60 protein-coding genes and 1 pseudogene (2 of these 61 running past the window's edge) are annotated in these 55,159 nt (G+C 66.6%); 29 read left to right on the top strand and 32 right to left on the bottom strand.

Annotation, left to right across the window (positions count from 1 at the left end):
* From AWC31_RS14020 to AWC31_RS14000, 5 genes are all read right to left on the bottom strand, one after another.
* Positions 1-182, bottom strand: partial view of a hypothetical protein gene (locus AWC31_RS14020; protein WP_085144771.1) — the beginning only. It extends 295 nt beyond the left edge of the window; 182 of the gene's 477 nt are visible here — the first part of the coding sequence; it begins with the start codon at positions 180-182; the stop codon falls past the left edge of the window.
* Between the two features lie 231 nt (positions 183-413).
* Positions 414-1,079 carry an alpha/beta hydrolase family protein gene (locus AWC31_RS14015; RefSeq protein WP_085144770.1) on the bottom strand — a complete coding sequence of 222 codons (666 nt, stop codon included), beginning with the start codon at positions 1,077-1,079 and terminating at the stop codon, positions 414-416.
* Positions 1,080-1,091: 12 nt separating this feature from the next.
* Positions 1,092-1,343, bottom strand: coding sequence for a hypothetical protein (locus AWC31_RS14010; RefSeq protein ID WP_085144769.1), 252 nt, complete (start codon positions 1,341-1,343; stop codon positions 1,092-1,094).
* 45 nt (positions 1,344-1,388) lie between these two features.
* Entirely contained in the window at positions 1,389-2,417 is a 1,029-nt protein-coding gene (locus tag AWC31_RS14005) for a fused (3R)-hydroxyacyl-ACP dehydratase subunits HadA/HadB (protein ID WP_085144768.1), read from the bottom strand.
* Between the two features lie 64 nt (positions 2,418-2,481).
* A complete protein-coding gene (locus AWC31_RS14000) occupies positions 2,482-4,200 on the bottom strand; it encodes a hypothetical protein (RefSeq protein WP_085144767.1) in 1,719 nt (572 codons plus the stop codon).
* Between the two features lie 186 nt (positions 4,201-4,386).
* Here AWC31_RS14000 and AWC31_RS13995 point away from each other — a divergent pair, with 186 nt between their 5' ends.
* Both AWC31_RS13995 and AWC31_RS13990 read left to right on the top strand, forming a co-directional pair.
* Positions 4,387-5,364: a glycoside hydrolase family 6 protein gene (locus tag AWC31_RS13995; protein WP_067853484.1), complete on the top strand. Its 978-nt coding sequence runs from the start codon at positions 4,387-4,389 to the stop codon at positions 5,362-5,364.
* 27 nt (positions 5,365-5,391) lie between these two features.
* On the top strand, positions 5,392-6,609 hold the full coding sequence (locus AWC31_RS13990) for a serpin family protein (RefSeq protein ID WP_085144766.1): 1,218 nt from the start codon (positions 5,392-5,394) through the stop codon (positions 6,607-6,609).
* Between the two features lie 30 nt (positions 6,610-6,639).
* On the opposite strand, the gene AWC31_RS13985 is transcribed toward AWC31_RS13990, so the two are convergent.
* Entirely contained in the window at positions 6,640-7,188 is a 549-nt protein-coding gene (locus tag AWC31_RS13985; protein WP_085144765.1) for a DapH/DapD/GlmU-related protein, read from the bottom strand.
* Between the two features lie 76 nt (positions 7,189-7,264).
* On the opposite strand from AWC31_RS13985, the gene AWC31_RS13980 reads away from it, so the two are divergent.
* From AWC31_RS13980 to AWC31_RS13970, 3 genes are read left to right on the top strand one after another with little or no spacing between them, the layout of a single operon-like run.
* Complete coding sequence (locus tag AWC31_RS13980) at positions 7,265-8,236, top strand: LysR family transcriptional regulator (RefSeq protein ID WP_085144764.1); 972 nt, start codon at positions 7,265-7,267, stop codon at positions 8,234-8,236.
* A 33-nt stretch (positions 8,237-8,269) separates the two neighbouring features.
* Positions 8,270-8,611, top strand: coding sequence for an ArsR/SmtB family transcription factor (locus AWC31_RS13975; RefSeq protein ID WP_067853496.1), 342 nt, complete (start codon positions 8,270-8,272; stop codon positions 8,609-8,611).
* A 3-nt stretch (positions 8,612-8,614) separates the two neighbouring features.
* A complete protein-coding gene (locus AWC31_RS13970) occupies positions 8,615-9,100 on the top strand; it encodes an SRPBCC family protein (protein WP_085144763.1) in 486 nt (161 codons plus the stop codon).
* Positions 9,101-9,110: 10 nt separating this feature from the next.
* Here AWC31_RS13970 and AWC31_RS13965 read toward each other — a convergent pair whose 3' ends face one another.
* Genes AWC31_RS13965 through AWC31_RS13945 form a run of 5 tightly spaced genes read right to left on the bottom strand, consistent with a single transcriptional unit; the run spans position 9,111 to position 13,969 of the window.
* On the bottom strand, positions 9,111-9,899 hold the full coding sequence (locus AWC31_RS13965; protein ID WP_067853503.1) for an MHYT domain-containing protein: 789 nt from the start codon (positions 9,897-9,899) through the stop codon (positions 9,111-9,113).
* A 39-nt stretch (positions 9,900-9,938) separates the two neighbouring features.
* A complete protein-coding gene (locus tag AWC31_RS13960; RefSeq protein ID WP_067853506.1) occupies positions 9,939-10,523 on the bottom strand; it encodes a GTP-binding protein in 585 nt (194 codons plus the stop codon).
* Positions 10,504-10,881: a DUF742 domain-containing protein gene (locus AWC31_RS13955; RefSeq protein ID WP_110775063.1), complete on the bottom strand. Its 378-nt coding sequence runs from the start codon at positions 10,879-10,881 to the stop codon at positions 10,504-10,506. The genes AWC31_RS13960 and AWC31_RS13955 overlap by 20 nt, the downstream gene beginning before the upstream one ends.
* Positions 10,878-11,324, bottom strand: coding sequence for a roadblock/LC7 domain-containing protein (locus AWC31_RS13950; protein WP_067853512.1), 447 nt, complete (start codon positions 11,322-11,324; stop codon positions 10,878-10,880). The genes AWC31_RS13955 and AWC31_RS13950 overlap by 4 nt, the downstream gene beginning before the upstream one ends.
* Positions 11,321-13,969 (bottom strand): sensor histidine kinase, encoded by a 2,649-nt coding sequence (locus AWC31_RS13945; protein WP_085144761.1) that lies wholly within the window; start codon positions 13,967-13,969, stop codon positions 11,321-11,323. Before AWC31_RS13945 ends, AWC31_RS13950 begins: the two co-directional genes overlap by 4 nt.
* 359 nt (positions 13,970-14,328) lie before the next feature.
* Here AWC31_RS13945 and AWC31_RS13940 point away from each other — a divergent pair, with 359 nt between their 5' ends.
* Complete coding sequence (locus tag AWC31_RS13940) at positions 14,329-15,135, top strand: L,D-transpeptidase (RefSeq protein ID WP_067853515.1); 807 nt, start codon at positions 14,329-14,331, stop codon at positions 15,133-15,135.
* Between the two features lie 117 nt (positions 15,136-15,252).
* On the opposite strand, the gene AWC31_RS13935 is transcribed toward AWC31_RS13940, so the two are convergent.
* On the bottom strand, positions 15,253-15,738 hold the full coding sequence (locus AWC31_RS13935) for a hypothetical protein (protein WP_085144760.1): 486 nt from the start codon (positions 15,736-15,738) through the stop codon (positions 15,253-15,255).
* Between the two features lie 420 nt (positions 15,739-16,158).
* Here AWC31_RS13935 and AWC31_RS13930 point away from each other — a divergent pair, with 420 nt between their 5' ends.
* Positions 16,159-18,156 (top strand): peptidoglycan-binding protein, encoded by a 1,998-nt coding sequence (locus AWC31_RS13930; protein ID WP_085144759.1) that lies wholly within the window; start codon positions 16,159-16,161, stop codon positions 18,154-18,156.
* A 9-nt stretch (positions 18,157-18,165) separates the two neighbouring features.
* Here the strand turns inward: AWC31_RS13930 and AWC31_RS13925 are convergent, their stop codons facing one another.
* The 4 genes from AWC31_RS13925 to AWC31_RS13910 are packed head-to-tail and all read right to left on the bottom strand — an operon-like array spanning position 18,166 to position 20,691.
* A complete protein-coding gene (locus AWC31_RS13925; protein ID WP_067853524.1) occupies positions 18,166-18,615 on the bottom strand; it encodes a type II toxin-antitoxin system Rv0910 family toxin in 450 nt (149 codons plus the stop codon).
* Between the two features lie 51 nt (positions 18,616-18,666).
* Positions 18,667-19,158, bottom strand: coding sequence for an MSMEG_6728 family protein (locus AWC31_RS13920; RefSeq protein WP_067853527.1), 492 nt, complete (start codon positions 19,156-19,158; stop codon positions 18,667-18,669).
* Positions 19,159-19,160: 2 nt separating this feature from the next.
* On the bottom strand, positions 19,161-20,492 hold the full coding sequence (locus tag AWC31_RS13915) for an APC family permease (RefSeq protein ID WP_085144758.1): 1,332 nt from the start codon (positions 20,490-20,492) through the stop codon (positions 19,161-19,163).
* A gap of 7 nt (positions 20,493-20,499) precedes the next feature.
* Positions 20,500-20,691 carry a hypothetical protein gene (locus AWC31_RS13910; RefSeq protein ID WP_067853535.1) on the bottom strand — a complete coding sequence of 64 codons (192 nt, stop codon included), beginning with the start codon at positions 20,689-20,691 and terminating at the stop codon, positions 20,500-20,502.
* A 42-nt stretch (positions 20,692-20,733) separates the two neighbouring features.
* Between AWC31_RS13910 and AWC31_RS37400 the strand changes: the two genes are divergently transcribed.
* From AWC31_RS37400 to AWC31_RS13900, 3 genes are all read left to right on the top strand, one after another.
* The gene (locus tag AWC31_RS37400) at positions 20,734-20,889 is read left to right on the top strand and encodes a hypothetical protein (RefSeq protein WP_165765961.1); all 156 of its coding nucleotides are present in this window, start codon (positions 20,734-20,736) and stop codon (positions 20,887-20,889) included.
* A 113-nt stretch (positions 20,890-21,002) separates the two neighbouring features.
* Positions 21,003-21,701: a HemK2/MTQ2 family protein methyltransferase gene (locus tag AWC31_RS13905; RefSeq protein ID WP_085144757.1), complete on the top strand. Its 699-nt coding sequence runs from the start codon at positions 21,003-21,005 to the stop codon at positions 21,699-21,701.
* Positions 21,698-21,931, top strand: a complete 234-nt coding sequence (locus tag AWC31_RS13900) for a CDGSH iron-sulfur domain-containing protein (RefSeq protein WP_198538951.1) — start codon at positions 21,698-21,700, stop codon at positions 21,929-21,931. Before AWC31_RS13905 ends, AWC31_RS13900 begins: the two co-directional genes overlap by 4 nt.
* Here the strand turns inward: AWC31_RS13900 and AWC31_RS13895 are convergent.
* The 3 genes from AWC31_RS13895 to AWC31_RS13885 are packed head-to-tail and all read right to left on the bottom strand — an operon-like array spanning position 21,911 to position 24,183.
* Positions 21,911-22,930 (bottom strand): iron-containing redox enzyme family protein, encoded by a 1,020-nt coding sequence (locus AWC31_RS13895; RefSeq protein WP_085144756.1) that lies wholly within the window; start codon positions 22,928-22,930, stop codon positions 21,911-21,913. The genes AWC31_RS13900 and AWC31_RS13895 overlap by 21 nt on opposite strands.
* A 52-nt stretch (positions 22,931-22,982) precedes the next feature.
* Positions 22,983-23,879, bottom strand: coding sequence for a LysR family transcriptional regulator (locus tag AWC31_RS13890; protein WP_067853548.1), 897 nt, complete (start codon positions 23,877-23,879; stop codon positions 22,983-22,985).
* A 7-nt stretch (positions 23,880-23,886) separates the two neighbouring features.
* Positions 23,887-24,183: an ArsR/SmtB family transcription factor gene (locus AWC31_RS13885; protein WP_234816847.1), complete on the bottom strand. Its 297-nt coding sequence runs from the start codon at positions 24,181-24,183 to the stop codon at positions 23,887-23,889.
* A gap of 246 nt (positions 24,184-24,429) precedes the next feature.
* On the opposite strand from AWC31_RS13885, the gene ccrA reads away from it, so the two are divergent.
* From ccrA to AWC31_RS13845, 8 genes are all read left to right on the top strand, one after another.
* Positions 24,430-25,710, top strand: coding sequence for a crotonyl-CoA carboxylase/reductase (gene ccrA, locus AWC31_RS13880; RefSeq protein WP_110775062.1), 1,281 nt, complete (start codon positions 24,430-24,432; stop codon positions 25,708-25,710).
* A gap of 36 nt (positions 25,711-25,746) precedes the next feature.
* Positions 25,747-26,730 (top strand): NADPH:quinone oxidoreductase family protein, encoded by a 984-nt coding sequence (locus AWC31_RS13875; RefSeq protein WP_085144754.1) that lies wholly within the window; start codon positions 25,747-25,749, stop codon positions 26,728-26,730.
* A gap of 79 nt (positions 26,731-26,809) precedes the next feature.
* Entirely contained in the window at positions 26,810-27,085 is a 276-nt protein-coding gene (locus tag AWC31_RS13870; RefSeq protein WP_085144753.1) for a DUF3311 domain-containing protein, read from the top strand.
* Positions 27,082-28,683 carry a monocarboxylate uptake permease MctP gene (mctP, locus tag AWC31_RS13865; RefSeq protein WP_085144752.1) on the top strand — a complete coding sequence of 534 codons (1,602 nt, stop codon included), beginning with the start codon at positions 27,082-27,084 and terminating at the stop codon, positions 28,681-28,683. Before AWC31_RS13870 ends, mctP begins: the two co-directional genes overlap by 4 nt.
* Before the next feature lie 20 nt (positions 28,684-28,703).
* Positions 28,704-29,516 carry an enoyl-CoA hydratase/isomerase family protein gene (locus AWC31_RS13860; protein ID WP_085144751.1) on the top strand — a complete coding sequence of 271 codons (813 nt, stop codon included), beginning with the start codon at positions 28,704-28,706 and terminating at the stop codon, positions 29,514-29,516.
* Positions 29,513-31,603, top strand: a complete 2,091-nt coding sequence (locus AWC31_RS13855; protein WP_085144750.1) for an acetate--CoA ligase family protein — start codon at positions 29,513-29,515, stop codon at positions 31,601-31,603. Before AWC31_RS13860 ends, AWC31_RS13855 begins: the two co-directional genes overlap by 4 nt.
* An 86-nt stretch (positions 31,604-31,689) precedes the next feature.
* Positions 31,690-32,847, top strand: coding sequence for an MFS transporter (locus tag AWC31_RS13850; protein ID WP_234816846.1), 1,158 nt, complete (start codon positions 31,690-31,692; stop codon positions 32,845-32,847).
* 11 nt (positions 32,848-32,858) lie between these two features.
* Entirely contained in the window at positions 32,859-33,287 is a 429-nt protein-coding gene (locus AWC31_RS13845) for a MaoC family dehydratase (protein WP_085144748.1), read from the top strand.
* A 24-nt stretch (positions 33,288-33,311) separates the two neighbouring features.
* On the opposite strand, the gene AWC31_RS13840 is transcribed toward AWC31_RS13845, so the two are convergent.
* Positions 33,312-34,232, bottom strand: a complete 921-nt coding sequence (locus AWC31_RS13840) for a LysR family transcriptional regulator (protein ID WP_165765960.1) — start codon at positions 34,230-34,232, stop codon at positions 33,312-33,314.
* A 175-nt stretch (positions 34,233-34,407) separates the two neighbouring features.
* Here AWC31_RS13840 and AWC31_RS13835 point away from each other — a divergent pair, with 175 nt between their 5' ends.
* From AWC31_RS13835 to AWC31_RS13810, 6 genes are read left to right on the top strand one after another with little or no spacing between them, the layout of a single operon-like run.
* Positions 34,408-35,568: a CaiB/BaiF CoA transferase family protein gene (locus tag AWC31_RS13835; RefSeq protein ID WP_165765959.1), complete on the top strand. Its 1,161-nt coding sequence runs from the start codon at positions 34,408-34,410 to the stop codon at positions 35,566-35,568.
* A gap of 2 nt (positions 35,569-35,570) precedes the next feature.
* Positions 35,571-36,686, top strand: a complete 1,116-nt coding sequence (locus tag AWC31_RS13830) for a zinc-binding dehydrogenase (RefSeq protein ID WP_165765958.1) — start codon at positions 35,571-35,573, stop codon at positions 36,684-36,686.
* A 28-nt stretch (positions 36,687-36,714) separates the two neighbouring features.
* Positions 36,715-38,202 carry an aldehyde dehydrogenase family protein gene (locus tag AWC31_RS13825; protein WP_085144744.1) on the top strand — a complete coding sequence of 496 codons (1,488 nt, stop codon included), beginning with the start codon at positions 36,715-36,717 and terminating at the stop codon, positions 38,200-38,202.
* Positions 38,203-38,218: 16 nt separating this feature from the next.
* Complete coding sequence (locus AWC31_RS13820) at positions 38,219-38,698, top strand: hypothetical protein (RefSeq protein WP_085144743.1); 480 nt, start codon at positions 38,219-38,221, stop codon at positions 38,696-38,698.
* Positions 38,695-40,077 carry a tripartite tricarboxylate transporter permease gene (locus AWC31_RS13815; RefSeq protein WP_085144742.1) on the top strand — a complete coding sequence of 461 codons (1,383 nt, stop codon included), beginning with the start codon at positions 38,695-38,697 and terminating at the stop codon, positions 40,075-40,077. The genes AWC31_RS13820 and AWC31_RS13815 overlap by 4 nt, the downstream gene beginning before the upstream one ends.
* 4 nt (positions 40,078-40,081) lie before the next feature.
* The gene (locus AWC31_RS13810; protein ID WP_085144741.1) at positions 40,082-41,050 is read left to right on the top strand and encodes a hydroxymethylglutaryl-CoA lyase; all 969 of its coding nucleotides are present in this window, start codon (positions 40,082-40,084) and stop codon (positions 41,048-41,050) included.
* Here the strand turns inward: AWC31_RS13810 and AWC31_RS13805 are convergent.
* From AWC31_RS13805 to AWC31_RS13790, 4 genes are all read right to left on the bottom strand, one after another.
* Positions 41,034-41,939 (bottom strand): DUF732 domain-containing protein, encoded by a 906-nt coding sequence (locus tag AWC31_RS13805; RefSeq protein WP_085144829.1) that lies wholly within the window; start codon positions 41,937-41,939, stop codon positions 41,034-41,036. The genes AWC31_RS13810 and AWC31_RS13805 overlap by 17 nt on opposite strands.
* 82 nt (positions 41,940-42,021) lie before the next feature.
* The gene (locus AWC31_RS13800; RefSeq protein WP_067853574.1) at positions 42,022-42,822 is read right to left on the bottom strand and encodes a carbon-nitrogen hydrolase family protein; all 801 of its coding nucleotides are present in this window, start codon (positions 42,820-42,822) and stop codon (positions 42,022-42,024) included.
* Between the two features lie 2 nt (positions 42,823-42,824).
* Positions 42,825-44,177: an MFS transporter gene (locus AWC31_RS13795; RefSeq protein WP_085144740.1), complete on the bottom strand. Its 1,353-nt coding sequence runs from the start codon at positions 44,175-44,177 to the stop codon at positions 42,825-42,827.
* On the bottom strand, positions 44,174-44,929 hold the full coding sequence (locus AWC31_RS13790) for an HpcH/HpaI aldolase family protein (protein ID WP_067853580.1): 756 nt from the start codon (positions 44,927-44,929) through the stop codon (positions 44,174-44,176). The genes AWC31_RS13795 and AWC31_RS13790 overlap by 4 nt, the downstream gene beginning before the upstream one ends.
* A gap of 181 nt (positions 44,930-45,110) precedes the next feature.
* Here AWC31_RS13790 and AWC31_RS13785 point away from each other — a divergent pair, with 181 nt between their 5' ends.
* Entirely contained in the window at positions 45,111-45,791 is a 681-nt protein-coding gene (locus tag AWC31_RS13785) for a GntR family transcriptional regulator (protein WP_084356849.1), read from the top strand.
* Positions 45,792-45,847: 56 nt separating this feature from the next.
* On the opposite strand, the gene AWC31_RS13780 is transcribed toward AWC31_RS13785, so the two are convergent.
* The 7 genes from AWC31_RS13780 to AWC31_RS13750 form a co-directional block, all read right to left on the bottom strand.
* Positions 45,848-46,507 carry a class II aldolase/adducin family protein gene (locus AWC31_RS13780; protein ID WP_085144739.1) on the bottom strand — a complete coding sequence of 220 codons (660 nt, stop codon included), beginning with the start codon at positions 46,505-46,507 and terminating at the stop codon, positions 45,848-45,850.
* Complete coding sequence (locus AWC31_RS13775; RefSeq protein ID WP_085144738.1) at positions 46,504-47,541, bottom strand: zinc-dependent alcohol dehydrogenase; 1,038 nt, start codon at positions 47,539-47,541, stop codon at positions 46,504-46,506. Before AWC31_RS13775 ends, AWC31_RS13780 begins: the two co-directional genes overlap by 4 nt.
* Complete coding sequence (locus AWC31_RS13770; RefSeq protein ID WP_085144737.1) at positions 47,538-49,064, bottom strand: xylulokinase; 1,527 nt, start codon at positions 49,062-49,064, stop codon at positions 47,538-47,540. The genes AWC31_RS13775 and AWC31_RS13770 overlap by 4 nt, the downstream gene beginning before the upstream one ends.
* Positions 49,061-49,906, bottom strand: a complete 846-nt coding sequence (locus tag AWC31_RS13765) for a DeoR/GlpR family DNA-binding transcription regulator (RefSeq protein ID WP_165765957.1) — start codon at positions 49,904-49,906, stop codon at positions 49,061-49,063. Before AWC31_RS13765 ends, AWC31_RS13770 begins: the two co-directional genes overlap by 4 nt.
* Before the next feature lie 100 nt (positions 49,907-50,006).
* Complete coding sequence (locus tag AWC31_RS13760) at positions 50,007-51,599, bottom strand: phospholipase D family protein (protein ID WP_085144735.1); 1,593 nt, start codon at positions 51,597-51,599, stop codon at positions 50,007-50,009.
* A gap of 28 nt (positions 51,600-51,627) precedes the next feature.
* Positions 51,628-51,921 (bottom strand): DUF3618 domain-containing protein, encoded by a 294-nt coding sequence (locus AWC31_RS13755; RefSeq protein ID WP_085144734.1) that lies wholly within the window; start codon positions 51,919-51,921, stop codon positions 51,628-51,630.
* Positions 51,911-52,318: a phage holin family protein gene (locus AWC31_RS13750; protein WP_085144733.1), complete on the bottom strand. Its 408-nt coding sequence runs from the start codon at positions 52,316-52,318 to the stop codon at positions 51,911-51,913. The genes AWC31_RS13755 and AWC31_RS13750 overlap by 11 nt, the downstream gene beginning before the upstream one ends.
* A gap of 133 nt (positions 52,319-52,451) precedes the next feature.
* On the opposite strand from AWC31_RS13750, the gene AWC31_RS13745 reads away from it, so the two are divergent.
* Positions 52,452-52,724, top strand: coding sequence for a DUF4235 domain-containing protein (locus tag AWC31_RS13745; protein WP_165765956.1), 273 nt, complete (start codon positions 52,452-52,454; stop codon positions 52,722-52,724).
* 159 nt (positions 52,725-52,883) lie between these two features.
* On the opposite strand, the gene AWC31_RS13740 is transcribed toward AWC31_RS13745, so the two are convergent.
* Positions 52,884-53,942, bottom strand: a complete 1,059-nt coding sequence (locus AWC31_RS13740) for an AraC family transcriptional regulator (RefSeq protein ID WP_110775061.1) — start codon at positions 53,940-53,942, stop codon at positions 52,884-52,886.
* A 112-nt stretch (positions 53,943-54,054) separates the two neighbouring features.
* Between AWC31_RS13740 and AWC31_RS37845 the strand changes: the two are divergent.
* The 3 genes and pseudogenes from AWC31_RS37845 to AWC31_RS13725 form a co-directional block, all read left to right on the top strand.
* Positions 54,055-54,234: pseudogene (locus tag AWC31_RS37845) on the top strand (hypothetical protein); the annotation flags it as partial.
* A gap of 248 nt (positions 54,235-54,482) precedes the next feature.
* Positions 54,483-54,773, top strand: a complete 291-nt coding sequence (locus AWC31_RS13730) for a hypothetical protein (RefSeq protein ID WP_085144731.1) — start codon at positions 54,483-54,485, stop codon at positions 54,771-54,773.
* A gap of 112 nt (positions 54,774-54,885) precedes the next feature.
* Positions 54,886-55,159 carry the start of a DUF1254 domain-containing protein gene (locus AWC31_RS13725; RefSeq protein WP_085144827.1) on the top strand. It continues 1,109 nt past the right edge of the window, so 274 of the gene's 1,383 nt are visible here — the first part of the coding sequence; it begins with the start codon at positions 54,886-54,888; the stop codon falls past the right edge of the window.

Genomic DNA, 55,159 nt, shown 5'->3' with positions numbered 1-55,159 from the left:
CGCGTCATCGGCTGGCGCTTACGGATTTTGGCCAGCACTGCTTTATGGGCGCCGACTTGATCACCCAACGGGTGGGACGTCCGTTTCTCCAGCCTGCCGATGTAGATGAAAACGCAAGTGGCGAAGACGATTTCCATCACCGCAGCAAGTATTGTGAGATCACCCCACGGACCGAGATTCATCTCGTCGCTCCTCTGTTGCCGTCGAGCCCGGCGCGACACGCCTGACGTGCCGAAGTCGCATACTGCTAGCGCGCACGCCTTTTGAAACGCTACCCGATCCAAGGTTTCGTGCCGGATTTCACAGGAACAAGACAGGAAATCAAGTTGGCCTTGTTTCAACTACCTGTCCGTCGTTGGTCTGCTCGACCCGCGGCTTCGCGCCAAGCTCGGCGTCCCGGGCGCAGTCAGTCCCTAGCCGCGCACCGCCGTGGCAATGCGTGCCGCGATGCCTTGAACGACTACATGTGTTGCGGCGTCATCCGCGGGCTCGTACCGCTCGGCGGCCGGGTCATAGCGTGCGCCTGCTATCGATCCGTGGTCGGCGGCCACTTCGATGATGTCGACCGGCCAGTCGCGCGCCCGCAACGCTGTCGCGAATTCCGTTGCAGCAGAATCCGGCACGATATCGTCGGCATCGCCGACCAGCAGCGTGAACGGTGTGCGAGAAGCACCGTCGGGCACCTCGTCCAGGACATGACCACCCGAGATCGGATCCGGTGCCATGAACGCACCGCCGAGGCACACGGTGTGCAGCACACGAACATCGAACTCGGCAGCGCGTAGCGTCAGGCCCGCCGCGGCGACGCCGCCCAACGACCAGCCGATGAGAACGAGACCGTCGGCCTGCTTCCGGGCGAACTCCACCGAGTTGATGAGGTCTGCACGCCCGCCGTCGGGGTTGTGCGAATTCCAATCCGGCGCGATCACCGCGAGATCCAGATCGGCAAGGGCCTCGGCCAGAACGCGCACGGCCGCGCGTGAGTCGGGCTGCATGCCATGCCAGAACAGTGCTGTCGGTTGGGACGGCTCACCGAACACATCGGCCAGGCGTCCGGGGGCGTACTCGACCGTGTCCATCACATCAACTGATTACTCAGCATGCGGAGTCGGGCTCTGGGCCGACTCCCACTTGGACTCCAATGACCGTTTGACCGGCGTGCCGGCCGCAATCTCGTTCTGGAAGGTCTCGCCGTCATTGCCTTCGAACGTGATCAGGAAGCCGGATGCGGTCGACTCTTTGTGCACCACCTTGTAGGTCCGTTCACCGGTTCCGCGATCGAGGGCGACGATGTCACCGGGGGCTACCTCGTCGATGAGACCTTCAGCGGGGGACTGAGACATATCTCGACGGTAGCCGATCCTGCGCCGAGGCCACCGGGCCGAATGTCAGCGGAACCGGACGTCCAGTGTTGCGAGACCGAAGATCTTCTTGCCGGCGGACTTCGCGGCGACGATGACGACGCCGGTGCGGGTTTCCGGATCCAAAGACTTGACCCGGCCGCTGAACTCGATGTCGGCGCCTTCCGCAGCCGACACGATCGCGGGGGCGGACAGTCGGACCGCATAGCGGGTGACCGCACCCGGGTCACCTGACCACGCCGAGACGAATCCGGCGCCCAAACCCATGGTGAGCATTCCGTGGGCGATCACGTCGGGCAGGCCGGCGAGTTTGGCGATGTCCTCGTCCCAGTGGATCGGGTTGGCGTCCCCGGCCACGCCGGCATAGTTCACCAGGTCACCGCGCGACAGCCGGGTGTGGTGGACGGCAATCTCGTCGCCGACTTTCACGTCATCGAACGACGGCGTCCCCGGCCTGCGGTTGCTGCCATCGGCGATGCGGATCTCGCCCTCGGGTCGCACGGTCTTCTCGTAGGCGGCTTCGGATTCCCCGACGTCGAGGATGTTGACGTCGTGCATCATGGCCTTCTGCACGGCCGTTTTGATCGTCGGGTCGACGTCTTCGGCGGTGACACCGACGACCGTGGTGTGCAGGGTGTGCACGCGCTCGCCCGCGGGATCGGTGAACGTGTTCGTGACGGTGATCAGGTCGCGGCCGGCGATCCGCCGCACCGACGTCAGTTCGACGTCGATGCGCAGTTCGTCACCGGCCACGATCGGGCGGTGCTGCTCGAAGACTTCCTCGGTCTGCACGTAGGTGTCGTAGCCGACGACGATCGATTCGAACATGCGGCGATTGCAGGCCATGGCCGGGGTCGACGTGAACGTCAGAGGCGCCACCAGACCCGAGTAACCCAGTTCCGCGGCAGCGTCGACATCCCAGTGCGCGGGGTGGTAGTCCTGCACGGCACGGGCGTACTCGCGCACCTTCTCACGGCCGACCAGGTACGGATCGTCCATTTGGTACCAATGGCCGACTCGCGCTTCGATCGCCGACGCTTCCGGTGCTGCAGTCATGAAATGCTCAACTTTTCTATCGGCGGATCGCTGAGGCCGACCAAAGCACACTAACGTGCGAGCGCTACGGCACGAACAACGTCCCGGCGTCCGATGCCGCTTTTTGCAGTTCCGGAATCGTCATATCGGCGTAGTCGGCGTTGACCGGCCCCGACGCGTATCCCAGCCACGGCACGACGCCGGGGTCCGGGGTGACGCCCAGGTGGTAGGCCTGGATGCCGGGAAGGTGGTACTGGAGGAAGTTGCCCAGAATGTCGGCGAGGAAGATCGCGTTCCCGATCGGACCGGTGCCCCACAGCGCTGACGCGTTGATCAACGGCGTGGCGGCGTCGGGATTGCCGATCATCACGATCGAGCCGTAATGCGGCTTGCTTCCGCCCCCGGGCACATACTCCATGAACGGCTGCAGACCCGGCAGATCGGTGGAGAAGTAGCCCGCGGTGTCGCCATAGGTGAGGACGTTGACGAAGCCGGAGTTGGCGCCGTTGCCCGGCACCGTGGTGTTCAGGCCTGGGCTCTCGAATCCGATGCCGCCCAGGCCGGTTTGTTGAGCGACGTACGCGGCCTCCCAACCGCCGAGCGAGTGTCCCGTGACGAAGATGTCTTCCCTCCGGTAGCCCTGTGCGATGGCGGCAGCCTCCACCTCCTGCTGGAAGGCCAGCGCATCCCTGAACGCCTGTGGTGTGGTGTCGGTGAACACCACCTGCACGTCGGTGATCACCTGGGACACCGCGATCAGTGGGTTGAACAGCAGGTTCGTCCCGCCCGTCGTGCCCTGGTAGGCGATGATGATCTGGCCATCGGGCGTCACCCACGCCTTTCCGGACATGCCCGTCAGCACATTGGTCTGCGACACCTGTTTGCCGTCGACCGTCAACGGCTTGAGGCCGCCCGGGGTACCTCCGAGCACATATGCGGTGGTCGAGGCGTTGAGGAACTGTGCGACCGTCGGAGTGTTGCCGGTGGTCGGGCCGGTGTAGGTCAGCGTCGGCGGCATCGGTTGCACGTCCGGCGGCTTGGTCAGCCCGAGCTTGTCCTCGACATCCCGGAACGCCGCGAACAACGCGTCGTTGATCGGTGCGAAGTCCAGCGGGCTCTTCGGGCCGTTCGCCGAGGACGTGATGTCCAGCGCTTGCAGCACCGTGTTGACGACGCGACCGGGCAGCGCGGCGATCTCGGCGATCGGCGACAACGGCTCGGGCTCGGGTGGAGTCGTGGTGGTCGTGGCTGCCGCGGCGACCTTGGCGGACAGGGGAGGCGTCTTTACGACGGGCTTGGGAGTGGCTCGTGTGACGGCTGGGGCGTCGAGCGCTTTCACCGGAAGCTTGTGCTCCGTCAGCGCTTTCGTGACGTCCTTTACCGCGGGCAGGTTGAGGGTCAGCGGTCTGCTGGGTTCCGCAAGTCGTATACGGCCGGGGTCGGTCGCCTTGACCGGCCGCGATCTTTCCCACGGTTTCTTCGTCACCGAGTCTGGTTGCGACAGCGACGGTTTCGCCGCATCCGATGCGGGCTCGCCACGCCCTGTGTCGGTGTCGGTGTCACGCGGCTTCGTCGCTGTCGACGATCGCTCGTGACGGGGCCGGTGGTCGGGCTTTTTGGGGCCGGCGGCGGATTCCGCACTCGATTGACTCGACGACTTGCCTGATGAATCGGGCTCGGCCCACGCCACCGCCTGGCCGTTCGCGAGTCCGATGCCGATGCCCACCCCGATCGCCGCGGTGGCCAGGCCGTACCGGATGTGTCGACGTCTGGCGTAGTTCGTGCAGCGCGGAGCATCCACCATTTTCAATGTCCCCCTTGACATTCCACGGTGCTGTTCGCGCCTGTCGATGGCGGGAGTGCCGGCCGTCGCGAACACACGCCGGCTCAATGTATGACAGCGCGTGATGTCATCCGGGGCTTTTTGGCAGATTGCGCCGACAGGGAGGATTGGCACTCACCGCTTTGACCCACTAATTTCCCTGGGGTGATGTCCTCAGCTGCTGGTGCAGTCGCGCGATGGATTCTCCCGTTCCTTGCGGTTGCGATGGTCTTCGCCGCCGCGCCGACGCAGGTCGGTTCGGGCCCGGCGGTCCGCCTGGCCAGTGACGGAAACCCGCTGGTCGGGATGCCGTTCTACGTCAATCCCAATTCCAAGGCCATGCGCGCGTCGAAGAGCGACCCGAGCCCCGAGCTGGCCGCCATCGCCAACACGCCGACCGCGTACTGGATGGACCACATCTCGACGCCTTCCGTGGATGCGAAGTACATCGCCGACGCCCAGGCGGCAGGCACCATGCCGATCCTGGCTCTCTACGGAATCCCGCATCGCGATTGCGGCAGCTACGCCGCGGGCGGGTTCGGGTCGGCCGATGCGTACCGCGGCTGGATCGACGGCGTCGCGGCCGCCATCGGCGGCGGACGTGCGGCGGTCATTCTCGAACCTGACGCATTGGCCATGGCCGATTGCCTGTCGGCCGATCAGCGTCAGGAACGATTCGACCTGATGCGCTACGCGGTCGACACGCTCACCCGCAATCCGGGCACAGCCGTCTATGTCGACGCCGGCCATCCGCGGTGGGTGCCCGCCCCGGACATGGCCGCCAGGCTCAACGAGGTCGGTGTGGCCAAGGCCCGTGGGTTCAGCCTCAACACCGCGAACTTCTTCACCACCGAGGAGTCGACCGGTTACGGCGAGGCCATTTCCGGCATGACCAACGGTGCGCACTACGTGATCGACACGTCGCGCAACGGACTCGGGCCCGTCGACAGCGACTCGTGGTGCAACCCGCCGGGCCGCGCGCTCGGGGTGCCGCCCACCACGGCGACCGCAAGCCCGCATGCCGACGCGTACCTGTGGGTCAAGCGGCCGGGTGAGTCCGACGGGTCGTGCGGCAGCGGAGAAGCCTCGGCCGGCACGTTCGTCAACCAGTACGCGATCGACCTGGCCCGCAACGCGGGTCAGTAGGGGCCACCCCGCCGATAAGGTTCAGGCATGCCGGGCGTCGAGACCTCCGAGATCGTGTCTGCCTACGCGGCCCAGTTCAACAGGCGATTGCTCGACGGGCACGCGGTGACGTCGCCGTTGGGCGCATGGCTCCTGTTGGCCTTGGTCGGTCCGGCGGCCGGGGGAGCGAGCCGCGGCGATCTCGAGGCTGTCCTCGGCACGACGGTCGACGACGCCGCAGATCGGGCGCGCAGCCTGTTGAGCCAACCGCACCCCGCGGTGTCTGCGATCGCGGCGGTGTGGGACCGCGAGTTGGGGCCGGCTTTCGACGCATGGGCCGAGACACTGCCCGACGTGGTGGAGCGCGGGCGCGTGCCGGATCAGGCGCGCGCCAACGCCTGGGCCAGCGCTCGCACGAACGGCTTGATCGACGAATTCCCGCTCAACATCGACAGTTTGGTTCGGCTCGTGCTCGCCTCCGCGCTGGCGACGGATATTCGCTGGGGCACCCCACTGGGAACGGTTGAGGAGCTCGGCGGCGAATTCGGTACCGCGGTCAACCGGGCCCTGTCGCTTCAGCACGGCCTGCAGCTGGTGGCCGAAACCGACGCGGCCGGGTTGGTCGCGGTGGCGGCACCGTACTCGTCGTCGGCGCTGGAGGTGCTCAGTGTTATTGCAGCACCTGACGTTTCACCCCGCGACGTGGACACGGCGGCCCACCAGATTGCCGCGATGCTTCGCGGTGACGAGCGAGGTGCGCGTCGGCTGCCTGCCGAAGAACTCACCGACGGACACGCGTGGACGGTGACAGAACGCCGCGAACAACGATCCGGCGGTCCGCAGGTGCAGGCGGAGTTTCGCAGTTTTCTGCCGGCGTGGTCGGCGACGAGCAACCACGACCTCGCGGACGCTCCCGGCGTGCCCATGGTGTTCGACACGTTGACCGGTTTCGCTCGGCGAGAGGATCTGCCGGTGAGCTTCACCGCAAAGCAGACGGCCATCGCGTCATACTCGCGCACCGGATTCAAGGCCGCGGCGGTGACCGCGATGGGCCTGCGCGCAGCGGGCATGCCGTCATTTCATGAGGTACTGGTGCGGCGCATCGAGTTGCGCTTCAACCGCCCCTACGCGGTGCTTGCCTGCGCCGCAAGAGATGACGGGCCGACCGCATGGCGCGGGGTGCCGGTGTTCAGCGCCTGGGTCACCGAGCCGCAGGAGATCGAGCCCGACGACCCCGGCCCACCGCGACCCGTCCCGGTTCGATGACCGCCTGACGCGGACGTTCCGAGCACGCGCTCACCAACTCGTGCGCACCGATGCCGCCGCGCCGGTCACCACCGTGTTCGGCGGCACGTCTCTGGTCACGACGGCTCCGGCGCCGACCACCGAATTCACGCCGACCGTGACACCGGGCAGGATCGTGACGGCCGCGCCGAGCCACACGTTGTCTTCGAGGACGATGGGTGCGGCGAGGATGTACTCGCGCCGCTCGGCGGGCGGAACCGGATGCCCGGACGTGATCAGATTCGTCTTCGGTCCGATCATCGTCCCGGCGCCGACGCTGATGCCGCCCTGATCGAAGAACGTGCATCCCTGATTGACGAAGACGTTCTCGCCGAAGGTGGTGTTGAGCCCGTTGTCGGTGAAGAACGGCGGATACACCGTGACGGTCTTCGGGAGCGGCCCGCCGAACACCTGGGCCAACAGCGCCGCTCGCTCTTCGGCGGCGTCGAACGCAAGCAGGTTGAGCCGCGACGTGAGTGTGGTGACGTGATGGATCCGTTCGGCAACACGTTCCCACTCGGGGGTTTGGATGTAGAGGCGGCCGGAGGTCAAATAGGGCATGCACCGATCTCATCAGCGGCCATGACGGCGCGGCAATCAACCGACACGCATGCCCGTCACAACCAGGCGTTGAGCGTTGGATCTTGACGGCGTACGCACATTCGTCGCCGCGGCCGACCTGGGTCAGTTCCAAGCCGCGGCGGACGAGTTAGGCCTTACACCGCAAGCGGTTTCGAAGCGTGTCGCCGCATTGGAGCACGACATCGGGGCCGTGCTGTTCACGCGCACCCCGCACGGCGTGCGGCTCACCAGCGACGGCCAGACGTTCCTTCCGCATGCGCAGGATCTGCTCGGCGCCGCGGAACGCGCGAGGCAGTCGGTCCGGCCCGAGGCTCGGCCACTTCGCGTCGATGTGCCCCATCGCCGCGTCGCGCCATCAGTTGTTCTTCAGGACTTTCATCTCGCCCATCCCGAGCTGGACGTCGAAGTCGTCACGTTGCCGAACAACACCCTCGCCGGAGCGCTGACCGCGGTGCACTCCGGAAGTGTCGATGCCTCGTTTCGGGCGGTGACGATGCCGGCCGCGGACATGCCGGACGGCTTGACCGCAGCGCGTGCGATCGACCATGAACTGGAACTCCTCGTCGGGCCCAAGCATCCACTCGCGAGCAGAACCAGCATCGACCCACGCGCCGTCGCGGGGCATCGGATCTGGATCCCGGGCATCGCTGCCGGCACGGAGTGGGCGGCGTTCTATAACGAGCTGGCCGACGCATTCGGCCTCACGATCGACGGGCGCGGGCCGCACTTCGGTGACGAAGCCCTTCTCGAAACACTCTGCCAAGCAACGGATATCGCCACTGTGGTGGGCAAACGCGACCGCTATCTGTGGCCTTCCTGGTACGAATTGCGTCGCATACCGCTGCGCAACCCCACACCCGTCTACCCGCACTCGCTCGTCTGGCTGAGCGCCAACCCACACCCTGGTCTGGCGACCCTGCGCAACTACCTCGGCGCGCTGCACAAGCCTGGGTGCCACGAGCCGGACGTCTGGTTGCCGTCATGGGCCGACGCCGCGACAGGCAGTCTCGCCGAAACTGACTCTTGACAACCTACAACCGATTGGTTGTATGTTTGTGGTGTGACCGAGCAGGACGAGGATCGGGCGGACGCCCTGTTCCACGCGCTCGCCGACCGTACGAGGCGCGACATCATGCGCCGAGTACTGGCCGGGGAGCACTCGGTTTCCGCGCTCGCGACGAAGTATGACATGAGCTTCGCCGCAGTGCAAAAGCACGTTGCCGTGCTCGAAAAGGCTGGTCTGATCACCAAGCGACGCAGTGGTCGCGAGCAACTGGCCAGTGGTGACGTGGATGCGGTGCGGTCGGTGGGTTCGATGCTCACTGAGCTGGAGCAGGTTTGGCGTGGCCGCATCGCACGCATCGACGAACTCATCTCATCCGACACGACCAAGGAGAACTGAACCATGCCCGTGACAGACGTCCAACACGACATCGACAAGCTGACTCTGACGATCACCGCAGATTTCGCGGCTCCCGTCGAACGGATCTGGCAGGTCTACGCCGACCCGCGCCAGCTCGAAAAGGTTTGGGGCCCGCCGACTTATCCCGCGACCGTCGTCGACCACAACCTCACGCCCGGCGGCCGCGTGACGTACTACATGACCGGACCGGAGGGTGACAAGCACGCCGGATACTGGGAGATCACGTCCGTCGACGAGCCGAGAAGCCTGGAATTCCTCGACGGCTTCGCCGACATCGACTTGAACCCCAACCCCGATATGCCGGTGTCGCGCAACGTCTATACGTTCGCCGAACACCAGGGCGGTACGCGGGCTACCTACGTGAGCACGTTCGAGTCCGCCGAGGCGCTTCAGCAGGTGCTCGACATGGGCATCGTCGAGGGATCCACGTTGGCGATCAACCAGATCGACGAACTGCTCGCCGCCTGAGTCGCGGGGCTCAGCGGTGCCGGCCGCCGGTCGCCGCGACGGCGCGCGCTTCGGCGTCGGTGTCGTCGGTGTTGCGATCAGAGGCCAGCATGATCGCGGTGATCGGGATGACGAGTGCGAGCAGGCCGATCACGAAGACCGGGAACAGGAACGAGAACGCCTCGGGCCCACCGGGAACCGGCACGGTGCGGTCGACGGTGACCCGGACCGCGGCCATCCCCGTGTAGTGCATGCCAACGACGGCGACACCCATCACGAGACCGGCGGCGAACCGCAGCACCGGCGACTTGAGGACGAGGGTGAACCACAGCGCCGCCGTCGCGGCCACCACGGCGATCAGAAATGACAGGGCGACAAGGAATTTGTCGTAGGCGATCGTGCCCTGGATCTGCATCGCCCACATGCCGGTGTAGTGCATGAGGGCGACGGCCAGGCCGGTGATCACGCCACCGGCGATGAGACGGCGCAGATCGAAGGTGCGGCCGATCGTGACCAACCCCGCGAACACGGCCGCGATCGCCAGCACCGCGGATGCCACAGTCCAGCCGAGGTGGTAGCGCACCACGCTGTTGGGAATCGCGAAGCCCAGCATGGCGATGAAGTGCATGAGCCAGATTCCGACGCCGCCGATCGCGATGGCCGCCATCAACAGCCACCGCAACCGGTCGCGTTCGGTGGCGGCGCGGGCACCGCAGCGGGTGCATGCCAGGCCGACGACCGAGCCGGTCACGGAGACGATGTACGCCAGGAACAACAGCCAGAGGCCCATGTCGAAGTGGTGCACGTGATGGTGGTTCATGAGGGTTCCTCAAGACTGTGGGGCTGGTGGATCAGGGGATCAGGGCACGGTCGTCGGCAGACGGTCCAGTGCGTAGGAGGTGATGGCGATCAACGCGTTCTTCGCCGAATCGCGTTGCCGCGCGTCGACACTGATGATCGGCACGTTGGGAGACACGGAGAGCGCCTCGCGGAGATCTTCGACGGTGTGCTTCGGCGCGTCGTCGAACTCGTTGACGGCGATCAGGAATGGCAGGCTTCGTGCCTCGAAGAAGTCGACGGCCGCGAAGCTGTCGTCGAGCCTGCGGGTGTCGACCAGCACGATGGCGCCGATCGCGCCATGGACCAGGTCGTCCCACATGAACCAGAACCGGCGTTGCCCGGGTGTGCCGAACAGGTAGAGCACGAGATCGCTCGCGATGGTGATCCGGCCGAAGTCCATTGCGACCGTGGTGGTCTCTTTGCCCGGCGTCGCGTCGATGTCGTCGTGGCCGTGGGACACGTTCGTGACGAGGGCCTCGGTGCGCAGCGGCACGATCTCCGACACCGCGCCGACGAACGTGGTCTTGCCGACACCGAAGCCGCCGGCGATCACGATCTTCGTCGACGACACGGTGGCACCGGCGTCAGAGTGCGCGTAGTCCACTGAGGGTCCTTTCGATCAGTCGGCGCCGCTCCGTTGCGGTCGTGTGGTCGGTCAGCGTGGCGTGCACCCGCAGGTGGCCGCTCTCCACCAGATCACCGACCAGTACGCGCGTCACCCCGATGGGCAGACCGGCGTAGGCCGAGATCTCGGCGATCGACGGTCGGCTGGCGCAGAGCTGCACGATGACCGAGTGGACGTCGCCCGGCGCCCAGTCGAGCTCGCTGCTCGACACCAGCGCCTCCACCGAGGCCTCGATCGGTATCTCGATCCGCGCGCGGGTCCGCCCACCTGTCAGCGTGTAGGGCCGGGCACGACTGGCTGATTGTTTCTGCTCAGGCCTGTCCATGCTGAGCGTCATCGAACTCCTTGCGTGGCACGTGGAGTCGCCTGCACGGTCTTGCCGACGCGGTCGACGAGCAACGCCATCTCGTAGCCGACCTGCCCGATGTCGCAGGAGACCGACGCGAGCGTCGCGAGATAGGAACCGTTTCCGACCCCCATCAACAGCAGGAAACCGTCATCCATCTCGACGATGGACTGGCGGACGTTGCCGGCCTCGAACAGCCGGGCGGCGCCGGTCGACAGGCTCGCCAAACCCGATGTCACGGCGGCCAACTGCTCTGCGCGGTCAGCGGGAAGGTGTGAGTTCGAGGCCATCAGCAGACCGTCGGCCGACACGAGGATCGCATGTGACACGCCAGGCACATCGCGGACGAAGCTGGACACGAGCCAGTCGAGGGTGCGTCTGGTCGCAGGAGCAGAGCCAGCCGACCCAGCGTGTGGTTGCGTGCCGGTGTTCATCGGTCTCCTTCGATTCGGCGGTGTGCTGCATCGGTTTCGGCTCGGCCTCTGCGAACGCCTGCCAGTTGTCGGCTCAGCACGTCGCGGATCGCCGCGGGGTCCTTCCCCACGTCGGATCTGGCGTGAGCTTCCGGCCTGGTGTCGTCCGGAACGAGGCGGGCACCGCGTTCGCGGATCGGCAGTCCGGATTCAGTATGCCGTTTGGGTTCCTGATCGACGGCCTTGGCGGCAGCGGCCCAGAGGGCATCCGCCGAACTCGTCCAGGCCCGGCTGCGCGATTCCTGCGCCACCGGATCCATCAGCCATTCGGACGTCATCCGCTCGAAGATCGGCGCGCTCTCGGACTCGATGTCAAGCCATGGGCGTTCGGGCGCGGGCGGTGCCGGCTCAGGCGGCTCCGGCCGGACGGGCGCGGGTGGCGTCGGGGCAGAAGTGGAGGTAGGGGAAGAAGTAAAGAAGGACAGCGCGTTCGGTCGCGACTGGTGTTCGGCGCCGTCGTCGTCGGCCGGTTGCGGCACCGGCGGCGCCGACAGCCCGTTCGTGGGAGCGGGGACACCGTTGACACCGCTCGCGCCGGGCGACCGCTTCGGGAGCGTACTGCCGTTGTTGGTGGTGTGAACCGCGGCGGGGGGTGCGCTTGCCGTCGCCGTCTGCACACCAGCGGTGTCGTCGGCGAGTGCCCGCCCAGCGCCGCGCTCGTGCGAAGGCGCCTGCATCTGTTCGCGGGAGTGACGCGGGGTGTCGGCGAATGCGGGCGAGTCGCCGAGTGCGTCGCCCATTGCGGCGGGCGGGGCGATCAGCGCGCCGGGCAGATGCACGCTCACCGTCACACCGGGCCGGTCGGTCAGGTGGCTGGTGGTGCGCAGCCGCACCGTCGCGTCATGACGTCGCGCGAGCCGGCCGACCACGAAAAGGCCCATGCGTTTCGCCGTCTCGGATGTCACCTCACCGCCGAGTGCGAGCCGGTCGTTCGCCGCGCTCATGTCCTCCTTGGACATGCCGAGCCCGCGGTCGGCCACCTCGACCAGGACGCCGGCGTCGACCGCGCGCCCGACCGTGACCAGAACCGGCGATTCGGGTGGTGAGTACCGAAGTGCGTTGTCGAGGAGTTCTGCGATCAGGTGGCCGATGTCGCCTGCCGCCGCGCCGACGATCGAGACGTCGACGATGGGGCCGACCTGGACCCGGCGGTACTCCTCGACCTCGGACATCGCGGCGCGCAGCACGTCCGGCAGTGGAACGGGTGCCGACATGCGGTGGCGTTCCACCGTGTCGGCGAGCACGAGCAGGTTGTCGCCGTTGCGGCGCATGCGCGTGGCGAGGTGATCGAGCCGGAACAGATGCTCGAGCCGCACCGGGTCGTCCTCGTCGACCTCGAGCGTCTCGATCAGCGCGAGCTGCTCCTCCACGAGGGACCGGCTCCGTCGCGAGAGGGTCTCGAACATGTCGCCGATCTGCAGGCGAACCCCGTGCTCGCTCGCGAGGCGGACGGCCTGGTGGTGGATGTCGTCGATCGCGCGCGCGAGCTGCCCTACTTCTTCTTTGGTGCGGACCGGCAGCGCGGTGATCTCCGGCAGGCCGCCACCCTTGCTGAGACGCTCGATCTCCTCGGGCAGCTCGACCTGCGCGACGTGCAGTGCGCCGCGGCGCAGCCGGTTGATCGAGCGGATGAGCGAGCGCCCGACCGCGAGGGCGAAGACGAGTGCGGTCAGCACCGCGCCGAGGATGATCGCGGTGTCACGCAGGGCGTCGGACCGCAGTGCGTTGGCTCGGTCGTGCAGCGTGCGGTCGAGGTCGGACGACAGCTGCTGTGTCAGTCCGCGGTACTTGTCGACGCTCGCCTGCATGGCGTTGGTGAAGCCGGCCGCCGGTATGGACTCGTTCAGGGGCCGCGTGTAGGCCGTGCGGCGAACGTCGGATGCGTCACGCAACGCCGCGGCGTCATCCGTGAGCGTCAACTGGGCGAGCCGGTCGATCGCCGCCGCCTCGGCGCCTGCCGCGTCGGCCGCCTCGGTCCGCAGCTCGGCCGAATCGACGAACCCCGGCGTGGCGACCAGCACCCGCTGCGTGGTGAGCGCCCGTTGTGCCGCGAGAACCGTGACCAGCTGGTCCGCGAGCGGGCGGACGGTCGTGTCGTCGACGGTCGCCGTCGTCGTCGCGATCGCCGCGATGACCTCAGATGCCACGCTCCGTGCTCGTTCGGCGATCTCCGGCTGCGGGACCGGGCGGGACGTGATCTCGTCGCGCAGGGTTTTGGCGGTCGAAGATGCCGTCGCGAGTTCGGCGGCTACCGCAGGGTCGAACTCCGCGGACGTGGTCACCGACGCCAGGGTCTCGGCGCTCGCGTCGAACTGCTCGAGCGGCTCCTCGATCGGCGCACCCGAGGCGGCGGCGTAGGCGAGAGCGTCGAGCCGGTCGACCAGCTCGACCGCGGGCACGACGATCACGGCGTTGTCGGATGCGACGCTCAACTCGGACGCCGCAGTGAGTTCGTTCGAGATCCGGACTGCGCCGAACGTCGCAGCGAGCAGGATCGGGAGCACCAGGGTCGCCGCGACCTTCCAGCGCAACGGCCAGCCGTCGAACGACAGCCGCGCCGTCGCCGGACGCGGATGTTCACCGATATTCGGATCTTTTTCATCCACGGCCGTACCACCCTCCGCCGAGCTAATTAACGTTCAGGTAGGACTCGGCTCCGGGAGATGGTAAACGACTGATAACGATTCTGCATCGACGGGGGCAACCAGAGCGCGTTCGCTGGCGCTCGAACTGATTAGCGAATCCGCTGTCGCGCGAGTGTGCGCCCTACGCACAGTTTCCACCCCGTTTGCGCGCACAGCCCCCACGCTCGGCGGCTATGGTCGTGGACTGCGGCCGCCGCTGTAGCCGTTCCGTGACAAACACTTGACCGAATTGTCAACGCACCAGCGGACATTCGGTGGCCCACGGGCACGTACCATGACATCGTTCAAGACCGGGCGGTCGTAATAGAGGGATCGGACTGATGCGGGCGATCATTCAGGGTGTACTCGCGTTGGTCGTGGTCACCATGGCCGTTTCGGCTGGTACGACGAGTGTCGACCCCGCGGCGGCCAGCCAGCCGCTGAACTCTTCCATCGAATCGATCGCACCGAAGCAAGGTGATGTCGTGGGTGTCGGGCATCCGGTCGTGGTGACGTTCAGCAAGCCGATCGCCAACCGGTCGGCGGTCGAGCGTGCCATCGCGGTGAAGTCGACACCGGCCCGCACCGGCAAGTTCGAATGGCTCGAAAGCAATGTGGTGCAATGGGTTCCGGACAAGTTCTGGCCCGCGCACAGCACGGTGAGCCTCTCGGTGAGCGGTAAGCTGGCGCAGTTCCAGACCGGCGCCGCCGTTGTCGGCGTCGCCGATATCTCCGATCACACCTTCACCGTGACCATCGACGGGATCGGCGCAGGATCCCCGATCCCACTGCCGGCCCCGCACCACCTTCCGCGCCGAGGCGAGGAGGGCGTGCTCCTGGCTTCCATGGGGCGCCCCGAGTATCCGACGCCTGTCGGCACCTACACCGTGCTGGAGAAAGAGCGCTCGGTGACGATGGACTCGAGCAGTGTCGGTATACCCGTGGACGCCGCTGACGGTTACCTACTCGAGGTGGATTACGCGGTCCGGATCACGCGGCGCGGTATCTTCGTGCACTCCGCTCCGTGGGCTGTCGCATCGATGGGGTTGGAGAATGTCAGCCATGGCTGCATCAGCCTGATCCCGGCCGCCGCGGAGTGGTACTTCAACACGGTCAACGTCGGCGATCCGGTGATCGTGCAGGAATAGCATTCTGCGAGTACCTGATTCGGATAACTGTCACAATTCTCCCAATAGAGAAATGGCGCTTCGAACCGGGATCCGGCTCGAAGCGCCATCGGTGAGGCGGGGCGGGTGACCGCAGGCTCAGCTCTCGGGCCCGGGTTCGATCGGCACGCCCGGTGTGGGTCCGCCTGCGCCAGCCGGTCGGCCGGTCGGCACGCCCTTTCCGGTTGCCACACCGCCCATTTCGGCTACCGGAGCGGCGATGGGCGCTGCCGCGACCGGGCCGGCGACGGGCACAGGCGGTGCGACGGGGACGGGCGGAACGACGGGGACGGGCGGTGGCGCGAGGGGCACCGGCGGGACCACGGGCACCGGCGGCACACCCGCGGGCGGGACGACGGGCACCGGCGGTGCCAACGGAGCCGCGACCCCCGATGCCTCGACAGCTGCAGCGCTGCATGGTGCCGCGGGAGCTGCGCCCGCGGCGCCGGCGGCCATGTCGACGCACTTGTATCCACCCGTCTTCAGCGGGGTGGCCGCCGCGTGCGGGCTCAACACCGCTGCGGCTGCGCACAATCCAGCGCCGGCAACCACTTTCACGGCGATTTGAGCAAAGTTGATCGTCACCGGCGACTCCCTTGATGATGCCTCGAAATGACTGTCACGAAAATTAGCGCAGCTGAACGGTAAGCCAACCAGGGAAAGCCGTCTACACGGTTCCGAACCGACTCCCGAGTTGGCATCGGAACGAGCCGGATCCGTGACTGGACCGTTCCCGATCCGAAATGTTCGGTGGCGGCGCGACATCCAGCTGCACTACGCCGGCATGCGAATCCGGCAAAAGTCGCCGAACCCAGCGAAGGACGGGCTAGGTGCCCTTGCTGTTGACGGCGAACACCTCGTCTGACATGCCGTGCAACCCGATGTCAGTCCCTGTCATTCCCGCTGCGCGTCGATTTCCGATTGAGGTAGTTCACTACTCACGACTCGTCATGGCCGCAGCAGTTTGACTTGCCCTCACGTACATGAACACGTGAAGGGGGCGTCATGATGCGACATGGCCGAGACAGATTTTTCGTGGTCGGGGAGGGCGTACTCACCGAAGACGCCGCCGTCGACCCGAGGGCACGCGGCGCGGCGGTGAGTCCGGCGCCGCACCTGTCGGAAGTGGACGAGCTGCGCCAGTTCCGGTTCTCCCGGATCGGTCCGCAGGGCGACCCGGCATCCACGGGTCTCGTGTCGGCGATGGCGGAAACGATCACGGAGACGACGCCGGACCGCGACGGGGATATCCCGGCCGGTTTCACCTACCTAGGGCAGTTCGTCGACCACGACCTGACGATGGACAAGACCGTTGGCGAGCTCGGCTCCGATGTGACCGTCGACGAACTCATCCAAGGACGTTCGCCCGCACTCGATCTCGATTCGCTCTACGGTCGCGGCCCAACCGGCGATCCGCAGTTCTACACCGACGGACTGCATCTGAAGATGGGTCGCACGGAGGCGCTGGATGACTTTCTGCCCGCTTTCGACGGTCACGATCTGCCTCGTGAGCCGCAGCAGCGGCTTGCGCTGATTCCGGACCACCGCAACGACGAGAACCTCGCGGTGGCCCAGACCCACCTTGCTTTCATCCGATTCCACAACCGGGTGGTCGGCACGGTCGCCCCGGGACCGGCGGCGACGATGTTCGAGGCGGCGCGCGAGAGCGTCGTCAAGCACTACCAGTGGATGCTCAAAACGGACTACCTCCCGCGGATCGTCGACCCGGGAATCGTGCAAGACGTGTTCACCAATGGCCGCACTCTCTTCGAGACGTCGCCGGCGGCGGGCGACGCGCCCACCATGCCGATCGAGTTCTCCGTCGCGGCATTCCGGCTTGGGCACAGCATGATTCGCGACACCTACAACTGGAACCGGTTCTTCGACAACGGCGGCGGGGCCCTGTTCTTCCTGTTCGGATTCTCCGCGACCAGCGGTGGCCTGGCCGGTGACCGGCCGTTGCCGTCGAACTGGATCGCCGACTTCCGCAGGCTGTACAACTTCGCCGAGGCGGGGCGTCCCGATCTGGCGGTACCGGACGCGAAGTTCAACAACGCACGCAACATCGACACGCAGCTCACCGACCCGCTGGCCGACCTTCCGCCCGGCTCCTTCGGCGAGTCAGCGCCGCCGGCCGATCCGTTGCACGCCAATCTCGCGTTCCGCAACCTCGTCCGCGGCAGCATGGTCAAGTTGGCCAGCGGTCAGCAGATGGCGGCCCTCGCCGGAGTGACACCCTTGACCGCCGACGAGATTCTCAAGGGCGACGGCAGCGGTGTCGACTTCACCGGTCTGGCCCAGCAGCTGCGCGACGAGCTCACCAGCAGCACGCCACTGTGGATCTACATCTTGCGGGAAGCCGAGCTCAACGGCGGTCGGCTCACCGGGGTGGGCGGCCGCATCGTGGCCGAGGTGTTCCACCGGGCCATCGAAGGAAGCACGTATTCCATTGTGCGCGAGCCCCACTGGCGGCCCACACTAGGGCCCGACGCACTCACTTTCCGGATGGTGGACCTCCTGCTGTTCGCGTTCGAGGGCCGCGCCGACCTACTCAACCCGCTCGGCGACGAGCCGGCACAGGAGTTCGAGATCATCGAACTGCGCCGCGGCGCCGACGGGCCGCACGTGAAGATCCTGCAGCACCTGTTGCGCGCGCGGCGGTTCGACCTCGTGGCCGACGGCATCTTCGGTCCGGTCACCGAGCAGGCCGTGCGCCGGTTCCAGGGGAACCAGGGCATCACCGTCGACGGAATCGTGGGTCCGGTCACGTGGTCTCGGCTCTTCATCCTCGTCCGGCGCGGCAGCATCGGTGAGGCCGTCAGGGGAGTGCAGGTCCGGATGAACCTGCGCCAGGCCGACCCCATCGCCGTCGACGGCGACTTCGGCCCGCTCACCGAGCAGGCGGTGCGGGACTTCCAGACCAGTGAAGGCATCGAGAGCGACGGCATCGTCGGCCCGATCACGTGGCGCAGGTGTGTGTCCCAACCCGTCGTGCCGGGGTAGGCGAGACGGTCAGCGGCTCGCCCGCGACCTCTCGGTCAATGCGGCCAGGTTCTCGACCGACTTGCGAATGTCTGAGATCAGTACCTTGGCGACGAGCCGCCCGACGGGACCGCCGAGAACACCGCCGCCGAGGTCGGCGTGCACATGAAACAGCGAGCCGGGGTGGTTGTCCTCGACCGTGAGATCCAGCTGGATTTTCACGCCACCTCGGCCGCTGCCGTGCAACTGGATCCGGCGCGGCTCGTCGTAATCGGTGACCTCCCAGTGGATGATGTTGCGAAATCCCTTGACCTTGATGCACGAGGAGACTTTCGTCCCTTTTTGGATCCGCTCGGGAATCTCGCTGCGCCATCCGCCGAAGATGGTCAGCCATTCGTCGAAACGCCAGAGGTCGGAGGCGATTCTCCAGGCCTGCTCAGGTGTCGCTGACGAGGTTTGTGTGACGTCGACATCTGCCATGGGCGAGGGGGTACCCAATCGCCGCGCCGCAGACACCCCTGGTCCGGTACCTCAGTCGGTAGACCTGATGGGGACCCGGCGTTGCCGGTCCGACACCGGCCACACGTACGGCAGGTCGTCGGGGACGTCGGGAAAGTGCGGCCGGTAGAACTCGGGGTCCTTACGCAGCAGGGACGACTTGTGGCTGCGGTGAAATGCCGGGTCGCCGATCCATGGCGGCAACTCGTCCGCGCGCGCCAGCGCACGCTGTTGACGGACGCGCGCAATTCCGGTTCCCGCTTTCAGATCGGCCAGCAGGGTGGCGGCCGTCGTGTCCTTGTGCCCGTGGGCCAGCCACTCCTCGCACACCGCCAAGCCGTACCGGACCAGCGCCTCCTCGTACCCCGCCCACATCGCCGCGGCGGGGTGATGGCGCCAACCGTAACCCGGCACGGTGAGCGCCCTCAGCACCTGAATGGTCTCTGCGCGTTGCTTGCCCAGCCGACGCGGGTCGAGCAGTTTCGCCGAGTCTGCGAAGTCGGGGCAGGGAAGGAACGTCTGCACGCCTACGTTCCGGCCTGGCGCGGCGTCGCCACACGCGCCACGAAGTACAGCACCGCGCCGACGGCCACCAGGATGGCTGCGAACAGCCACACTTTGGCCGTCTGCTGGCTCAGCAGCAGAAGGCACGAGGCCACCCCGAGCACCGGTACAGCCGTCCAGACCCGAAAGTGGTTGTGGTCGACCGTGTCTCGGCGCAACACCAGCACGGCGACGTTGGTCGAGATGAACACGATCAAGAGCAGGAGCACCACGGTCTCGGCGAGCGTCGAGAGGTCACCGATCAAGGTGAGGACCATCGCCACGGCCGTCGTGGCCACGATCGCGACCCATGGTGTACGGCGTCGCGGCAGTACGGCGGACAGAGGCTTCGGCAGCAGACCATGTTCGGCCATACCGTAGGCGAGGCGGCTGGCCATGATCATCGTCAGCAGGGCGCCGTTGGCGACCGCGATCAACGCGATCGCGCTGAACACCCAGTCGGGCACCCCCAGCCCTGACTCGGACACGACGTCGAGCAGTGGACCCGACGATTGCGAAAGCTGGCTCGGTGACAGCACGGCGGCGCTGGCCAGCCCGACCAGGACGTAGACGACCCCGGCCGCGGTGAGCGCGCCGAAGAGGGCCATGGGATACACCTTGCTCGGGTCGCGGATCTCCTCGGCGACGTTCGCCGAGGTTTCGAATCCGACAAACGAGTAGTAGGCGATGATGGCTCCGGCCAGAATCGCGAGCGCCGGTACCGAATCGGCGGGGAACTCGACGATCCGGCTGACGTCGCCGTGACCACGGCCCACCGCGACCGCACCGGCGACGATGACGATCAGCAGGCCCGTCAGCTCGATGACCGTCATCACGACGTTGCTCTTCACCGACTCGCTGATACCGCGGGCATTGAGGGCCGCGACCAGCGCGAGGAAGACGATGGCCGCGGGAATCGCCGGGACGTCGATGAACGTCGCGAGGTAATCACCGGCGAACGCCAGCGCGAGGCCGGCCGCGCTGGTCACCCCGGCGGCCAGCATGCAGAAGCCGATGATGAAAGACACGAGCGGCTGCCGAAAGGCTCGTTCGGCGAATACCGCGGCGCCGCCCGCCTTCGGATACTTCGTGACGAGCTCGGCGTACGAGCCTGCCGTGAGCAGGGCCAGCAGCAGGGCGACCAGCAGCGGTGCCCACAGTGCGCCGCCGACCTTGCCTGCCAGCACGCCCATCAACGCGTAGATGCCCGCGCCCAGCACATCGCCGAGAATGAACAGGAACAGCAGCGGACCGGTGATCTTGCGTTTGAGCTTGGTGCCGGTCAGTTCGCCCTGCTGGGCGGGCGTGGTCGTCATGATGGGTTCAGTACTTCCGGTCACCCTCACTGCTGTCGAAGAATGCCCAATCGCCGTCTGCGGACAAGACTTCCATCCGCCAGCCCAGCTCGGGCTTCGCCTTCTGGTCGACGAACCAAGCGTGCGCGTCGCCGGCGCTCTCGATGTCCTTTGTGTCGACGACTTCACCTTGTGGATTGAGAACTCGATACTTCGCCATGCCGGGAGTGTTCCCCCGCCGCCACGTGGGTAATCAGAAGCCATGTCCCACACCAAGGGGTCCGACCGTGAACACACCGGTGAACCCGATGACGAACCTCCAGGTCCGGCCGACCACGGCCGCGAAGGCGGTATGGCGACCCGCGAGATCGCGCCTGAATTGACGACGCCCGAACACCAGCAGGAACAGCGCGATTGAGCGTGCATCAGCGGACATCGGCCGATGTGAGCAATTCGTATAGCGGTTTGAACAGCGGTGATACCGGGAATTAACCACCGCAGTGCTGACCCCTTGACCTTCGAGAGGCCGATGTGACAACCGCATACACCCAGGACCGTGAACCCGCCGACACCATGATCGTGGTGGACGGCGTCTACGCCCCGCAGGAGGATTCGCAACTGCTGGTCGATGTCATGGAGAAGACCGGCCTTGCGGTCGCACGCAGTGTGGCCGATCTCTGCACGGGCAGCGGAGTGGTCGCGGTCAACGCAGCCAAGCAGGGTGCCTCGAGCGTCATGGCGTTCGACATCTGCCCGCGGGCTGTACGGTGCGCACGGGCCAATGCGGCCGCCAGCAGCGCCGCCGTGGAGGTTCACCGGGGATCGTGGGCCCGCGCCGCGGAGTTCGGCCCGTTCGACCTCGTGGTGTGCAATCCGCCGTACGTGCCGCACGATCCCGACAGCGAAGCGCTGCCCGCAGCGATCGGTCCGGCGCGGGCGTGGGATGCGGGTTACGACGGCCGGATGGTCCTCGACCCGCTGTGTGAGGCCGTGCCCGACCTCCTCGCCGACGGCGGCAGCCTGCTGCTGGTGCAGTCGGAGTTCGCCGACCCCCGTAAGACGCTGGCGATGTTGTCTGCTGCCGGTCTCGACGCGGATGTCGTTGCGTGGCAGTGGATTCCGTTCGGACCGGTGTTGTCGGCCCGGGCCGAGTGGCTCGAAGAGACCGGGCGGCTGGAGCCGGGCCGGCGCGAAGAGGAACTGCTGGTGATCCGGGCGGACAAGCCGTGAGCGACACCGAACCCCGCGTTGTGCGGGTGGTGCAGGGGGGCCCGGTGATGGTGCAGGGCCCCGTCCGCATCGAACTGCCCGACGGCAGCGTCGTGGATTCCGACCGCTTCATGGTCGCGATCTGCGCCTGCCGACGCAGCAAGAACTACCCCTTGTGCGATACGAGCCATCGGCGCCGGTGCCGCGTGAACGACACCGGCCCGACAGGGTCAGCTCAGCGGTCGGCGTAGCGACGACCGGCCGTCGGCCCAGCACTCCAGCATGTGATCGGCCAGCCGGTCCTCGACGAGGGCGTGCGCCCGGATTCCGAACACCACATCCTGATCGAGGTGCGGTTCGCGCGCCACCAGATCGCCCACGACGTCGGTGCGCACCACCTGCTCGTGCACTGCATCCGCCTCGACATGCTCGGCGTAGAACCCGACGCACGGCTGCGGCGCGCCGAGGCGCTCGAGCGCATCGACGAGCCGCCGGGAGCCCGGCGACGACGTGATCTCGGTCGACGCGAAATGGCCGATCGCCGCGCCGCGCAACCTGCGGTGCAGGCCGAACAGCGACATCAGGTTCACCACGGCCAGCGTCTCGGCCGGCACATTGTCGAGGTAGCCGAGGTACGTCGAATCCAGGCCGGCGGCGTCCATGAGATCCGCGAACAACTGCTGGTGCAGACGCGGCCCGCGGCCGCCACCGAACTCGTCGAACTCCACCGCGACGAACGACGCCTTGGCCTGGCCCATCAGCCGCGGGATCGCCCAGGCATGCGGGTCGCCCTCTTTGAGGTGGTACAGCGAGCGGTGCACGAAGTACTCACGCATCTGCTCCCACGTGCCCTTGTCCCGCAGGTAATAGGACAGTCCGTCACCGTCGACGGGCTCGATCGACAGCTGCTCCATCTCGGCCATCGCGGTCTCGCCGGGTTGGATCTCGCCGACACCGCGGCGCACCTCGGACAGGAACGCATGCTCCAGCTTTCCCCGCAGATGCAGCAGGCACGGGTTCCATTCCCAGCCCGGGTCCACCCCGGCGAAGCCGCGATAGTGCAGCTCGTAGCAGACGTAGAGCGCCAGTTGCAGGTCGATGCCGTACGGATCGGAGTCCCCGAGCGACGCCTCGACGCGCGAGAGGTGATTGCTGGGAGCCCGCTCGGCCAGCAGGCTGACGACAGCCATCGACAACGGGCCACGAGGGTCGGGCAACTTGGGTTCGATGAGAATGGGGGCGGCAGTCACGCGTGTGCCTATACCCAGTTCAACAGCCGTTCAATCACATTCGACGCGCACGTCAGGCGGTCAAGACACTGCCGACTTTGTGAGCTGCGATGACCTTTGTGACGAATGTGGCCATCAGCCGGACTCTGGCCAGTCTCGCGAGATCTCGCGGTACCGACATCCAATAACTCCGTCGGACTCTTGCGTCGATCTGATGGAGACGGCGCACTTGTGGGCTGTTGTCGCCGATGAAAGTCGGGAGGAACGCGACACCGAGTCCGGCGGCGGCGGCTTCGATATGCCCTGCGATGTAGTTGGTTTGAATCTGGGCCTGGGCTCGGGGAAGCAGCTCGTACAGCAGATTGAATGTGCTGTGTTCGAGCGCATCGTCGACGTACCAGATGAGCGAATGGTCGTAGAGATCGTCGACGGTGGTGATCGGGCTGTGTGCCGCCAGGTATTCGGGGGATGCGTAGAAGGCGAGCGTGAAATCGGTGAGTTTGTGGACGTCCACGGCACGGGCCTGGGGGCGTTCGATGGTCACCGCGAGATCGAATTCGCGTGGCGTAAGCGATTCGTGGCGGTTCGCGGTGACGATCTCGACCACCAACGCGGGATGCTGGCGCCGGAGTTCGCCCAGCCCCGGCAGCAGCATGTAGGTGCCGAACCCGTCCGGAGCGATGACGCGCACCCTTCCGCTGATCGACGGTCCGGCGGTGAGGCATTCCTCCTGTGCGGCAAGCAATGCCGCGTCGATTGCCTCGGCGTGCTCGATGAGATGTGTGCCTGCTTCCGTCAGCGACCAGCCGTCGACGTGGCGGTCGAACAAGCGATGCCCCGCCGCCTGCTCCAGTCTGGTGATGTGCCGGCTGACCGTCGTGTGGTTGATCTGCAGGTGTTTGGCGGCCTCGGTCAGTCGCCGCCGGCGCGCGACTTCGAGGAACACCCTCAAGTCGTCTGCCGAGATCATCGCGCCGTCATCGGCCGAGTCCCAGCAGTGCTTCGGCGAGCTTCGCCGCGGTTTCCCGGCGATAGGTATAGAAGAAGTTGCGTCCCTCTTTGCGTACGTCGATGAGGCCGGCCGTACGCAGCAACTTCACGTGGTAGGACACGGTCGACGCGGAGACGTTGAGTTCGTCGACCAGGTCCGTACATGCCATCTGCTCCACCGCGGCGATGCGTTCGAGCATGTCCACTCGTACGGGATCGCCGAGCGCCTTGACGACATCGATGAGGTCGTCGAGCGCGGGCCGGGATGTCAGCGAGCCTGTCACGGGAATCCTTCGATAGTTCTACGACTACAGGATCATCGAACTATAGGCCGCTGAGTGGGCTTCCGCGCTCATTTGGGCTGTGTCCAGCACGTGTGCAGATCTGCAGAGCCCTCCGCCGTATTGGTCATTGCTCACAGTCGAGCGGTAAATGAGACTCGGAACACACACAGGAAGTGCGCATGGGTTCGGGGGGGCTCATCGACCAAATAGTTCGATAGATCTACAACTATAGAAATAGGAGTGTCAGTGACCGACCTGATCGACCGAGCGCCGGTGTCCGATTCCTCGATCGACGTCGTCGACATCGGAGAGTTGCCGCCGCTGGGTGTGGTGCCGAAAAAGATGCATGCGGAGGTCGTTCGGCCGGACCGTTACGGCGACCCCGCGACAGCCTTCGCACACGAGGTGGTCGACACCCCGACTCTCGGCGCAGGCGAAGTGCTGATCGCGGTCATGGCCGCGGGGGTGAACTACAACAATGTCTGGGCGGCGCGAGGCTATCCCGTGGATCAAGTCGCGACTCGGCAACGACGCGGCGAGACCGAGGACTTCCACATCGGCGGATCAGACGCGTCGGGCATCGTCTACGCGGTCGGCCCGGGAGTCGATTCCGTGGACATCGGTGACGAAGTGGTCGTGCATCCAGGTGTTTGGGACGCCGATGACCGTTGGATCGCCGCCGGTCGTGATCCGATGATCGCGCCGAGCGCGAAGATCTGGGGATACGACACGAACTACGGTTCGTTCGGCCAGTTCGCGCGTGCACAGGCACACCAGATCTTGCCGAAAGCGCCGCATCTCAGTTGGGCGGAGGCCGCGGCACCGACATTGGTCGGCACGACTGCCTACCGCATGCTCCACGGCTGGGCCGGCAACACGATCGCCCCGGACGACCTGGTACTGGTCTGGGGCGGCTCCGGCGGCCTTGGCACACAGGCTAGTCAGCTCGTGCGCGCGGCAGGCGGGCGTGCCATCGCGGTTGTCTCCGACGACGATCGCGGCGCGTTCGCCATGAAGTACGGCGCGATCGGCTACATCAACCGCCGCGAGTTCGACCATTGGGGTATTCCGCCCTTGGTCGACGATGCGGCCGGTCAGAAGGCGTGGACGGCGAGCGCCCGGGCGTTCGGCAAGCGGATCTGGGAGATCGCCGGCAGCCGGCAAGATCCGGCGATCGTGTTCGAACACCCAGGCGGCGCAACCATTCCGACGAGCGTGTTCGTCTGCCAGCCCGGCGGCATGGTCGTGGTGTGCGCCGGCACCACCGGTTTCGACGCGATGGTCGACCTGCGCTACCACTGGACCCGTCAGAAGCGCCTGCAGGGTTCGCACGGCACGAATGATGAACAAGCGATCGCCTACAACCAGATGGTTGTCGACGGCGTGATCGATCCTTGTGTCGGCCGGGTCCTGCCGATGGCAGACATCGCCCGGTCGCACGCCCAGATGGGCAGGGGCGAAGAGGTTTTCGGCAACACCGTGCACCTCGTCGGCGCGTCCACGCCGGACGACGGTCGCCGTAGCTGAGTCTGAGCCCGAATCGAGCCCGAGAGGTGATAGCAGATGGCAGGCGCCTGGACGGTGCGTGAACACGGTGAACCCGGCGCGGTTCTGCGGTGGGAGACGATGCCCGATCCGCAACCGGGCACCGGCCAGGTTCGCGTGCGGGTGGCGGCCACATCGTGCAACTTCGCCGACGTGCTGCTCTGCCGCGGCGAATATCAGCAGAAGCCGGCCATGCCGTTCACCCCCGGACTCGAGCTGTGCGGCATTGTCGACCAGGTGGGTGCCGGCGTCGCTGAGGATCTCCTCGGGTGCCGCGTGGTGGGACAGCCGGTTCTGCCGCACGGCGGCTACGCCGAGCTGGCGATCCTGGATGCCCCTGCCGCGGTGGCCGTGCCGGAACAGCTCGGTGATGCCGAGGCTGCGACCATGCACCTGACCTACCTCACGGCTTGGCTCGGGCTGCATCGACGGGCGGCGGTGCGCACCGGTGACGTCGTCGTGGTCACCGCCGCGGCGGGCGGTGTGGGGTCCGCAGCTGTCCAACTCGCTCGTGCGGCAGGTGCGACGGTTATCGGAATCGCCTCTGGGCCGGAGAAATTGGCAACCGTGGCAGAAACCGGCGCGGACGTAGCCATCGACGGGGCCCAGGAGGATGTGGTCGCGCGGGTGCGAGAGGTCGCACCCGGCGGCGCCGACATCGTCTTCGACCCGGTCGGCGGGAACGCGTATGAATCGGCCACCAAGTACATCGCGTTCGAGGGCACGATCGTCGTGGTGGGCTTCGCGAGCGGGACGATTCCGCAACCAAGGCTCAATCACGCGTTCGTGAAGAACTACACGATCGCGGGTCTGCACTGGACGCTGTACCGGCGACACAATCCGGCGCTCATCCAGCGGGCGCAAACGGAGCTTTTCGAGCTCGCGGCCGCAGGCCGGATCACGCCGCTGATCACCCAGCGGCTGGAAATGGCGGACGTGCCCGCCGCTCTCGACGCACTTGCCGTCGGAAAAACTCGGGGCAAGACCGTGATTCGACGCTGACGGCACACGAGTGTCGCCATCCGCAAGAGCATTGTCAGTCAACCGCAAAGTTCATTGGTCCTCACATTGGAGTGTCGACATGACCAGTACCCGGTCGGTGGAGAATCCGCCGGACGATTCACCAGCTCGCCAGCCGTTGTCCTGGCCGAAGCGGCTCGTGTGTGCCTTACTCATCGGGGTGCCGGTGGTATTGGCGTTGGCAGTGCCGTTTTACCAGCGCACCGAGCCGACTCTCGGTGGCATTCCGTTCTTCTACTGGTTCCAGATGGCAATGGCGGTCGCCGCCGCCTGCGGATGCGGGGCCAGTTACTTCATCGCGTTCCGGCACGAACCCGAAGGTGGGCATGAGCAATGAGTTTCAACGGCGTCACCTTCACGGTGTTCCTCATCCTCATCATGCTTGTCACCGGCATGGGTTTCATCGCGAGCAGATGGCGCCGCGCCAACAATCTGAACCACCTCGATGAGTGGGCACTGGGCGGGCGCGGCTTCGGTGGCTTCGTCACCTGGTTCTTGCTCGGCGGCGACCTCTACTCGGCGTACACGCTGATCGCCGTGCCCGCGGCGATCTACAGCATCGGCGCATTCGGCTTCTATGCGGTACCCAACGCCGTCGTGCTGTACTCCCTCGGCTTCCTGTTTCTGCCGAAACTTGTTCGCCTCGCCCACGAAAAGGGTTACGTCACCCTTACGGACTTCGTCAACGACCGATTCAAGTCGCCGACTCTCGGGCTGGCCATCACTGTGACGGGCCTGCTGGCCACCCTGCCCTACCTGGCGCTCCAATTGATCGGTCTGGAGGTGATCTTTGCTTCCATGGGACTCAATTTCGGCCCTCAGGCGAGCTGGTTCCTCAACCACCTTCCGCTGTTCGTCGCGTTCGGTGTGCTTGCGGCCTACACATACTCGTCAGGTATCCGGGCGCCGGCATTGATCGCGTTTCTCAAGGACGGCCTCACCTACGTCGTCGTCATCGTGGCGATCATCGTGATACCGATCAAGCTCGGTGGCTTCGACAACATCTTCGCGGATGCGGGCCAAGCGATCGCGGCCCGCAACAACTCGACCGACCCGCAGGCCGCCGCGATCAGCGTCAACGCGAGTGTCTACATGACGCTCGCGCTCGGCTCCGGTATGGCGTTCTTCCTGTATCCGCACGCGATCACCGGCGTGTTCGCCGCCCGCGGCGCACGGACCGTGCGACGAAATATGTCGGTGTTACCGATGTACACCGTCTTGCTCGGCCTCGTGGCACTGCTGGGCATGATGGCACTGGCGGCCGGCATCACGCCGCTGAACGGCAATCCGCAGTTCGCCGTGCCGCAGTTGCTGATTGCGATGTTCCCGTCCTGGTTCGTCGGCGTCGCCTTTGCCGCGATCGCGATGAGTGCGCTGGTGCCCGCCGCCATCATGGCCATCGGCGCAGGAAACCTGGTGAGCCGAAACATCATTCGTCAGTATTCGCGGAGCGCGGTGTCGACCTACCGTGAGACCCAGATTTCGAAGATCGTGTCGGTGCTGATCAAGGTGGGCGCACTCGTGTTCGTCCTGACCCTCGACAGTCAGTTCGCGTTGAATTTCCAGCTGCTGGGCGGTATCTGGATCCTGCAAACCATTCCGACGGTCCTGCTCGGCCTTTTCACGGTGCGCTTCGCAGACAAGCGCGCGCTGCTCGCCGGATGGGCCGTCGGCATCGCGTACGGAACCATTGCCGCCTACAACGTGTCATCGCCCACCGCCGACCACTTCGGCGGGTCGACTGCCGTGCCGTTCTTCCTGTCTTCGCCGATGTACATCGCGATCTCCGCGCTGATCCTCAACCTCGTCGTGACGATCGTGTGGAGCATGAGCGCGACAGTCCTGAAACGCGATCAGCGGCAGTCAGGCACCACCACATCCCCGCCCAGTACCGAATGCAGCGACGAGGACGCCACTTTGACCGCGCCTGCCTGACAACTGCCGAAGGAGACCTCATGACCGCCACCATCGAACGGGCCGATCACCGCCGGGTACGGATACTCACAATCAGTAATCCGGCCAAACGCAACGCCTTCAGCGGGGATATGGCACCGCGCCTGCGGGCATTGCTACTCGAAGCCGACCAAGACCCTGCCGTGCGTTGCATCATCGTCACCGGGGACCGCGACGTGTTCTCCTCGGGGCACGATCTGCGAGAAGTACTCGAAAGCCCGGAGACGGCAGGTGATCCGGAGGCCAATGCGGCATTCACCCTGCCCGCCGAGCTGGGCACTCCGGTCATCGGCGCGGTGAACGGAGCCGCGTACGCGGCAGGCTTCATCCTGGCACTCAACTGCGACATCAGAATCGCCGGCGACAACGCCCGGTTCTGCGCGGTCGGCGCACGAATCGGCTTGGTACCAGTGGGCGGTCAACTCAGCCGCCTGCTCGACGTGGTGGCTTATCCGGAGGCGATGAGGATGCTCGCCACCGCAGCCCCGGTCGACGCCGAGGCCGCGCTGCGGTCCGGCTTCGTCAGCGAGATATGCGGGCCGGCGCAGACTCTGGAGCGCGCATTGGCGCTCGGACAACAGATTTCCGAGGTGTCGCCTGCAGTGGTACGAGCGATCAAGACCGGTTTACGGGTCACGCGGTGCGAAGGGCTGCGGGCAGGCGCAGCGCTCGAGCCGCACCTGGCGGCCGTCGTCCGAGAGTTGCCCGACGGTGACGAAGGTGTGCGGTCGTTCCTGGAGAAGCGACCGCCGGCCTATCCGGATGCACCGGGCGATCTGCAGGACAAGCTCGATAAGGCGGGGGCGCATCGATGAGCACGCGACTTCGCGAGGACACCGTCCGTGACCTTGCGATCCGCTACGGGGTCGCGGCCAACGCCGTCGCGTTCGCGCCGACTGCCGAAGAAGCCGATCGAGTTGCCCGCGCGATCGGGCGCCCGGTGGCCATCAAGCTCGTCGCCGATGACGTCGTGCACAAGAGCAAGGCAGGCGGTGTCCTTCTCGCGGTCGAGCCCCACGAGGTCTACGCCCGCACGCACAAGCTGTTGTCGCAGCAACGCGCCAACGGCGCGATCGTGCGGGGCGTCACGGTGGAAGCGATGGTCGACAGCGGCATCGAAGCGGTCGTCGGTGGTCTGCGTGCCCCCGGCTTCGGGCCGGTGGTGATGTTCGGGCACGGCGGTGTCGACATCGAGACGCTTGACGATGTCACGTTCGCACTCGCGCCGATCGATCCGACGCAGGCCCGGCGAATGATCTCGGATACGCGCCTGGGCCGAATCATCGAGAAGCGGTTTCCGGAGCGGGTCGACGATGTCGTGGCCATGCTCATGGCCGTCGGTGGCCCGGGCGGAATGCTGCTCGGTGAAGTCATCACCGAGATCGACTTCAATCCGGTTGTCGTCACGGCCGAGCGCATCGTCGCCGTGGACGCGCGCGCGTCCGCAGTCGATACCACCGATGAACGCGCCGGTGACGTCCCTGATCCGGCAGCCGCGTACGAGGCGTTGCGTCCGGCGATCTATCCCCGGTCGATCGCCGTCGTCGGCGCCTCGGCAGACGAACGCAAGATGGGGTACCGCGCGGTCCGCGGGCTGGTCGACTTCGGATATCCGGGACGTCTCCTGCCGGTGAGCGCCAAGAACGACAGCGTGTGTGGTGTGCCCACCGTGGCCAGTGTCGCCGAACTCCCTCGCGGCGTGGACCGAGCCGTTGTCGCCGTCCCCGCCTCCGCGGTTCCGGCAACCCTGCGGGCGCTGGCCGACCAGGGCACGCGCAGCGCCCACGTGTACACCGCGGACACCGACCCGCTCGATGGGCTGGTCGCCGGAACGGGACTACGGGTGCTCGGCCCGAACTGCATCGGCCATTACACCGCCCATGAACGCATCACCATGATCGGAACGGCGGCATCCAACAGCACGCCAGGTCATCTGGCGGTGGTGTCGCAGTCGGGTACCTACGCCGGCGATGTCGTGCGTCGCGGCACCGAGTTGGGCGTGCGGTTCAGCTTCGTCAGCTCCGTCGGCAACTGCGATGACGTCAGTCCTGCCGAACTGCTGGCGTTCTGCGAGGCAGATCCACGCACGCACGCTGTCGCGTTCTACCTTGAGGACGATCGCTGGGCCGGGCAGTTCTTCCGGCTCGCTCGGACCATGACCAAGCCTGTAGTGCTGTTCAAGGGTGGACGTACTGCCGCGGGCGGCGCGGCTGCCGCATCTCATACGGGGGCGCTGGCGAGCGATCCGCAGCTGCTCGAGGATGCCGCGCGCCAGGCCGGTGTCCTGCTCGTCGACGACCTCGACGAGTTGATGGACATCCTCACCCTCTTGCAGTTCGTGCCGAGCCTCGACGGGGACAACCTGGCGCTCGTCGGCAGCGGTGGCGGTGTCGCGGTGGTGGGCTCCGACCGGGCGGATCGATGGGGTATGCGCATGGCGCCGTTCTCCGAGACGACTCGTGGCAGGCTGCGGGTTTTCGAGGCGCCCGGCACCAGCCTGTCGAATCCTGTCGATATCCCGGTGTGGTCGATGTTCGACGAGACCGGCAGTTTCACCGGGGCCATGATCTCGGCCATCGCCGAAGATGAGTCGATCGACGCGATCTGCGCGTTCCTCGATTTGGGAACGGTCTTCGACATCAAGGCCGCCGAACCCGGCCGAAAGTTGGTGTGGGCGTTGGCCGAGGGGTTCGTCAACGCCGAACGCGGGCAGACCCCGCTCGTGCTGGTTCTTCGCAGCGGTTTCGACAGCAACCAGGATGACTTGGTTCGTCAGCTCCGGCCGGTCGCCGCGGCAGCCGGTGTGGCGATGTTCGACTCGGCGGACAGGGCGATCGATGCGTTGGGCGGTCTGCGATGGCTGACGCGACGGGGGAAAAGGGCCCAAGGCAGCCGGTCGTGAACCGGCACCCCGTCTCGCCGCCCGCGGCGGCCCGGACACTCGAAGTTTCAGGCCAGCGTCCCTCGGTAGCTCTGCTGTTGATCGCCGTGAGCACGTTTTTGGCGATGAGCGTGTGGTTTTCGGCGTCGTTCGTCGCGCCCCAGCTTGTCGAGTCGTGGCAGTTGTCGACGGCAGGCTCGTCGTTGTTGACCATCGCCGTACAGCTGGGGTTCGTTGTCGGAGCCGTGGCGTCGGCGGCGACCGGCCTGGCCGACGCGGTGGCGCCGCGGCAGTTGATCTGTGTGGGCGCCGTCGGCGCGGCGGCCGCCAACCTGGCGCTGTTGTGGGCCAACGGATTGGTGACCGCGCTTCCGTTGCGATTGCTCACCGGAATTGGCCTGGCCATGATCTATCCGCCTGCGCTCAAGGAGGTTTCGAGCTGGTTTCGCGTCGGGCGCGGCACGGCGCTCGGCGTGATGATCGGCGCGCTCACGCTCGGTTCGGCGCTGCCGCACCTGGTCAGCTCGTTCGGTGACGTGCCCTGGCAGCAGGTGATCGTCGCAACCACGGTGATGACCATGGCCGGCGGGCTGCTCATTCTGCTGCTGCGCGGGCCGGGGCCATACCCATTCCCCAACCGCCCCTTCAGCTTTGCCGCAGCATTCGCCAGTCTGCGCAACAAGGATGTGGCGTTGGCGAACGTCGGCTACATCGGTCACATGTGGGAGCTGTACGCGATGTGGGCATGGGTGGGGGCCTATCTGGCTGCACTCCCCGCGATCGCCGGACGGCAGAACTCACAAGCCACCGCGGCGGCGCTGGCCTTCGTCTGCATCGGCGCCGGTGCTATCGGGTGCCTCGTCGGAGGCCGGCTTTCCGATCGGTTCGGAAGAGCGCAATCTGCGCTCTTATCGCTGGTGTGCTCGGGTTTGGCGGCGCTGGTACTCAGCCTGCTGGGCACCGGACCGTTGTGGATTGTTGTGCCCTTGTGCGTTTTTTGGGGGTTCTGGGTGATCGCTGATTCCGCTCAGTTCTCCGCGCTCGTCACCGAACATGCCGATCCCGTCTACGTCGGTGGCGCGGTGTCGATCCAGCTGGCACTCGGCTACCTCACCACGACCATGAGCGTGTGGCTGGTTCCCGTTCTCGTGCAACGCTGGTCGTGGTCGGCAGCACTTGCTGTACTGGCCGTCGGTCCCGCGGTTGGCGCTACTGCCATGCTGATCCTCAGCCGGTCCCAGAAGTCATCTTCGACCACGATCTGAAAGGCACTGTCATGCAAGAGTCTTCGACGCGTCGCGTTCCAGCGGTGGGGGAGACCGCGGAGATGTCGCGCACCATCGGTGCGGATGACATCGCCAAGTTCACCGAACTCAGCGGAGACCGCAACCCGATCCACTACGACGAGGCGGCCGCCAAGGCGTCCCGCTTCGGCGAGATCGTCGTCCAGGGTGGGGTCACCAGCGCGATACTGAATGCCGTTGTCGCGGAGAAGCTTCCAGGACCGGGAACGGTCTTCTTGAACGTCAACTGGAACTTCAGGGCGCCCGTCCGGCCGGGCGACACCATCACCGGCCGGGTGGAGGTTACGGCCGTGCGCGCTGACAAACCGATAACAGAACTCGTCACGACGGTGACACGCGACGACGGAACACTCGTGCTCGACGGGACCGCAGTCTGCTACACGATGGATCTGGGTGGCTGACTCGTCGCAGCTTGCCTGCCGAAGTCAGCTGATGGAGGCCCGTAGCGCATCGGCGACATAGCGGGCGGCGGGCGACCGGGAGCGCCCCGGCACATAGGCGAGCCCGAGATCGCGGTCGACTGTCGGTTCGATCAGTTCGGCTGTCCCGAGGCCGGCAAAAGACATCAGTGGCAACACCATTGCGGGTGCCGCGGAGACACCGAGACCGGCGGCGACGAGACCGGCGATCACCGCGATGTTCTGGGCCTCAAAAGTCTGCTTGGGGCGGATGTGCAGACGCTCGAAGGTAGCGTCGGTCAGCGCCCGCAGGCTGCTGGCTTCACCGAAGGTCACGAACGGCTCGTCGGCGAGCTCCCGCCAAGCGACCTGCCTGCGACCGTGGAAGGCATGGTCGGCGCGGAACACCACGTGGAACCGATCCTTGGCCAGCGGAGAGAATGCGACATCGGCGGGCAATCCGTCATCGACGGTGATGGCGAAATCGACCCGTCCGGCGAGCAGCTGTTCGGTGGCGACATGCGCGAGCGTGTCGACGATGTCTATCACGATGCCCGGGGACTCGACTTTGAGGTCGGCGACGAGCGACGGCAACATCGTCGCGGCGATCGACGGCAGCGCCGCCACGCGCACGACACCGCCGAGGCCGTCGCGGAACAACGTGAACTCGCGCAGGCCGCGTTGATAGTCGGACACCATCGAGGTGCCGATGCGGATCAATTCAGCACCGACCGCGGTCGGCTCCACCGATCGGGTGGTCCGCTCGAACAGGCGCGCACCGAGTCGGCGTTCCGCGTCGTTGACGGCGCGGCTCAACGCGCTCTGCGACATGTGCACGGCTTGTGCGGCATCGGTGAACGAGCGCCGTTCGGCGACCTCGAGGATGAGCCGCAGATCGCGCAGGCTGAGGTCGATATCGGAGTCCAAGACCGGCAATTCATGTGTCACGCGCAAGAGAGTATGCAAATTAAAGCGTGCGGGCGCATTAATTCGGCTCGTATCGTGACCGGGACCACGCAATGGGTGTGTTGGCGGTCACGCCGCGCGAGCCAGAGGAGACAGCCAGAAGTATGTGCATGACGCGACACAGTTCCCGCAGCCTTGCCGAAGGGCCGGCGTCCTGGTGACTACGTGCTTTCAGCCCCTGGCCGGGGTACGCGTCGTCGACTTCACCCGCGTCCTCGCCGGCCCATACGCGACGATGCTGCTGGCTGAGCTGGGCGCTGACGTCATCAAGATCGAGATGCCCGAGATCGGCGATGAGACGCGCGCCTGGGGCCCGCCCTTCGTGGACCAGACCAGCGCGTACTTCCACGCGATCAACCGCGGTAAGCGCAGTGTCGCAATCGACCTCACGACGGACGAGGGCCGGGCCGCTGTCCACCGCCTCATCGGCACGGCAGACGTCGTCGTCGAGAATTTCCGCCCGGGAGTCACCGAACGGCTGGGTATCTCGGCCGACGAGGTGCTCGCACGACATCCGTCAATCGTCTACGGCTCGATCACCGGCTTCGGGATCGACGGCCCCATGGCGACCGACGCCGGCACCGAGGTGATCGTCGAGGCGGAGTCGGGGCTGATGAGCATCACCGGCCTGCCCGACGGCGAGCCGGTCCGGTTCGGCGTTGCGATGGTGGATCTCGCGACCGGTGCCGCCCTTGTGAACGGGGTTCTCGCGGCGTTGGTGGAGCGGGGTCGGACGGGCCGAGGACGCCGCATCGATGTGTCCCTCTACGCGACGGCGATCAGCGCGCTCGGAACTGTGATCGCCGGGGTGTCCGCCGGTGGCGAAGCGACAAAGGCCTGGGGCAGTGCCCATCCGTCGATCGTTCCGTACCGTGCGTTCGCCGCGGCCGACGGGCACGTGGTACTCGGCGCCACGAACGACGCCATGTATGTCCGGCTCGTTGATGCGCTCGATGCGAGCCATACGCTTGGACGGGAAGCTTGGAGCCGCAACGCCGGCCGAGTCGCGGCCCGCGAACACGTCGATGCCGCACTACAGGACGCCGTCGGACGGCTCACCGTCGACGAGTTGCTGACACGACTGCGGGCTCGCCGGGTGTTGGTCGCGCCAGTTCGGACGCCGGCCGAGGCGGCCCGCAGTGAACAGTCCGCGGCGATGCGACTGATCACCGAAGACGATGGACTGCTGATTGCGCGCTCTCCGCTGGGGCCGACAGGCACCCGTGAACTCGGGCGCGCGCCCGAGCTGGGGGAGCACACCGCGCAGGTGCTGGCAGAGATCGGCGCATGGCGCGACGACGTGAGAGAAGGTGCATGACCATGGTGACCACGCCGATGGGCCGCGCGGCGGTGATGCAAGATTACAAGGCGGACTTCGAGATTCGCGAGTATCCACGGCCCAGAGCGGTGCCGGGTGGCCTCGTCGTCGAGATCGACGTCGCCACGGTATGCGGTTCCGACGTTCACGTGTGGCAGGGCAATCTCTCCCTCCCGGTCGAACCGCCGCTGATCCTCGGTCACGAAATGGCAGGCCGGATCGTGGAAGTCGGTGACGGTGCCGATGTCGACAGCGTCGGCCAGCGTCTGCAGGTCGGTGACCGTGTCGTGTGGGCGCATGTGCCGTGCGGCCGCTGCCACGAGTGCACGGTGCTACGCGAGCCGGTGCTGTGCGCCAGCCGCTACATCGCCTACCTGACCAGCTGCGCCGAGACGCCTCACTTCACCGGCACCTTCGCTGAGTACGCGATCGTCCGGCCCGCAGCCGGGCGAGTCCGGATCCCCGATGGAGTCGACTCCGCGTGGGCGTCCGCGGGCAGCTGCGCCCTGCGAACCGTCGTCAAGGCGCTCGACCTCGCCGGCAGGATCGATTGTGCCGACACGGTGGTGGTGCAGGGCGCCGGTCCGCTCGGGCTGTTCGCCACGGCCATGCTCTCGCTGCACGAGCCGCGCAAGCTCGTGGTGGTCGGGGGCCCCGAGGACCGCCTCGCGCTCGCTCGCGAATGGGGCGCCACCGACACCGTTCTCGTCGATCCCGCCGCCGACCCTGCTGCGCGGGTCGCGGAGGTGCGGTCTATCACGGGCCGAGGTGCGTCGATAGCCTTCGAACTGGCGGGCGCGCCCGGCGTGATGACCGAAGGCGTGCAGATGATGGCGCGCGGTGGACGTTATGTCATGCTCGGCACCCTCGGCGGGCCGCCGCAATCGGTCGACGTGTCGACAATCGTCACGCGCGGCATCTCGGTGATCGGCTCCATGAGTGGCGAGATCGGCGACTACCACACCGCCATGCAGTTTCTCGATCGATATCAGGACCGCTTCGACTGGAGCCGGATGCTCGGCAACGAGTACCGCCTCGACGAACTCGCCCAGGCGATGGCTGCCATGAAGCGCATGGACGAGATCAAACCGATCATCCGTCCCGGCCGCAGCTCCTGACCCCCTGACCCACGACTGGAAGGAACCCATGACTCTCGCCAATCTCGAGGCTCTGCGCGGATCGCTCGGCGACCACGGCTCCACCCTGACTGAGCGATTCGCCCTCGACATCGGCGGCGAGCTGCGCGAGCCGACGCACTGGGTCGAGAACATCGACCCGGCAACGGCCGGTGCACTGGCCACAGTCGGCTCGGCCACCGCCGATGAGGTCGACGATGCCGTGTCAGCCGCCTCGCGGGCCGCGCCGGAGTGGGCGGCTCTCGCGCCGAGCCGGCGTGGCACGCTGCTGCGCCGGCTCGCCGATCTGGTGCGGCGTGACGCCGATGTGCTCGCGCGGCTCGAGACCCGTGACACCGGCAAACCGCTGACCCAGGGCCGTGCCGACATCACCGCGGCTGCACGGTATTTCGACTTCTACGGTTCGGTCGTCGAGGGCTTCCTCGGCGACTCCATTCCGCTGGGCCGGGGATCGCTCGCGGTCGTGGAGAACGAGCCCCACGGTGTCACCGGCCATGTGATCCCGTGGAACTATCCCGCACAGATCACCGCGCGTTCGGTCGGCGCCGCGCTCGCTGTCGGCAACGCGACTGTGGTCAAGCCGGCCGACGAGGCACCGCTCGTCGCACTCAGCTATGCGCGTCTCGCGCGAGAAGCCGGCTTTCCGGCCGGTGTGCTCAACGTCGTGCCCGGTGGGGCCGAGGCGGGATCGGCCCTGACCGCGCACCCCCACATCGACCACGTCTCGTTCACCGGCTCGGTCGCCACCGGGCGCATCGTCGCCGCGGCCTGCGCGTCGCGTGGCCGCCCTACGCTGCTTGAGCTGGGCGGTAAATCTGCGCACCTCGTGCTGGAGGGCGCTGACGTGACGCGGGCTGCGCCGGTCATCGCTCGTGCCCTGCTGTTGCACGCCGGCCAGACATGCACCGCTGGCACGCGCGTCATCGTGCATGAATCGCTGCACACTGAGCTTGTCTCGGCACTGGCCCCGTATTTCAACGAAGCGACCATGGGCCACGGCCTCACGGATCCGACTGTCGGGCCGGTCATCTCGGAGCAGCAAGCCAAGCGCGTTCAGGGATTCCTCGAGCGCGCGTTGGCCGCCGGGTCGGTCGTCGCGGGCCGTGCCGCCGAGGCGAGCGGACTCACCGGCTACTTCGTGGCGCCAGTGTTGTTCGACGGGGTGGACCAGGACACCGAACTGTTCGCCGAGGAAGTCTTCGGTCCGTTGCTCGCCGTGACCACGGTGTCGTCCGACTCCGAGGCGGTCGACGCTGCGCACAACAGCCGTTACGGCCTCACCGCCGCGGTCTGGTGCCAGGATGTCGACCGGGCGTTGCGGGCGGCCAGAAGCCTCGATGTCGGGCAGGCGTACGTCAACGGCTACGCCCCGGGCGGCGGCGTGGAGCTGCCGTTCGGCGGCACCCGCGACAGCGGCTACGGCCGCGAGAAGGGCGTTGAAGCACTGCGTGAATACTCCAGAACCCGAACACTTTTCGTCGACATCGCCGGCGCCTGAGCGATCTGAGAACAGAATGACACGAGCATCCACTCGGCGTGCAACCGAACAGACCGACGATCTGCACCTCGTCGAGGTCTGGGGAGACACGGTCGACGAGCGCCACGTCAAGATCGCCGTCACCCTCAGCGTGCTGTTGGCCGTACCGTCGTTCCTGGGCGCGCGGGCGCTGTTCACCGCCACGATGGACAATCAGGACCTCGCGCGCACCTACGCGATGCTCGCCGGTCTGGCGGCCTGTTTGGTCGCGGCCATGATCTCGGCACGGCTCTTCAAGCCGAAGCGCATCGTCACCGAGCGTCAACTCGACCCCGAGGAACAGATCGCCGCAGCGATGGAACTCGCGCAGCTGCCGCTGGGTCTCGGAACCCTGGCGTCCTTGAGCGAGGCCGAGCAGGAGGAGATGCGCCGACTCGGGCTCTACGACGTCTTCGCGGAGGCCGAGCGCCGGCTCGCCGAGAACGCCGGCCGGGCGGAGACGGGACGGACGGCGTGACTCTCCAGGTGCTCGACGGCTTGACCGCCGCGCTTCTCGCCGGCCTGGCCGGCGCTGTCATCTTCTCGTTCCTCGGGCTGGTGTCGGGTACCGATGAGACCGCCACACTGGCGCCGTTGACCCTGGCCGTCGTGTTACTCGGAGTGCCGCCTGCGGGGGTCCTCGCTTTCTTCATCGCCGGAGCCGCGGCAAAGCACATGACGCACGCCGTCCCGACGACGTTGCTCGGCATCCCCGGCGACACCATGGCCATCGCACTGATGGAAGAGGCGAATTACCTTCGCCGTCTGGGCGTTCCACACATCGCGCTACGCAAGATGATCTCGGCGGCGCTGGTTGCCGCGCTCATCGCGGTGCCCGTCGCCGTCCTGGCCGCGAGCCTGCTGGCGAAAGTGGCCGGCGACCTCAAGCAGATCGTGCCGTACCTGTTCCCGGTCATCGCCATCGTCATCGCTTATCTGTCCCGGGGCCGCTGGGCGTCCGTGCTTGCGCTTGTGCCGCTCACCGCGATGATCACCGGCCTCAACACCTTTGTCGCCGAGCAGACCGGTAAGACCCTGGCCATCAGCTTCTTCGTCGGGTTGGCCATCGGCCCCATGATCATCGACCTCGTCGGTCTCTCCTCACCGCTGACAAGGAAATCGCTTGTCCGGGACCGACGTCCGACGTTCTGGCTCGCTCCGGAGGCGGCCGAGTCAGGTCCCCGCCGGATGCCGAACCCGCTCACGGTGCTCAACCGCAAGGAGACCCGGGATACTGCTGTCGCAGCGACGGCGACGAGCCTGACCTTCGTCGTGAGCCCTCTCGCGATGGCGATCCTCGTGGGCGACATCGTGGGTTCACGGGTCAAGCACGCCTACCAGCGCCTGACGCGAGTCATCTCCGTCCGCAACGGCGTCACCGATTCGACTTACCTTGCCGAGACGCTGATCCCGCTCGTAGCGGTCGGTCTTCCGTTGAGCCCGATCGCGGCAGGGGCCGCCGCGCCACTGTTCAACGCCCCACCGGTCTTCACGGTCGGCGGCGAGGGGCAGGAGATCAACAACCTGCACACGATGCTCACCGCACCGCAGTTCCTGATCTTCAGCCTCGTCGGGGTGATCCTCGCTGGGCTCATCGCCTACCCGCTGACCGTCCGCTACGCCCGTCGGGCAGCACTTTTCGTCGCACGTCGGCTCAGCCACGAGGCCGTCATCGGAGCATTCGCCGGTCTGGTCCTCGTCGTCGCGATGTATGAGGGTGGGTTGTACGGCGTCATCGTGATGCTCACAGTCGGTCTTGTCGGCGGCATCATGAACAAGGTGATCGGCATGCACGTCGGCGTCCAATGCATGGCCTACTACGTGTCGGTGCTGTCCGTGCCGGTGCTGCTCGGGTGATGGCATGACCACTGCGCCGGCCAACCCGCCACCCGGGTTGCCCACAATCCATCCGGAGACCGGTCTGCCGGGGCGCGTCACCGTCTACGAGGTCGGCGCGCGCGACGGACTCCAGGCCGAGCAAGCCGTTGTGCCGACGGCCGAGAAGATCAAGTTCATCGGGCGTCTCAGATCCGCAGGACTGCAGATCGTCGAGGCGACGAGCTTCGTCTCACCCAGGTGGGTGCCCCAGCTTGCGGACGCCGAGGCGGTGCTCGCGGGCCTCGGGCCAGACCTCGCCCCGTACCCCGTGCTGGTGCCGAACCAGCGCGGGCTCGACCGGGCGCTCGACGCCGGTGCTCGCTCGGTCGCGGTATTCGTCAGCGCAACAGAGACTTTCGCACAACGCAATCTCAACATGACCCGGTCCGCGGCGATCGATGCAGCGCTGCAAGTCACAACCGCGGCGCTCGAAAACGGCCTGACGGTCCGCGGATACGTATCGATGTGCTTCGGCGACCCGTGGGAGGGACACGTCGCACCCGGTGCGGTCGCCGAGGTTTCCGGGTCCCTGATTGACGCCGGTTGCTACCAAGTGTCGTTGGGTGACACGATCGGCGTCGGCACTACCGGCCACGTCGGCCGCATCATCGACGCCCACCTCTCCCTCGGTATTCCGGTCGACACGCTGGCACTGCACTTTCACGACACCTACGGGCAGGCCCTGGCGAACGTCCACGCCGGGCTGCGCGCGGGAATCACGACGTACGACGCGTCTGCCGGTGGCATCGGCGGTTGCCCGTTCGCCGGATCGGCTACCGGCAATCTAGCCACCGAGGACCTGCTGTGGATGCTGACCGGCCTGGGCATCGCAACGGGGGTCGATATGCATGCTGTCGTAGCGGCGGGCGTGGCGATGACCTGCGCGTTGGGTAAGCGCACCCAGTCACGGGTGGCCGCCGCGCTCTCGTGCGACGTCAACCGCCCAGGCTGACCTGAACGCCGCGCGATCTGAGTTGTTCGAAGGTGTAGATGAACTCGCCTCGACGTCCGATGCAGACGACGTAGCGGTCCTGGCCTTCGGTGATCGGGAATGTGAATGAGAACGTGCAGTTGGCGTTGCCGCCCTTGCCCTCCCCGAGGGATGTGGTGGTGAGGATCTCGCCTTTGCCGCTCTTGACGATCACCGGGGTGGTCGGGCCGACGTCGGCGTACCCGTTCGCGCCCTCGCAGGATGATCCGTCGGAGATGATCGCGTCCGTGCCCGCGGTGTCGATGAGTACGAAAGTGCCCGGAACGGACGCGGTTTCGAGGATGTGGAAGCCATGGGCGAAGTCGGGGCAGAACGCGTCGACGGCGATCTTGTCGGCATGCAGGCCTTGTTGAGGCCCACCGTCCTCGAGTTGACGGCATACCTGCCTGCCGTGCGCGACGGCGTTGGCATCGGAGTTGAACTGGTCGGTCAGCCCGGCGTCCTTGAGCGACGACAGGTAACGGGCTTCCGGCGGAAGCGGGGACCCGTGATCCGCTCGCAGCAGCACCCACACCACGGCCGCGACGAAGACGAGGACCGCGGTCGCCACGCCCGTTCCGAGCCACGTGTAGCGCAGGCCGGACCGGGCGGGCAATTCGACGTAGTCCGGCAGGAGCTGTCCGCCGACCGGATCGGTCGACTCGGCTTTGCCGTTGCGCACGCGGTTGGTGGGCCGTCCGGCGACGTAATAGCGGCCCTCGTGGCGCGCTGTGGGATCCGGACGCCATCCCGACAGACCGGGGGACGTCTTCGAGGGCCCGCAGCGACCACACGTGCCGTCGGCATCGACGGGCGAGCCGCAGTACGGGCACGGCGCAGGCGTCGATCCACGGCGTCTGAACTTCCACATCACCACCGTTATATGCCGGTTTCGCCGCGCGGGCGCGGTGGTTGACGGGATCGGCGCCTACTCAGGTGGCGGGCCGCAGCGGCTACCCGTTGGGCGCAATTGTGAAGCGACGCAGGGAAAGGGCGGGGTTCTTCGCCCTGACCTCGGTGATGCGCTCTGGATCGACCTTCGCGGTCACGGTCCCTACGCGCTCACCCAAACTCGCCAGCACCAGGCCCATCGGGTCGATGATCGCGCTGGCGCCCGAACCCGCCGGTGCACTCTGGTCGGCCGCGGCGACATAGATCGTGTTCTCGATCGCCCTGGCGCGGACGAGCGTCGTCCAGTGGTCTTCCTTGAGCGGGCCGGGAACCCATTCCGCGGGTAGAAGCAGCACGTCGCCACCCGCGTCCACGATCCGCCGGGTGACCTCAGGGAAACGCAGGTCATAGCACGTTTGCATACCGAACGTGATGCCGTCGACGACGAAGGTCTCGGGCTTTTCGACCGAACCCGGCTTCACCATGTCGGATTCCTTGTACCCGAAGGCGTCGTAGAGGTGCAGCTTGCGGTAGCGCGCCTCGATCTCGCCTGCGGGCGAGACGGCAACCAGCGTGTTGAAGATGCGGTTCTCGCCTGCGATCGCTTCATTGATGCCGGCCACCAGGTGCATGCCGTGCTGGACGGCGATCTCTCGCAGACCAGTCACGAAGGGACCGTCGAGACCTTCGGCGGATTCGACGAACCGGTTGTCCATGACGGGCACGGTGAACATCGAGTACTCAGGGAAAGCGAGTACGCGTGCGTTGCTCGCGGCGGCTTCGGCGGTGAACTTGGCGATGCTCCGGAGGTTCTCCGCTTTGTCGGTACCTGGTGCGAACTGGGCTACGGCGATGTCGACCACTGTCATTTCCTTTCCGGGGAGTTCGGTGCGGGCATTCTCTCGATCTTGCCGAGCACCGCTGTGTAGCAGAAGATTCCGCCGAGCAGCACGGCACCGGTCGCGATGAAGGCGCCGGAGAAGGAGCCGGTCGCGTCGACCACCATGCCGGTGACGATCGGAGCCGCGATACCGAGTAGGTTCGCGATGAAGTTGACGATGCCGCCGAGCGAGCCGGTGTAGCCCTGGGGCGAGATGAGCGCGACGATGCTCGCGCCCGCGGGGACGGATACGGCCAGGCCGGCCGCGCCGATCGACAGGAACACGATGGCGACCGCGATCGAGTCGGCGTACGCGGCACCGGTGACCGACAGCGATGCGAGCAGGCTCACGACCAGCACCGTGCGCCGAACCTTGGTGACGTCACCGGTGCGGGCCAACCAGCGGTCCATCAGGATGCCCGCGATCAAAAACTGCGCCACGACTGCGACGAGCCACGGAACCATCGTGTACAGGCCGCCTTTGAGCAGGTTCACCCCGAACTGCTTTTCCAGGTAGGCGGGAAGCCAGGTCAACAGCACGTAGTAGGCGTAGGTGTAGGACGCGTAGCCGAGCGCCAGTCCCCAGGTCTTGCGGCGGCGCAGCAGATAGCCGAGGCCGTTGAGTGAGCCGGAGGTCTGGGCGTCCTCGTCTTCGGCGCCGCCCTCCCGGATGAAATCGAACTCGGCCTGTGTCAGCCGCCCCTTGGCAAGCGCCTGCTTCGGCGTCAGGTACAGGAACCACCAGACCAACAGGTACAGCAGCGACAGGACGCCGGTGAAGATGAAGGCCGCGTGCCAGCTGAACGCAGTGACCAGATAGGCCATGACCGGGATCCCGATCACATTGGACAGCTTCGCGCACCCGTCGAATATTGCTGTGGCGGTTCCTCTTTCCTGTCGGGGGAACCACTGGCCGATGGCCTTCCAGCCGGCCGGGACGGTCGGTGCCTCACCGACACCGAGGACGAGGCGTGCTGCGAGGAGCAGACCGAGACCGCCGGCAGCCGCCGACGCGAACGACGCGACCGTCCACAAGAATGCCGCGGCCCGGTTCACCCATTTGACGCCGATCTTGTCGATGAACGACCCGATCGGCATCTGCAGCATGGCGTATGTCCACAGGAATGCCGATGACACCATGCCCATCTGGGAGGCGCTGATGTCGAAGTCCCGCATGATTTCGGGGGCCGCGATCGACAGGTTGACCCGGTCGATGTAGTTGACGAACATGCCGACACCCAGGACCCCTGCGATCGACCAGCGGGCGCGGCCGATACCTGACGACGGTCGGCTTGCGGCCTCGTCCGGCGAGACCGCCCCGGGGATTTGCGCGGTCATCGGCCGGCCCGGATGGCAGCGACCTGCTCGAACGGTGCGGTGAATCCGGCCGCCAACGCGCCATGTTGCATCATGAGGGCCATCTGATCGGCGCCGTGGGCGACGGCGAACTCCTTTTCCTCTTTGCTCCATGCGGGCAGCACCCAGGGCTTTCCGGCTTCGGCGGCGGCAGCGGCGATGACCGCGAGGTCGGCGAAGTCGCCGTCCTCGCGTGAGTATGCACCGCGGTCCCGCCGCAGCGACAGATCGGACGGGCCGACGAAAACACCGTCGACGGTGTCCAACGCGAGGATCTCGGCGATGTCCTCGATGGCGCCTGCGTCCTCGATCATCGGATAGCAGCGCGTGGTGGTGTCCTGCTCACGAACCCAATCGTCGGTGAAGCCCCCGTAGTTCGACGTGCGGCCACCGGCGAAGCTCCGGTCACCGAGCGGGGGGAACTTGGCGAACGCTGTCACGGCCTTGGCATGCGCCGCGTTCTCGATGTGGGGGATGACGACCGTGGTGGCGCCGAAGTCGAGTGCCTGCTGAATCGGGCCGCGTTCGGGGCCAAGCACTTTCGCGAGAACCTCCATGCCAAGGTGACGCAGGAACGGAATGAATCTCTCGAGATCGGCGAGGTCGAACGCACCGTGCTCGATGTCGAGGACCACGGCTCCGTAGCCGATGCCGCGCGCGATCTCGGCGGCGGCGACGCTTGGATCCGACAGCCAGATGGCATTACGACGATCGGCGGGGACGGTGCTCGGCATATGAGTGACTCCTTGTTCGACGAGATGGGCAGAGCGGGGCCGCGGTGCACCACGACGACGGTGTGATGGCCCACACAGGTCTGTAATGCGTCATGTATACACGACGCATTCTTGGGGTGTCCACCGTAGATATGCTGCATTCCGGCACGGAGGTAGCCTCATTTCCGAGGAAAGGATCTGTATGTCGCCATCGGCGCTGGTCGGTCGGCCAGATGAGCCCACCGCAACCGGACCGGCGCGCGACCGCGTGTACGAATGGCTGCGGGACGAGATCATCCGCGGCACCCTCGAGGGCGGCATGTTCCTCGATGAGCAGTGGGTGTCCCGCACGATGGGCGTGTCGCGAACTCCGGTGCGCGAAGCGCTTCACCGGCTCGCCGCCGAGAAATTCGTCACGCTGAACCCCCGCAAGGGCGCACAGGTGCGCATGGTGACGGCGCGCGAACTCGAAGAGGTCTATCAGGCCCGACTGTTGATCGAGGGCAACGCGATCAACACGACGTGCGCACGCAACGGCTCTGCCGCAGAAGACATGGCGAACTTCCTCGAACCGATGGAACAGGCTGGGCGGGAACGGGACTGGTTCACCGTGGCCCACCTCGACCGGGAGTTTCACCTGACGCTGGTGCGGGCGGCCGGGAACTCCGTCCTCACCGAGCTGTACGACTCGCTGCGGTCCCGCCAGCAGCGGTTGGCCGTCCGCATGCTGCACGTCGGCCCGCAGCGGCTCGACACGATCAACGCCCAGCATCGGGCGCTGGTCGCGGCGCTGGGCAAGTGTGATGCCGCGGAATCGCTGCGCATTCTCCAGGAACACCTGCAGCCGGTGCCCGAGGTCGTGGTTTTGCTACCGGCGCAGTAGCAATGCGTCGAGACCGACGCGATGGTCGCAATCAGGCTCTGCGCGTAGCCATTTCGTCAGCCCCGCGTCGCCTGTTGACCGTAACCGGCGAGCCGACGGCCGACTTCGGCGATCTCTTCGCCATCGAGCACGCGGACGGGTGCACCGCTGGCCATCGCCCGCAGTTGCACGTCGCAGATGTACTCGAGGTAGGGCACGAGGTTCAGCACCTTCGGGAGCGCTCGACCGACGAGGACGGCACCGTGGTTGCCCATCAGGGCGGCGGTGCGATCGCGCAGTGCGGTGGTCACGTTGTCGGCCAACGCCTGTGTACCGAACGTGGCGTACGGCGCGACCCGTACGGCACCGCCGAACAGCGCCGAATAGTAGTGCGATGCGGGCACCTCGTCGACGACGGTCGACAACGCGGTGGAGGCCGGCCCGTGGGTGTGCACGACCGCGGTGTGCTCGGTCGTCCGGTACACCGCGAGGTGCAGCGCGAGTTCGCTGGACGGTGCCAAGGCGGCGTCCACGGCGTTGCCGTCGAGGTCGTGGATCCCGACGTCGCGCGCCGACATCGCCTCGTAGTCGACGCCGCTCGGCGAGATCACCACGAGGTCGCCGACCCGTATCGACACGTTGCCCGCGGTCCCGACCACGAGCCCGGAGCGGCTCAGGAACTGACAGGCCTCGACGACCTGCTGACGCTCGGCGGCGAGCTGGGTCGGCGCGCTCATGGCTCCAACACGTACTTCGAACCGCGGCCCGCGGCCATGTCCTCCAGACTCGGCAGCAGTGCTTCCAGCGGCCTGCACTCGGTCACCAGCATCGACCCGTCGACTTTCTTGCTCGCCAACAACTCCACCGCGGTCCGCACGTAGTTGGGGGTGTGGTGGAAGACGCCCTTGAGGGTGTACTCCTCGTAATGCATGGCGGAGGAGTCGACGGAAAACGGCGCACCTTTCGGTGTACCGCCGAACAGCACCGCCGTTGCGCCGGGCCGCAGGGTCCGCACGGTCTGTTCCCACACCTGCGGCAGCCCGACCGCCTCGATGGCGACGTCGGCGCCCCGCCCATGCGGTGTGCGCGCCTTGATCATCGCGACCCGGTCTTCGAAATCCGAAACCTCGGACAGGTCAACGGTATCCACCGCACCGGCCTGGCTGGCCTGCTGCAGCCGCCATGGTGACTGGTCGACCGAGATCACGTTGGCGCCGCGCAGCGTCGCGAGCCGCACGAACATCAGGCCGATCGGTCCCGCCCCGTGCACGACGACGGTGTCCCCGAGCTGAATGCCGGTTTCGTCCATACCGTGGACGACGGTGGCCAACGGCTCCAGCGGTGCCGCGGAGGCGAAGTCGAGATCGTCGGGCAACAGATAGGTGTTGCGTTCGACGATCGCGGCCGGAATGATCACCTGTTCCGCGAACGCCCCGTTGAGGAATTCCAGGTTCTCGCAGAGGCTTTGGCGTCCGCGCGTGCATGCCCAGCAGTGCCCGCACGGCGCGGTGTTGGCCGCGACGACGCGGTCGCCGACGGCGAACTTGTCGACGCCGTCGCCGACGGCCGAGACGACGCCTGCGAATTCATGACCGAACCGGGACGGCAGCGTCGGGAAGAGCTTGGGGTGGCCGCGCCGATACGACTTCAAGTCGGTGCCGCACGTCGCTGCGGCTTTCACGTCCACCAGCACCTCGCCCGGCCCGGGTTCGGTGGCCGCGACGTCTTCCAGCCGCAAGTCTCCTGGCCCATAGAACATGGCCGCTCTCATTGTTGATCTCCTCGTGTTTCGTGGTGCTGGCCCAGGTCGTGCAGGGTGTGCAGCATGTCCCGGGTTTCGGTGAAGATGCGTTGGTACAGGGCGCGTAACTCGGCGTAGCGGGCCGAGGCGTCGGTGCGCGGCTCGATCACGGCATCGGTGCGCGCGACCGCGGCCGCGGCTTCGGGGATGGAGGTGAATTCACCGATCGCCGTCAATGCGACCGCGGCGGCACCGAGTGCGCTCACCTCCCCGGAGGCGCAGACTTCCAGCGGCCTGCCGAACACGTCGGCCATGATTTGGGTCCACAACACGCTGCGCGCACCGCCGCCCATTGCGCGCAGCACCTCGACGCGTTCACCACGGGCCGCTTCGAGTCCGTCGAGTTGCATGCGGAGTTCGAAGGCGATGCCTTCGAGCAAGGACCGGTACATGTGGGCCTTGGTATGGCAGCCACGCCAGCCGATGGTTATGCCGGAAGCCCGGCTGTCCCAGTGTGGAGTCTGCGCACCGTTCCAGTACGGCAGGGTCAGCAGGCCCTCGCTGCCCACCGGCAGTGCGGCGGCGTCGCGCTCAAGCCGCGGGTCGGGCGCGCCGCCCAGCTCCGGATCGCCGAACTCGGTGCGAAACCACGTCGGCAGATAGGTGCCCGACGAGCTGAAGGTCTCCGCGGTGGTCTGGCCGTGCATCGCCGAGATCATCGACCGGTAGGCGCGGGACGGCAGGTACGACGTCATCTCGGCACCGATCACGACCGCGGTGCCGAGCACCAGATACGCGACTCCGGGATCGGTCACACCGAGGCCAAGACCGGCGGCCTGGCCGTCTCCGGTACCCGCGACCACCACGACATCCCCGTTGAGCCCCCACGATTCGGCGATCTCGGGCCGCAACGGTCCGAGCGAGGTGCCCGTGGGCACCAGGTCGGGCAACTGGCCGCGGTTCAGCCCGGCGAGCTCGAGGAGCTCGCCGCTATAGTCACCCGTGGCCTGGTCGATCAACGCCAGCGGGTCCACCGAGGCGGTGCTCGACATCCACTGCCCGGTCATGGCGTGCGTGAGATACGTGTGCACGTCGGCGATGCGATGACAGCGGGCCATCGTGTCGGGCTCGTGATCGCGCAGCCACAGCAGCTTGTACAGGCCGGGCGTGATGTCGGCGGGCTTGCCCGACAGCAACTCGACGCGTTGCGTTCCGTACCTTCGGGTTTCGGCGTCCGCGCGCCCGTCCATCCACAGGATCGCCGGCCTGATCGGTTTGTCGTCGGCGTCGAGGCAGACGAACGTCTCGCGCTGGTGTGTGACACAGATGGCAGCGACGGCACCGCGGTCGTCGATCTCGCTGAGGGCCTGCCGAACGGCTTCGTCGGTGGCGGTCCACCAGTCCGGCGCTTCCTGCTCGAACCAGTGCGGCGCGGGTGTCCGGGTCTCCAGCGCCTGTGCACCGGTCCCCACCAGGTCACCCTTGGCGTCGACGATGATGGCTTTCGCCGCGGTCGTCGAGCAGTCGACCGCGATCACGAGCGGTGACCTCATCGCGGCGTTGCCCCGCTGAATTCCAGCTCGGCCGTGAGTGTCGGATCAGGCTGCGCCACAATGATGTTCGCGCCGGTGGCTTCCAGCTGCTCCATGTCATCGGCGCCGATACCGGCATCGATGACGACGGCATCGAAGTCTTCGAGCGCACAGATGCGATGGATCGCTCGACGAGCCAGCTTGGTGTGATCGATGAGCAGCACCCGGAGCTCGGCGCTTTCCATGAACGCGCGCTTGAGTTCGGCTGCGGCACTGGACGGGTGAAAGCACATGCCGCGCGAGACGGCTGTCACCGACATGAACAGCACGTCGTAATGCATGTCCCGCAGCGCGCGCACCGCCTGCGCGCCGACGAACGACGAGAACTCGGGAACGTAGTCACCACCGATGGCGTTGAGCCGGACCCGGGGGTCGGTCGACAGCTCGTTGATCGCGGGCAGGAAGTTGGTCACCACGGTCAGCGGCAAGCGCTCCGACAGCCGGGGCAGGACGTGCAGTGCGGTGGTGCTGTCGTCCATCGCGACGGCCTGCATCTCGACTTGGCTTGCTGCCCAATCGAATCCGGTGGTCGCGACCGCACGTTTCTCGGTGAGGTTGAGCGCCCTACGCAAATCGATGTTGCGCTCGAAGGCCTCGCTCGGCGGAGCTTCGGCTCCCGACCGCACCTTGCGCAGCATGCCCTGGGCGTGGAGGTGGTCGAGATCGCGGTGGATCGTCATGGTGCTCACGCTGAACTGATCGGCCAGCTCGTCGATGCGGGCCCACCCGCGGGCCCGGACGAACTCAACGATCTCCGAACGCCGATGTGAGTGATTGCTGGTGCGGCGCAACTGTGCTGGCACGGCCACCTCCTGTAACCCACGTCATAGTGCGGCCGACCGTATCACGCGAAACATCACATATTCAACATGTGTGATGTTACTTCTAACGTGATGGGGTGAGTTACCACCGGCCCCGCAATCGGTCGCGGTAGGAGCGGCCGTCGGGGTCGTAGGCGGCGCGGTACATCGGGATGGCCCACGCGCGCGTGAAGCGGCCGAGCCGTTCGGGTTGGTGGGGCCGCAGCCGCCCCGGCGGCCGGGGGCCGACCCGGCCGCCGTCATGCCAGTCCTGCAGTGCCTGCGCGGACGCGGCGACGGTCTCGACCACCGCCGCGGGGTCGATGAGGCCGTCGTCGTCGCTGCCGTCGGGCGCCCGGTCGAGGTGTTCGCGCAGCAGTCGCAGGCGCAGGTCTCGGGCGAACACGCGGGCGCCGTCGCCGCGGCCCGCTGGATCGCGGGGTTCGCGATCGTCGCGGGTGTCGTCGAGTACCGCACACGACAGCTCGCTGTCGTGTGTCCATGACCGCCGGTTGAAGTTGTCGCTACCGACACAGGCCCATACGTCGTCGATGACGCACGCCTTGGCATGCATGTAAACCGGTGTGCCGGCGTGGTTTTCGACATCGAAGATGTGCACACGCCGCGGGTCGGCCTCGCGGCACGTCTCGATCGCTTGCTGGCGGCCGACCTGATTGGGCGGCAGCGCGAGCCGGCCGTCCACGTCCGGGTGTCGCGGCACGACCGCGATCAGGTGCAGATCCGGGTTCGCCGCGAGTGCCTCGGCGAACAGGCGGGACACCTGCTTGGACCACAGGTACTGATCCTCGAGGTAGATCAGGCGCCTGGCCCGCTGCACCGCCTTGGTGTAGCCGCGCGCGACACTGCGCTCACCGCGCGGCGCGAACGCGTATTCGAAGTGGGCGTCGGGATACGTCCGCAAAACCTGCACGGCCTGCGGACCACACGGCGGCGGGTCGGGCGGCTGGGGCGGCAGCTTGCCGACATCGAGATCGGCGTGGCGCAACTTGTCGGCGATCCAGGCGATCGGTGAGAGCATGTCCAGCGGCGCCGGGTCGGTCCAGCGTTCGCGGAATGTGTAGTCGAGCGCCCCGACGGCGGGTCCGCGGATCTGCAATTGCAGGTCATGCCACGGCGGGCGGTCACCGTATTGCTTGGCCATCCGCACCGCTTGCGGGTCGCCGTGATGTTCGGCGTCGTCACGGCGCGAGTGGCACAGGTCGATACCGCCAGCGAACGCGACGTCGTGTTCGGGAGCGCCGGGATGGCGCAGCACCACCAGCTTCTGGTGATGCGACCCGCCGAAACGCACCCGCTGGTCGAGCAGCACCTCCCCACCGGCCGCCTCGATCGCGTCGCCGAGATGCTGGTTCTCCTCCTCGCTGTAGGAGAAGTTGTCCAGATGCGACCGCCACATCAAGCCTTTGACGACGACCCCGCGTTCGGCGGCATGGCAGAACAGTTCGGATATCGTGGGCCCGTTCTCGCGTACCCGCTCGTCGGGGTCGCCGCGCCAGTCGGTGAAGAACAGATGGTCACCGCGCCCGAGCTGCTCGACTTCGGCAGCGAGCCGCTCGAAGTAGACGGCGCCGTGGACGAGCGGTTCTACCAGATTGCCGGTACACCAGTTCGGCACCGAGGTATCCGGATTGCCGCGTTCCTCGGCGGTGAGAAACCAATCGGCTAACCCAGCCAAGTCGGTCTCCTCACCGGGCGGGCCGCGGTCAGCGCCGTCGCCGCCACCACCATACGAACCCGATCGCGGCCAGGACGGCGACCACCGTCGCCACCGGAACCGCCGGCCGGGATTTCACGGCTTCGGTGGCCACGTGCGCCCGTTCGACGACGGCCTCCTTGGTTTCGGCGGCCTTGTCCTGGGCGCGGCTCTTGACGTCGAGCTTGTCGGTGAGTGCGCCGATCGTTTCGCCGAGCTCGCTGCGGGTCTGCTCGATGTCCGACTGTATTTCGTCGATGCCGGCGTCGGGCCCGGGCTCCTGGGGAAGTCGGTCAGCGGGCATGTCGTGCCTCCTTGATCTCCGCGAGGTCGTGCTTGACGCTGTCGACGGACTCGGCAGCCGGCGGCGGGACCTGCTGCACCTGCTTGCGGCTCACCAACGCCGCCACCCCGGCGCAGATGAACAGCACGACCGCGACGATCACCGCGGCGGCCCAGACCGGCAGGACGAGCGACAACGCCGCGACGGCCGCGGCGATCACCGTCATCAGGCCGAGTACCGCAAACAGTCCGGCGGCACTGATCAATCCGGCGCCGATGCCGGCGTGGCGGGCGGACTCCTGGAACTCCTTCTGGGCCAACCGCAACTCATCACGCACGAGCCGTGATGTCTGTTCCTGTAGCTGGCCGACGAGCTGAGGTATGGACGCTTCGCTCATGGGTTTCGGTTGTGTGGTCATGAGTAGACCCTTCTGCAGGCGTTCTGCTACTCCACAGCAGTGCCCAGGAGCTCCGCGGATGAAACCTGGCGGCACCGTTACATCCCGCCGCATTCGGGTATGTACCTGGGCAAGTCACACGCTAGGAGGACCCGTGAGGCGAAGCTCGAAGCTGTTGTACCGTCCGCTTTCCATCGCGACGAGTGTGGCGGGCGGGCTACTGGCAAGCGCAGTGTTCAATCAGATCTGGAAGCGCATCGACGAACCCAATCTGGAGCCACCGGATCCCAAGGATCTCGAACGGTCGGGAGCCAAGGCCCTGACCGCGGCAGCCATGCAAGGCCTCATATTCGGTTTGGTGCGCGCGGCCGTCGACCGCGCCGGGGCGAAGGGCTATCGGGCACTCGCACACGAATCACCGAAGTGAGTCACTTGGCGACGAGCTCGGCGTCCCGCTCGGTCTCGTCCCGTTTCTGGACCGGCGGCTACGTGCGGTGGGGTTTGAGCACATGTGTTGCGACGGGGTAGGCCGGTGTCCACGGGATCGCTGCGTTGACAGATGGCGTGTGCCAGGCGACAGGTTTAGTTATGTTGCGGCGCTGTGAGTTTCGTTTTGACACCTAGGGGCGCGGTAGGCGATGGGGGGCATGTTGAACCAGCGTTTGCAAGCGCGGGTGAACACGCTGTGCTCGGCGTAACCGAGCTGGCGGGACACCTGGGACACCGGCAGGTCGGTGCCGGTGAGCAGCCGGTGGGCCAGTTCGCGGCGGGTGTGGTCGACCAGTTCCGGGAAGGTGGTGCCTTCCGCGACGAGGCGCCGTTGCAGGGTCTTGGGGTGGATGTCGAATTGGCGGGCGACCGCCGCGGCGGACAATTGCCCGGTGGGCAGCAGCTGGCGGATCATGCTGCGCACGGGCTCGGTGATCCCGCGTTCGCGGCGGCCGGCGCTGGACAGGTAGCTCATGGCCACCTGGTGGGCTAGGGGGTCGTGGCGCAGGGGGCGCCGCAGATCGTCTGGGCGCAGGGTGAATCCGGAGATCGGGGCGTTGAAGCGCGGTTCGCAGCCGAAGTAGGCGCGGTAGTCGGTTTTGGTTCCGAGCGCCGGATGGGGCAGATGGACGGCCACTGGCCGGTAGGTGGTGCCGAGGAACAGGTGCAGTACCCGCAGGGTGACGCCGAGGGCTAGTTCGATGGCCTGGGCTTGCGGCGGCGAAGGGTGCAGGAGGAAGTCGTATTCGAATCGGCACAGGGTCTCGTCGGGGTCGGGGGTGATGCGGGCGCTGACGCCGGCGCTGTAGGTGTTCATGTGGGCGTCGAGGATCGTGAACGCCTCGGCGGCGGTCGCTGCGGTGCGGGCCGCGACTCCGACCGGGCCGAGGATGTCGATGGTCTGCCGCGTCGCTAGTTGGCGTCCGAAGTCGTCGATGTTCAGTACGACCGCGGCTGTTTCGACGGCGGCGATGGCGCTGCGCAGTGGGATGTAGCGGTCGCGGTGACCGGCATCGTTGGCATCGATGTTCGCCTGGGTCAGCAGTGCCCGCGGGTCGCCGCCGTGAGCCGTGATGAGTGTGTCGAATCCGGTCAGGCACGAGCCGCGGATCAGGTGCATGTCCAGAATCGTCAAGAATGCGTCCAGCGAAGTCAAGACGAACGCGCACCGCGTCGTGCAGAGTGAAGGCTCGGTCGGGGGACCGCTTGTCGTTTGTGGCCGATCCGATCGTGGTGGGGCGCAACGGTCGTGAGGAGGCAGCAACGCTGTGCCCGGAATCGCCGAGATCGCTTTGGGCGCCGCGCCGATCGCTGGCGGTGCGCTGCTGGGCGCCGTCGCCGGAAATCTGAAAGGCCCCGATGTGCGGGCGGTGATCAAGGCCGATCTCGACATGCTCGTCCGCATCGCCGAGGGCAAGGTGCAGCGCCGTACGGCGATGTCGCAGATGGCCTGCCGCAGCTCACGGCCCCGCTGGTCGGCGGTGATCAGGTCATCGATGCGCGCCCCGATCAGTGATCGCCGACGTCTACGCGGTGCGCGGCACTCTGCGTGCGCTCGTTCATCTGCTGCGCCGCAAGCCTGCTGCCACGGCCCGGCGCAGCGCGCCGTAACGACGAAGAGATGGGTGTGACGACCCAGCCTGGCAATCCCCGAGCACTTCATACCGAGCGATCCAGTGACAAGGAGAGAACATTCATGCACAAACATGTCGGGATAGTGGTAGCCGCAACAGGTTTGGCGTTGGCACCGGTGGCCGTCGCGCCCACCGCGGCAGCGGAGATCTGCGCCGGCGCCCACGGCCGCTTCGTCGGTGTTGAGGGCTGCGGTGCCCCGATCGCGCACATCGCCACCGGCGCGGCCATCGCGGGCGGTGTGGCCGCCGGGGCGGCCGTCGAGTCGTCGGCCGTCCCGTACTTCCCCGGGGAGATCCCCTGTCACACGGTCGAAGGGGTGCCGTACTACACCCCGCCCGGGCAGCCGTGCTGATCACCGTATCCGGGCGTGCGTGGCACACCGTGAAGGCCGTGTCCGGCGGGATTGGCGATGACGTGGAAGGGAATAAGTGAAGTTCTGGACGTGGGGTTTGGTGGTGGCGTTGATGGCTACGACGGTGGGCTGCGGCGGCAAATCTGAAGAGGCGGTGAGCAATTCGGCGCCAACGCCGCAGCAGGTACGCGAGATCGTCAAGGAGGCCTACATTTACGGCTATCCGATGGTGGACAATTACCGTATTCAGTACGCCTATTTCGCCGACCCGACCAACCCGCAGTACAAGGGCTCGTTCAACCAGACCCACAGCATCGCCCGGGTTTACACCCCCGCCGACACCACCATCCAGACCCCCAACTCCGACACCCCCTACACCATGCTGG

Source organism: Mycolicibacterium wolinskyi (assembly GCF_002101965.1).
Taxonomy (GTDB): Bacteria; Actinomycetota; Actinomycetes; order Mycobacteriales; family Mycobacteriaceae; genus Mycobacterium; species Mycobacterium wolinskyi.
This window is presented reverse-complemented; position numbering and strand designations above follow the sequence as displayed.

Bases quoted from the DNA above. Each gene is read 5' to 3' on its own strand.
- AWC31_RS14015 (WP_085144770.1), bottom strand. From the start codon at position 1,079: ATGGACACGGTCGAGTACGCCCCCGGACGCCTGGCCGATGTGTTCGGT.
- AWC31_RS14010 (WP_085144769.1), bottom strand. From the start codon at position 1,343: ATGTCTCAGTCCCCCGCTGAAGGTCTCATCGACGAGGTAGCCCCCGGT.
- AWC31_RS14005 (WP_085144768.1), bottom strand. From the start codon at position 2,417: ATGACTGCAGCACCGGAAGCGTCGGCGATCGAAGCGCGAGTCGGCCAT.
- AWC31_RS14000 (WP_085144767.1), bottom strand. From the start codon at position 4,200: ATGGTGGATGCTCCGCGCTGCACGAACTACGCCAGACGTCGACACATC.
- AWC31_RS13995 (WP_067853484.1), top strand. From the start codon at position 4,387: ATGTCCTCAGCTGCTGGTGCAGTCGCGCGATGGATTCTCCCGTTCCTT.
- AWC31_RS13990 (WP_085144766.1), top strand. From the start codon at position 5,392: ATGCCGGGCGTCGAGACCTCCGAGATCGTGTCTGCCTACGCGGCCCAG.
- AWC31_RS13985 (WP_085144765.1), bottom strand. From the start codon at position 7,188: ATGCCCTATTTGACCTCCGGCCGCCTCTACATCCAAACCCCCGAGTGG.
- AWC31_RS13970 (WP_085144763.1), top strand. From the start codon at position 8,615: ATGCCCGTGACAGACGTCCAACACGACATCGACAAGCTGACTCTGACG.
- AWC31_RS13965 (WP_067853503.1), bottom strand. From the start codon at position 9,899: ATGAACCACCATCACGTGCACCACTTCGACATGGGCCTCTGGCTGTTG.
- AWC31_RS13955 (WP_110775063.1), bottom strand. From the start codon at position 10,881: ATGACGCTCAGCATGGACAGGCCTGAGCAGAAACAATCAGCCAGTCGT.
- AWC31_RS13950 (WP_067853512.1), bottom strand. From the start codon at position 11,324: ATGAACACCGGCACGCAACCACACGCTGGGTCGGCTGGCTCTGCTCCT.
- AWC31_RS13940 (WP_067853515.1), top strand. From the start codon at position 14,329: ATGCGGGCGATCATTCAGGGTGTACTCGCGTTGGTCGTGGTCACCATG.
- AWC31_RS13930 (WP_085144759.1), top strand. From the start codon at position 16,159: ATGATGCGACATGGCCGAGACAGATTTTTCGTGGTCGGGGAGGGCGTA.
- AWC31_RS13925 (WP_067853524.1), bottom strand. From the start codon at position 18,615: ATGGCAGATGTCGACGTCACACAAACCTCGTCAGCGACACCTGAGCAG.
- AWC31_RS13915 (WP_085144758.1), bottom strand. From the start codon at position 20,492: ATGACGACCACGCCCGCCCAGCAGGGCGAACTGACCGGCACCAAGCTC.
- AWC31_RS13910 (WP_067853535.1), bottom strand. From the start codon at position 20,691: ATGGCGAAGTATCGAGTTCTCAATCCACAAGGTGAAGTCGTCGACACA.
- AWC31_RS37400 (WP_165765961.1), top strand. From the start codon at position 20,734: ATGTCCCACACCAAGGGGTCCGACCGTGAACACACCGGTGAACCCGAT.
- AWC31_RS13890 (WP_067853548.1), bottom strand. From the start codon at position 23,879: ATGATCTCGGCAGACGACTTGAGGGTGTTCCTCGAAGTCGCGCGCCGG.
- AWC31_RS13875 (WP_085144754.1), top strand. From the start codon at position 25,747: ATGGCAGGCGCCTGGACGGTGCGTGAACACGGTGAACCCGGCGCGGTT.
- AWC31_RS13870 (WP_085144753.1), top strand. From the start codon at position 26,810: ATGACCAGTACCCGGTCGGTGGAGAATCCGCCGGACGATTCACCAGCT.
- mctP (WP_085144752.1), top strand. From the start codon at position 27,082: ATGAGTTTCAACGGCGTCACCTTCACGGTGTTCCTCATCCTCATCATG.
- AWC31_RS13860 (WP_085144751.1), top strand. From the start codon at position 28,704: ATGACCGCCACCATCGAACGGGCCGATCACCGCCGGGTACGGATACTC.
- AWC31_RS13855 (WP_085144750.1), top strand. From the start codon at position 29,513: ATGAGCACGCGACTTCGCGAGGACACCGTCCGTGACCTTGCGATCCGC.
- AWC31_RS13845 (WP_085144748.1), top strand. From the start codon at position 32,859: ATGCAAGAGTCTTCGACGCGTCGCGTTCCAGCGGTGGGGGAGACCGCG.
- AWC31_RS13830 (WP_165765958.1), top strand. From the start codon at position 35,571: ATGGTGACCACGCCGATGGGCCGCGCGGCGGTGATGCAAGATTACAAG.
- AWC31_RS13825 (WP_085144744.1), top strand. From the start codon at position 36,715: ATGACTCTCGCCAATCTCGAGGCTCTGCGCGGATCGCTCGGCGACCAC.
- AWC31_RS13820 (WP_085144743.1), top strand. From the start codon at position 38,219: ATGACACGAGCATCCACTCGGCGTGCAACCGAACAGACCGACGATCTG.
- AWC31_RS13810 (WP_085144741.1), top strand. From the start codon at position 40,082: ATGACCACTGCGCCGGCCAACCCGCCACCCGGGTTGCCCACAATCCAT.
- AWC31_RS13805 (WP_085144829.1), bottom strand. From the start codon at position 41,939: ATGTGGAAGTTCAGACGCCGTGGATCGACGCCTGCGCCGTGCCCGTAC.
- AWC31_RS13795 (WP_085144740.1), bottom strand. From the start codon at position 44,177: ATGACCGCGCAAATCCCCGGGGCGGTCTCGCCGGACGAGGCCGCAAGC.
- AWC31_RS13790 (WP_067853580.1), bottom strand. From the start codon at position 44,929: ATGCCGAGCACCGTCCCCGCCGATCGTCGTAATGCCATCTGGCTGTCG.
- AWC31_RS13785 (WP_084356849.1), top strand. From the start codon at position 45,111: ATGTCGCCATCGGCGCTGGTCGGTCGGCCAGATGAGCCCACCGCAACC.
- AWC31_RS13780 (WP_085144739.1), bottom strand. From the start codon at position 46,507: ATGAGCGCGCCGACCCAGCTCGCCGCCGAGCGTCAGCAGGTCGTCGAG.
- AWC31_RS13775 (WP_085144738.1), bottom strand. From the start codon at position 47,541: ATGAGAGCGGCCATGTTCTATGGGCCAGGAGACTTGCGGCTGGAAGAC.
- AWC31_RS13770 (WP_085144737.1), bottom strand. From the start codon at position 49,064: ATGAGGTCACCGCTCGTGATCGCGGTCGACTGCTCGACGACCGCGGCG.
- AWC31_RS13755 (WP_085144734.1), bottom strand. From the start codon at position 51,921: ATGCCCGCTGACCGACTTCCCCAGGAGCCCGGGCCCGACGCCGGCATC.
- AWC31_RS13750 (WP_085144733.1), bottom strand. From the start codon at position 52,318: ATGACCACACAACCGAAACCCATGAGCGAAGCGTCCATACCTCAGCTC.
- AWC31_RS13730 (WP_085144731.1), top strand. From the start codon at position 54,483: ATGCACAAACATGTCGGGATAGTGGTAGCCGCAACAGGTTTGGCGTTG.